The sequence below is a fragment of the Solidesulfovibrio magneticus RS-1 genome, assembly GCF_000010665.1.
GTDB classification, from domain to species: Bacteria; Desulfobacterota; Desulfovibrionia; order Desulfovibrionales; family Desulfovibrionaceae; genus Solidesulfovibrio; species Solidesulfovibrio magneticus.
In genome coordinates this window covers 2,457,438-2,515,108 of sequence record NC_012796.1, presented here as the reverse complement: position 1 = coordinate 2,515,108, position 57,671 = coordinate 2,457,438, and the positions used below count along the sequence as shown (strand labels likewise).

Genomic DNA, 57,671 nt, shown 5'->3' with positions numbered 1-57,671 from the left:
CCGGACGGCTTTGTGGTGGCCGCGCGCACCAAAAACGTGGACATCGCCGCCCTGGCCAACGCTTCCCGTCGCATCTACGCCCTGCAGTTCCACCCCGAGGTGGCCCACACCGAGGACGGCGAGCGCATTCTCCACAACTTCCTGTTCGAGATCGCCGGCCTGACCTCGGGCTGGACCATGTCGAGCTTCCTGGAAACCGAGCTGGCCTCGCTCAAGGAAAAAGTCGGCGACGACGAAGTGGTCTGCGCCCTGTCCGGCGGCGTCGATTCCACGGTAGTGGCCGTCATGCTCCACAAGGCCATCGGCAAGAAGCTTCACTGCATCTTTGTCGACAATGGTCTTTTGCGCATGGGCGAGGGCGAGGAAGTGGCCGCCTATCTGCGCGAACACTTTGACCTCAATCTGCATTACGTTGACGCCGCCAAACTCTTTCTCGACAAGCTGGCCGGCGTGACCGACCCCGAGGAAAAGCGCAAGATCATCGGCAAGACCTTCATCGAGGTCTTCGAGGTCGAAGCGGCCAAGTTGCCCAAGGTCAAGTACCTGGCCCAGGGCACGCTGTATCCCGACGTCATCGAGTCCGTATCCTTCAAGGGACCCTCGGCGGTCATCAAGAGCCACCACAACGTGGGCGGGCTGCCCGAGGTCATGAAGCTGGCGCTTATTGAACCCCTGCGTGAACTGTTCAAGGACGAGGTGCGCAAGGTGGCGGTGGAGCTCGGCATGCCCGACTTCATCATCTGGCGTCATCCCTTCCCCGGACCGGGGCTGGCCATCCGCATCATCGGCGAGGTGACCGAGGAACGGCTTGAGATTTTGCGGCGAACGGATAAGATCGTCCAGAGCGAGCTTGTCGCCTCGGGCTGGTACCGCAAGGTCTGGCAGGGGTTTGCCGTGCTGCTGCCGCTCAAGACCGTCGGGGTCATGGGCGACGGCCGTACCTATGAAAACGTGGCCGCCATCCGCGTGGTGGACAGTCTCGACGCCATGACCGCCGACTGGAGCCGTCTCCCGTCGGAAATCCTGGCCGTTATGTCCAACCGCATCATCAATGAGGTCAAAGGCGTCAACCGCGTGGTGTTCGACGTCTCGTCCAAGCCGCCCGCGACCATCGAGTGGGAATAGACGGTCGCAACGCGACGCAATCCCGGACCATACGCGCCCGGCCAAAAGAGTAGTCCTATGTTCGGCATCGGTTCCACGGAACTTCTGGTCATCCTGGTGGTGGCCCTGATCGTCATCGGCCCCTCCAAGCTGCCTGATCTCATGAAGACGCTTGGCAAGGGCATGGCCGAGTTTCGCCGCATGAGCAGCGACGTCAAATCCACCCTGGAAGCGGAAGTGGATCGGGCGGACCGCGAACAGAAACAGGCCGAGGCACAAAAACAGCTGCATCCCGAAAACGCCACGGCCGCCCCAGCTGCCCAGCCGGCCGCCGCCAAGGACGCCGCCAAGGAGGCCCCGACCGCTTAGCTGGTCGGGGAACCGTCATGGCCAAACGCTTTGGAGCCTATTCCCGGGAGACCGGCGAAACCCGCGTGGCCGTCGAGATCACCATCGACGGCAAGGGCAACGCCGCCATCGACACCGGCTTCGGTTTTGCCGACCACATGCTCAACCTGCTGGCTTTCTGGGCCGGCTTCGACCTCAATCTGACCTGCCGGGGCGACCTGGAGGTCGACGCCCACCACACCCTGGAAGACGTCGCCATCTGCCTGGGCGAGGCCTTCCGTCAGGCCCTGGGCGAGCGCGTGGGCATAGAGCGGGTGGGCGACGCCCGGGTGCCCATGGACGAAGCGCTGTGCGACGTGGTGGTGGACCTCTCGGGCCGGCCGTATCTGGTCTACCGCGAAGATGTGTTGCCGCCGGTAATCGCCGGCGAGGAAAAGGACCTGTGGCGGGAATTCTTCAAGTCTCTGGCCATTTCCGCCCGCATGAACCTTCATATCCATTTCGTGTACGGCCAAAACGGCCACCATCTGGTGGAAGCGGCCTTCAAGGCGTTGGGACTGGCCCTGCGCCGGGCCACGGCCGCGCACGGATCGAGCAGGGTGCCGAGCACCAAAGGGAGCCTGGACTGATGCGAAGCAAATCTCTGGCCTATCTCGGCGTGGCGCTTTTGGGCTTAAGCCTCGCCGCCGGCTGCGTGCGCAAGACCGCCCCTGTGTCCAAGGCTCCGGCCTCGGGCGATGCCCCGGCCTCGGCCGTGGCCTTCCTGGACAAAAAGTTCGCCGTGTTGCCCTTTGCCATCCCGGCCACCGACGCCGACTTGCTCGCCGGCTACCTGCCAGTCGCCCGCCATGTGCCCGAGGTGGCTCCGGTCCACCTCGACGCTGCCTTGGAGCAGGATCTGGCCGGGGCCAAGCAGCAGTTCGTGCCGGCCAAGATGGCCGCTTCCTGCGCCAAGTCCGCCCCGCGCGGCGACGAGCCCGGACGGCTGGGGACCCTGCGTTCCTACGTCAACATCGGCAAGTGCGCTGGCGCGGACTACGTCGTCGTGCCCATGGTCATTGACTGGCGCGAGCGCGATGGTTCCGAGATTGGGGCCACCAAGCCGGCCAGCGTCGATTTCGTGCTGTACCTGATCGATGTGCGCACCGGGGCCATGGTCCGTAACTTCCACTTTGACGAGACCCAGCAGTCCCTGGTTTCCAACATCCTGGACGCCAAGAAGTTCGTCTCCCGCAACGGCCGTTGGCTCTCGGCCATGGAGCTGGCCCAGGAAGGCCTCAAGAAGGGCATCGCGGAGCTTGGGTTGTGATCATTTTCCCGGCTGTCGACATCAAGGACGGGCAGTGCGTCCGGCTGCGCCAGGGCGTGGCCGACGCCGTCACCGTGTTTTCCCCCGATCCCGAGGCTATGGCCCGGCATTGGGAAGGGCTTGGGGCCAAATGGCTCCACCTGATCGACCTGGACGGAGCCTTTAGCGGCAAGCCGCGCAACTTCGACCTTATCGCCCGCATCTGCTCCGGTTTGTCCATCCCGGTGCAGCTCGGCGGCGGGGTGCGCGACGCGGCCACGGCCGCCGCCTACCTTGAGGCCGGCGTCAAACGGCTCATCATCGGCACCCTGGCCTTGGCCGATCCCGACGCGTTTGCCGCCATCTGCGCGGCCCATCCCGGCCGGGTGGGCGTCTCCCTGGACGCCGTGGACGGCAACCTCAAAGTTAAAGGATGGGTGGAGGATTCCGGCCGCACCGTCGAGGACGTGCTGCCGGGCCTGTCAGCCGCTGGCGCGGCCTTTGTGGTCTACACCGACATCAGCCGCGACGGCATGCAGTCGGGCGTGAATCTGCCGGCGCTGCAGCGGCTGCTCGAACTCACCGACCTGCCGGTCATCGCCGCCGGTGGCGTGGCCACCCTGGACGACGTCAAGGCGCTTTATCCCTATGGGAAAAAGGGTCTTGAAGGCCTCATTTCCGGCCGGGCCATCTACGAGGGCACCCTCGATTTTCCGGCGGCCCTGGCCTATATCGCCGAAAAAGCGAAGGAGGACGCCTGATGCCAACCATTGAAGTCGGCGGGATGCACTGCCAGAACTGCGCCAATTCCGTGACCAAGGCGCTCTCGGCCCTGCCGGGGCTGTCCAATGTTTCCGTGGACCTGGGCAAGGGCTTGGTGTCCTTTGAGGGCGAAGCCCCGCAGGACGACATCAAGGCCGCCATCGACAAGATCGGCTTTGTTCCCGGAGCCATGAAGTAGCGGCCAGACCGCTGTGCTTTTTGGCAAACGGCCGTCGCGGCATTCGCGGCGGCCGTTTGTTTTGGAGGCGTTATGGAAGGCAGGACGTTCATGGCAAGGGGAGGGCGACGGCATTGGGCCGTGCTGGCGCTGGCGGCGTTTTGCCTGGCGGGCTTGGCGCAGACGGTCAGAGCGGCTGAGGAGACGGTGCGTGTGGTCGCCGTCTATGACGGCGACACCTGCCGGCTGGCAGATGGCCGCACCCTGCGTCTGGCCGGCGTGGACGCCCCGGAAACCGCCCATGAGGGCCGGCCCGCCCAGTATTTCGCCGACCAGGCCAAGGCGGCCCTGGAAGGGTTGGTTCGGGGCGTGCCGTTGCGGTTTGTTGGAGTTGGGTCGGGCCAAGACCGTTTCGGCCGGCTGCTGGGCGATCTCGTCTTGCCGGACGGACGCAGCGTGACGGAAATTTTGCTCTCCATGGGTTGCGTCTTTGTCTTTTGGCACCAGGATGTGGGACCGACTATTTTCGACCGGCAGCTCGCACTCCAACGCCGGGCCATGGCCAGTGGGCAGGGGGTTTGGCCGCGCCTGCTATCACTGCCGCCCCCGGCCGCGCCCTATGTCGGCAATGCGTCGTCACATCGTTTTCATGGCCCGGGCTGCCCGGACGCGGCCCGGATCGGCCGACGCAACCGGGTGGCCCTGCCGACCCTTGGCGAAGCGTTTGACCAGGGGTATGCGCCGGCTCGTGAATGCACGCCCTGGCCCTGAGGCCGAACAACCGACGGGCGCCAGCCGGCCTTGGCGCGCAAATGGCCTTGACGCGACGGCGATTTTAGACCATCCATTTTGGCGCGATAGACGCGTCCCGGCCACGGCGCGACGCTTCGGACGTTCGAAGCGCGCCCAGTCGCCGGCGGCACCATCATCCTAATTGGAGGCATCATGCTGTTTCCGAGTCTGGCGCACGCCATGGGCGCCGCGCCCGGCGGCGACGCCGCGGGGGGCAACCCCATCACCGCCTTTTTGCCGCTTATCCTCATGTTCGCCATCTTCTACTTCCTGCTCATCCGTCCCCAGCAGAAGAAGGCCAAGCAGCACCGGGAATACCTGGCCGGCCTCAAGCGCGGCGACTACATCCTGACCGGCGGCGGCATCTACGGCCGCATCATGGAAGTCCACGGCGACAAGATCACCATCGAGATCGCCAAGGACCTCAATATCGAGATCAACCGCAACTTCGTCTCCGGCCCCGGCGAAGCCGGCGCTTCGGCCGCCAAGGCCGAGCCCAAGGGCAAAGACAAGTCCAAGGATTAGGAATACTCCACTTCGGGCCGAAAGGCCCGAAGCGACGGCGAAGGGCTGCCCTGGCAGTCCCTTCGTTTTGTCGTTTGACTCCCAAGCGCAAGCCTCCCAAGGAGAGCCTCGCCCATGACTGGAAACCTGCGTTGGCGACTGGCCGTGATCAGTCTCGTGGCCTTTCTGGGCCTCATCTACATGCTGCCCTCCCTGGGGTCGGTCAAGCAGAGCTTTCTGGGCAAATTTCTGCCCGATGACGTCATCAGCCTCGGCCTTGACCTCAAGGGCGGCATCCACCTGACCCTTGGCGTCGACGTGGACAAGGCCCTGGCCAATTCCCTGGCCCAGATGGGCCGCGACGTCCGCGACCAGGTCAAGGATGAGGGCATCGTCATCCAACGCCCGGGCACCAGCCCGGACGGCAAGCGCCTGGAGTTCGTCCTGGCCACCCCCGACAAGCGCGACGCCCTGGACAAGTTCCTGTCCAGCCACTTTTCCGTGCTCCACGTCGATGGCGTCGAATCCGCCGCGGACAACAAGCTCCTCTACAAGCTGTCGTTCACCCAGCGCTACAAGGACGACCAAGCCCGCATGACCGTGGACCAGGCCGTCAAGACCATCCGCAACCGCATCGACGAATTCGGCGTGGCCGAGCCCGACATCCGCAAGCAGGCCGACAACCGCATCCAGATCCAGCTGCCGGGCCTGCAGGACCCTGAACGGGCCATCAAGCTTATCGGCAAGACCGCCCACCTGGAATTCAAGGTCGTGGATGAGACCGTGGACATGGAAAAAGCCCAGAAGGGCATCCTGCCCCCGGGCGACGAATTGTCCGTGCTGCGCCACCGCAATCCCGACGGCTCCTACCTGGAGCGGCCCATTGCGCTCAAGGCCGACGCCGTCATGACCGGCGAGAGCATCGCCGACGCCCGGGCCAACTTCGACCCCAACAACCAAGCCTACGTGGCCCTGACCTTCACTCCCAGCGGCGCGCGGCAGTTCGAACGGGTCACGGCCGAGAACGTCAAGAAGCAGTTGGCCATCGTGCTCGACGGCAAGGTCTATTCCGCGCCCACCATCCAGGAAAAGATCGGCGGCGGCCGGGCCAGCATCACCGGCCGGTTTTCCACCGAGGAAGCCCGCGATCTGGCCATCGTGCTGCGCGCCGGCGCGCTGCCGGCTCCGGTCACCATCCTGGAACAGCGCACGGTCGGTCCTTCCTTGGGCCAGGAATCCATCGAAAAGGGCGTCCATTCGGCCGTCATCGGCGGCCTGATCGTCATCGCCTTCATGATCGTCTACTACGGCGTGGCCGGAGCCGTGGCCGACGCAGCCTTGCTTTTCAACCTCATGCTCATCGTGGCCGGTCTGGCCGGTTTCGGGGCCACCCTGACCTTGCCCGGCATCGCCGGCATCATCCTGACCATCGGCATGGCCGTTGACGCCAACGTCATCATCTTCGAGCGCGTCCGTGAGGAGCTGCGACGGGGCCTGACCGCCCGTTCGGCCGTGGACGTCGGCTACAGCCGGGCCACGCTTACCATCCTGGACGCCAACGTCACCACCGTCATCGCCGCCGTGGTTCTCTACCAGTTCGGCACCGGCCCCATTCGGGGCTTTGCCGTGACCCTGATTCTCGGCATCGTGGCCTCCATGTTCACGGCCATCTTCTTTACGCGCTTTCTCTTTGATCTGTGGCTGTCCAAGCGGCCGGCCGAGGCGAGTCTTCGCATCTAAACCAGTGATTTCAGATACTTGTCTTTCTGACGGCCCCCGCAAGGGGGCCGTCGTCGTTTCGGCGTTTGACCGGCGGGTCAAGGGGCCGTAGAGTGCCGGCCATCGTGAGAAGCGAGGTCCCTGTGTCCCAACGCTTGTGCGTCGTCCTGGCCCTCTTGGGGTTCCTTGCGTTCTGTTCGCCGGCCGTGTCCGTCATGGCCGGCGGCGACAAGCCGTTCACCATCGAGGCCATGCTGCGTCTGGCCTCAATCGACGATGTCCGTGTAGCCGCCGACGGCAAACGCGTCGCCTTTGTCGTGACCCGAATGTCCGATCAGGCCGGCGAACCTGTCTCACGCATTGTCCTGACCGACATGGCCCGGGAGGGTGGGCGTCCGGTCACCCCGGCCACGACCTCCTGCGACCACCCGCGTTTTTCCCCTGACGGCAAATGGCTGGCCTATCTCTGCCAGGGCGATAACGCCTCCGAGCTCCATTTGCTCCAGCTCGCCGCCGGCCAATCGCGCCGCTTAAGCGACGGCCGGGCCGACATCCTTGATCTGGCGTTTTCCCCGGACGGCAAGAAACTGGCCGTCACCGCCACGACCAGTCCCAAGGCCGGGCCAAACCGTCCCGAGGGCTGCGACGGCGACGTCGAGGTGCTGGACAGCCCTGGCGGACTGGCCGGGCTCTACCTCCTGACCCTGTCGCAACCCGGGGTCATGCGCCAGCTTGTCGCCGACCGGGACGTGGGTGCGTTCGCCTTTTCCCCGGACGGCCGCCGCATCGTTTTCGAAACTGCCAACCCCCACGCCCCGCCCCGGGGGCGCGCCCATAATGGCGCCGCCGGCGGGACGGCTCCGGTGGACGCCGGCCATGCCGACATCGCCGTGGTCGATCTTGACAAGGGCGGCGTAAAGCTTGTGGCCGCTTCAGACGCCTCCGAAAACATGCCGACCGTCTCGCCCGATGGCCGGCTCTTGGCCTATGTGGCCACGGCAGCACCCGGATTTTATTATAACGCCGGCCGGGTCATGGTCGTGCCCCTGACTGGCGGCGAGTCGCGCCCCCTGGCCCCCACCCCCGACGCCCGGCCGGAACTTCTTGGTTGGGCCGAGGACGGCCAGAGCCTGCTCGTGCGGGAGGCCGACGGCGTGGGGGCCGCGCTCTATGCCCTGCCTCTGGACGGCCAGCCCACGACTCGCCTTGACGACGGCCGACGCATTCCGCTCCAGGCCAGTCTGTCCCTCGGTTCCCGACATCTGGGGCTGGCGCTCACCGATTGGGACCTGCCGCCCGAGGCTTTCGTCACCTCGGTCGAGCGCTACGAGCCCAAGGCCGTGTCCGCCGTCAACCGGGAATTTGCCGCCTACCAGACGGTCAAGCCCGAGATCGTGCGCTGGAAATCGGCTGACGGGACCATGATTGAAGGCCTGTATACCCCGCCGGCTGGGCCTGTGGTCGGCGCGCCGCCGCTTCTGGTCGAACTCCACGGCGGCCCGGCCCAAGCCGCCCAGCGCCTCTATCCCGGCCTGCTCAACAGCTACCCCCTGGCCGTATTTTCCGCCCACGGCTATGCCCTGTTTCAGCCCAACGTCCGGGGCTCCGACGGTTACGGGCCAGCGTTTCGCCGAGCCATCGTCAATGATTGGGGCGGGGTCGATTTCGCCGACCTCATGTCCGGCCTCGACGCGCTCATCGCCAAGGGGCAAGCCGATCCCCAGCGCCTTGGCGTCATGGGCTGGAGCTACGGCGGCTATCTCGCCGCCTGGGCCATCGGCCACACCGACCGGTTCAAGGCCGCCTCCATCGGCGGCGGCATCACCAATCTGGTCAGCCAGTGCGGCAGCATGGATTTGCCCGATTTCATGCCGCTGTACATGGGCGGCGAAGCCTACGAGCGCTTCGATTTCCTGTTTGACCGCTCGCCGCTGAAATACGCCGCTGCCATCCAAACCCCGACGCTGTTCCAGCACGGCGTGGCCGACGAGCGCGTCCCCTTCACCCAGGCCCTGGAACTCTACACCGCCCTGTCCCGTCGCGGCGTGACCACGAGGCTGGCCGCCTATCCCCGAAGCGGCCACGACATCACCGAAACGGGGCTGTTGCGCGATCTCATGGTCCGCAACCTCGACTGGTTCGCGCGCTTCGTGCCGGCCACGGCGACCCAATCCCGGCCAGCCATGGCCAAGGCCGACCCCTCCTAGGCCTCGGACCACCTTTTCTCCCAGCGCTGATCGTGGCAGAAAGAGCCATGGAATCGCCCGTCGCCTGCCGCCTTGCCACCGGATCGCCCCGTATGGCGTCCAGTCTGTTGCCATCCCGACTTCGCTGTCACGCGCAGGTTGCGACTGGCCGCGCTGCCGGACGCTTGGCCCGCTGGTGCATGGGGCTGGCGCTCATCCTGGCCCTGGGCCAGCCGACACCGGCGCTGGCCGATGCGGACCGGTTCGAGGTGTCGCTGATTGCCCGGACTCTGGGCTACCGGGATATGCGTGAGCCGACGTCGTTTACGCCCTCGGCCGCTTTCGTGCCGCAGCAGGGCGGCTGGGTCCGCAACTGGACCGAGCAACGGGGCTACGTCGAAGCCGTCTATCGCCTCCTGGACACCAATCAAGTCGTCCTGGCCCTGGGCGGTCAGGTCGGGGCGTCAGTGGGCCGGTTCGAAGCCAAAAACGTGGAGCAGGGCGTGTACGAGGCCTGGGAAACCCGGCCGGCCTTCCTCTGGGGGCCGTGCGCCCGGCTCATCCTGCGCCGCCAGCCCGGAGCGGGCGTCTTTGCCCGGTTCGACTACGCCTTTTTTTCGGCCGCCGCCCCGGAAGCCCGGGAAGAGGGAGCCAACCGGTCCGGCGGGGGCACGCCGCCCTCGGCTCGGGACGCCTTTTTTTCCTGGACCAGCCATGAGGCCACGGCCCGCCTCGGCTACGACTTCGGTCCGGTGGAAGCCGCCGCCGGAGCCTCGCTTGTCGCCTTTCGCCTGGACAAGCGCCTGACCCACCACGCCGATCCTGCCGGCGCGACGGGCAACGCCCTGGCCGCCATCCTGGCCCTCAATGCCTTGCCCAGCCGCTACGGCTACGAACCACGTTCCCTCGTTGTCCCTTTCCTTTCCCTGGCCGTGCGCCCGGCCGCCGGGCTGACCCTGGAAGGCAGCATCCGTCCCGCCGACCAGCCCGACGTGGCCCTGCGTCTGGCCGTCTTTTTTTAAAATACATCTGACAAATAAAATTTTTTTAATTTTTTTATTCACCATATCGTGCTACGATATTGAATTTTGTCGCATACAGGCATATCAAGACGGTGTTTCGTATTCCACTACTGGCACATTTTTGCTAAGGAGACCCAGTCATGCGCACACCCCGATTTTTCCTTGCCTCGGCCCTTGCCCCGGCCTTGGCTGTCGCCGCCCTGACCTTGTCTGCCGGCCCGGCCCTGGCCCACTTCGGCATGGTCATCCCGTCCCAGGATACGGTGGCCGACAAGGCCAAGGCCAAGGTGGAGCTGGCGGTGTCGTTTTCCCATCCCATGGAAGGCAACGGCATGGACATGGCCAAGCCCAAGGCCTTCGGCGTCGTGGACAACGGCCAGAAGACCGATCTGCTGCCCGCCCTCAAGCCGGCCAAGATTATGGACCACGCCGCCTGGACCGCCGAGTACACGTTCAAAAAGCCGGGCGTGGGCACATTTTTTCTCGTGCCCGAACCCTATTTCGAACCGGCCGAGGACAAGTTCATTGAGCACCTGACCAAGGTGACGGTGCCGGCTTTCGGCGAGGAAGAGGGCTGGGACGCGCCCGTCGGGCTGGCCGCCGAGATTGTGCCGCTGACCCGCCCCTTCGGCAACTACGCGGGCAACGTTTTCACGGGCAAACTGCTTGTCGATGGCAAGCCGGCCGCCGATGTGCCGGTCGAAGTGGAATTCTACAATAAGGACAAGGCCTACGAGGCCCCCAACGAGTACATGGTCGCTCAGGTGGTCAAGACCGACGTGAACGGCGTCTTCAGCTACGCCGTGCCTTTTGCCGGCTGGTGGGGTTTTGCCGCCCTGGTTGACGCGCCCGAAACCATCCAGAAGGACGGCGTGGCCAAAAAGGTCGAGCGCGGGGCGGTTTTATGGACCAAGTTCGTTGAACCCAAGCGCAAGAAGAAGTAAAACGGCGCGCTTGCCCGGGGACGAAGCTGTTTCGCCCCCGGGCAAGCCTAACCGGACAAGGATGCCATGCATATTTCCGAAGGGGTGCTTTCCGGGCCGGTGCTGGCCGGCGGCTGGGCCTTGTCCGCCGTCGGCGTTGGGCTTGGCCTGAAGCGCCTGGATTACGACCGGCTCATGACCGTGGCCATCCTGTCGGCCGCGTTTTTCGTGGGGTCGCTCATCCATGTGCCCATCGGGCCGGTGAGCGCCCATTTGATCTTAAACGGGCTGCTTGGGGCCATCCTCGGGCCGGCCGCCTTCCCGGCCATCGCCGTGGCCTTGCTGCTGCAAGCCGTGCTCTTTCAGTACGGCGGGCTTATCGTCCTTGGGGCCAATGTCTTCGATATGGCCGGGCCGGCCGTGGCTTGCGCCTTCGCCTTCGGGCCGCTTTTGCGCCGCACCGGCAAGGCTCGGGCCGTAGGCGCGTTTTGTTGCGGATTTTTCGCCGTGCTCTTGGCCGCGCTGCTCACGGCCTGCGCCCTGGCCCTGTCTGGTGAAGGCTTTGCGGCCACGGCCAAGGCCATTGTGGTGGCCCATGTGCCCATCATGCTGGTGGAAGGGGCCGTCACGGCCATGGCCGTGGGCTTTCTGGCCAAGGTCCGGCCGGAATTGCTGGCCCAGGCTCTAACCCGCTAACACTTTGGGATCTAACATAAAATATGATCCTGCACCGAATAAAACCCATTGCCGCCTCGCTGGCCCTGTTGACTGTCCTGGCCGCGCCGGCCTTGGCCCACCGGGTCAACGTCTTTGCCTACGTTGAAGGCAATGACGTTGTCGTGGAATGCAGCTACAGCCGCTCGGAACGAGTGCGTTTCGGCGAAATTGAAGTCTTTGACGCCGCTTCCGGCGCGGCGCTGCTGTCCGGCAAGACCGACGAGAAGGGAGGGTTCCGTTTCCCCGTGCCTCCGGCCGTGCGCGCGGCCAAGGCCGACCTGCGCATTGTCCTCAAGGCCGGGGAAGGGCATCAGAACGCCACCGAGGTCAAGGCGGCCGAATACCTGTCCGCCGCCCTGGCCGACGTTCCGATGACCTCGGCCGCGCCCGTTGCGACGCCTGCCCCGTCCGCTCCCTCGAGTCCGCCGGCCGGACCGGTAGCAGCCGCCGGCCCGGTCGCCGTCGTGTCGGCCCAGACTCAGACAGGAGGGCAGGGGGCCGCTGTTCCGGCCCTGGACGCCGCCGCCCTGGAGCGCATCGTGGAAGCGGCTGTGGAGAAGAAAATCGCGCCACTACGATCCCTGCTCGCTGGCGAAAAGGAAAAAGGCCCGGGGTTGACCGAAATCATCGGCGGCCTGGGCTGGCTGGTGGGACTGGCCGGTATCGCGGCCTATTTCGCGGCCAAGGGCAAAAAGCCCCGCCCATGATCGACGAACCACTGGCCCGGGGCGTATCCCCCATCCACGCCCTGGACGCCCGCTGCCGGCTGGCCGCCTGCCTGCTTTTGTCCCTGCCGGCCGCCCTGGCCCAGGGGCTGGCCGCGCCGCTGGGCATCCTTGGCCTCGGGCTCCTTTTGACGCTGCTTTCCCGGCCGCCTCTTGGCGTCGTGCTGCGCCGTACGGCGGCGGTCAACGTCTTTGTCGCCTTCCTGTGGCTCTTCGTGCCGGCCGCCACGCCGGGCGAGCCGGTCTGGACATTTCACGGTCTGACCGTCACCCGGGAGGGCCTTGATCTGGCCTTGCTGGCCACGGTCAAAGCCAACTCCGTTTTTTTCTGCGTGCTTTCGCTTTTGGCCACCATCCCGGCCCCAGCCCTGGGACGAGCCATGACGGCCCTGGGCGTGCCGGCCAAGTTCTCCTTCCTCTTCGTCTTCACTTACCGCTACCTACACGTCATTGCCGAGGAGTACGGCCGGCTGGTCGTCGCCGCCCGGCTGCGCGGCTTTGCCCCGGCGTCCAATGGCCGCACCTACCGCACGTACGCCGCCCTTTTAGCCATGGTGCTGGTGCGCGCCTACGACCGCTCCCAGCGGGTCTACCAGGCCATGCTGCTGCGCGGTTTCCACGGCAGGTTTCCAAGCCTCGACCGATTCCGCGCCGGCTGGCCGGATAGGGTTTTCCTCTGTCTCATGGCGCTGGCGGCGGCTTTGGCGGCCTACGGCGACTGGATTTCAAGGAGCGGACATGCCTGAGCCGTTGCTCGCACTGGAAAAAATCACCTTCGCCTATCCCGCCGCCGAGCCGGTGCTGGATGCCCTGGATTTCACCTTTTCCCCAGGCCAGCGCATCGGCCTTTTTGGCCCCAACGGCTCGGGCAAGACGACCTTGCTCCACGTCATGATGGGACTTGCCCGCCCCCAAAGCGGCATCGTGCGCTACAAGGGCCGCGAGGCCCAAACCGAGCGCGATTTCCGCGAGGTGCGCCTGGGGATCGGCATGCTGCTGCAAAACGCCGACGACCAGATCATCTATCCCACCGTCCTTGACGACGTGGCCTTCGGGCCGCTCAACCGAGGCCTGGCCCCGGATGCCGCCCGGGAATTGGCCGAGCGGACCCTCACGCTTCTTGGCCTGGACGGCTTTGCCGACCGTCTGGCCCACAGGCTGTCCGGCGGCGAGAAAAAGCTCGTGTCCCTGGCCGGAGTGCTGGCCATGGAGCCCGAGGCGCTGCTCCTGGACGAACCGACCGGCGGTCTTGACCCCGAAACCCGGGAGCGGTTGGTGGCTATCCTTTGCCAACTGGCCAAACCCATGATCATCATCTCCCACGACTGGGATTTCCTGGCCCACGTCACCGATACCTACTATTCCATCGAGCACGGCCGGCTCGTGCGCGATCCCGACTTCGTGCTCCACCGCCACGTCCACGGCCACCCCCTGGGGGACCGGCATCATCATCATCATCATTGACAGAAGAGGAAGATGCCTCCGGCGGCCGGGGGCTAAGCCCCCCGGACCCCCTGAATGGGAAAAGGGTAAAGGGGGGCGTGGTGCTTGGGTCGGTGGGGGTTGGGCGACTGAAGCCGCCGGTCCAAGAAAGGTTTCCAGGGGCAAGGGGAGGAATCGTAGGACGAAAGGGCAGTTGTCGCGACAGGCGGCCGGGTGGTCGTCGTGTAAACGGGAAGCTCTTCAATAAAAAAGGGCGCGTCCGGCTAGAATAGCCCGACGCGCCCTTGGCGTTTCGTTGTCTCGAAGCCTAGTCCAGACCGAGCTGGGCGAGCAGGTCGTCCACGTCGCCCTGTTTGACGTCGGACTGCGGCCCCTTGAGTTCGGAGACCTTCTGCTTGGCCTCGGCTTTGAGGTCCTCGATGTTGCGGTCCGGGGCCTGGGCCTGGGCGCGGATCTGCAAGCCCGTGGAAAGATAGAGATCCAGGACGATCTGTTCGACCTTCTTGATGGCCGTGATGATGCGCTTGATGCGCTGGCCGGTGAGATCCTGGAAGCTTAGGGTCGTCATGATGCGCATGAGGTCTTCGCCAAGGGCCTCGTTGGCGCTTTTGAGCCGCGTGACTTCCTTGGGGCCGGCATAGCCGCCGGGCAGGCCGTCGAGGATGGCGGCGCATTCGGCTTGCAGTTCCATGTGCTTCTCGACGATGTCCATGATTTCGGACGTGGCCGATTCCGTGGTCTGGAGGATATTGTCGAGCTGCTGGGCCGCTTCTTGAAAGAGCTGGTCGGCCTGGTGTCTGTTGCCGTCGGCTTCGGCAGACTGGTCGGCGCCGTGCTTGGCCGCCTGGACAATCTCTTTATAGATGTCCTGGAGGCCGTCGCGCATCTCCTGGTTCAGGCGCTTGTGGAATTCGCTTTCCAAAAGCGCCCGGGACAAGGTCCTGGCCACTTCCTTCTCAATGGTGGCCCCGATGCTCTCGCGCAGGTCGGGCACCACTTCCTGGACGATCTTTTCCAGCAGCCGTTCGAGCAGTTCGTCGTCGTTGACCATGGCCTAGTCCCACTTTTTCCCGCGAAGGTCGTCGCGCTGGCTCTGAAAGACGAATTGCACGATGCTCTCCAGGTCGCGTTCCCGGATGCGCGTGAAATCCAAGGCATACACCACTTGACCGTCGATTTCCTCGCGCCGGATAATCCGGCCCATGGCCCCGGCCAGGCGCATGGGGAAGCGCGCCAGCACAATGACGGCTTCAACCGGCTGCTCCAGGGACAGCTCTTCCGTAGTGGAAAATCGCACCCCGGCCCCGCTGATTTCCGTGATGTCCATGGTCACCGGGAAGTCCGTTTCCAGCACGTCCCGATCCTGCATGGCCAGCAGCATGTCGAGCTTGGAATTGATGGTGCAAAGCAACGAAAAAAGCGGCTCACTGATGCCGGGATCGCGCGGGTCCACGGCGCAGGGCGTGGATCCCATGGGCGGCGTTTCCCGGTAAAGCGGCATTTCGTCCGCGTTTGGCACAAGACGCAGATGCCCGCGCAGTCGCGTGGGGATGCGCATGTAGGTGCGTTTTTCTTCCACGGCGGCCGTCTCCCGCGTCACATGACGCCGTTTTCGAGCAGGATCTCCATGGCTTTCACCGGACACACCTTGGTGCACATGCCGCAGGCCGAGCAGACCTCGCCGTCGAAGACCACCAGCCGGCTCTCAAGGTTCACGGCCAGGGCCTTGGTGGGGCAAAGGGCCGTGCACATGCCGCAGTGGATGCAGCTGTCCTCGTCGCGGGAGATGCGCTGGGCCACCGGGGCCACGCCCACGCCCTGCTCCTGGAGGTAGGCCACGCCGCGCTTGTAGGCCTCGCGCTCGCCCGTGATCTCGATGGTCATCTGGCCTTCCTGGCGCGGGGTGATCTGGGCCTTGAGGATGCTGAAGCTCAGGCCATGCACCCGGGCCAGATCGCAGACCAGCGGTTTGCCCGAAGATTCGGGGGGAAAGGTCAGGTAGACGACCTTGCGATACGTTGTTGGCTGATTTTCCATGAGATTGGCAGCTCCTGGCCGGCCCTATTTGGGCATCATGGTCTTGGCCCGGGCGGCGAAAGCGGAGTCCGGGTATTTGTCGATGACTTCCTTGAACGACAGCTTGGCCGCGCCGGCGTTGCCGAGCTTGGAGAAGGCCACGCCGCGTTTGAACAGGGCGTCGGCGTGCTTGGCGCTCTTGGGGTACTTCTCGATGACTTCCTGGTAGGACAGGGCGGCGTTGGCGAAATCGCCGAGCTGGAAATAGCACTCGCCGGTCCAGAACATCGCGTTGGCCATCAGCGGGCTGGATTTGAAGTTGCGGGCGAACTCCTGGAAAATGCCCAGGGCCTGCTGGTATTGGCGGCTATTAAAGCTGGTCAGGCCCTTGGCGTAGACGGCGTCGGCCGGGCTTTGGGCGTCCGAGGCCGGCGCGGCCGGCGCGGGCGCGGCCGGAGCCTGGGGGGCGGCGTAACCGGTCTGGGGATTGTAGGGCGGAATGCTGGGCTCGTCGTTGGCAGCGCCGTAACCGGCCTGGCCCTGTCCTGCGCCGTAGGCAGGCTGGCCTTGGCCCCCGCCGTAGGCGGCTCCCGGGCCGTAATTGGTCTGGGGCGCGCTGCCGTATCCGGCGGCCGCGGGCGCTGGGGCGTAAGCGCCTGCCTGGGCAGCCGGGGCATGGGCCGCGCCGCCGCCATCGACATCAATGGCCAGCTGGGAGGCCATGCGGCTCACCTGACCCTCCAGACGGGTGATTCTCCCGGCCAGTTCAGGGTCCTGGCGGTTGCCGTCCACCTGCTGGGAAAGTTCCTCGACCTTGGCGTTCAAACGGCGGATTTCGCCCTTGGCGTTTTCCAGTTCGGCCCACATGTCGGCCGGGGTATTGAGGGGCGCGGGGCCTTTGGGCTGGGCCGGAGCGCAGCCGCCGACCAGGGCGGCGAGCATCACGGCGGCCAAGGCCGCAGCAGCATCGTGGCGCATCTTCATGACGGTTTATGACCTCGCTTGCGTCCCCAGATGAGATAGGCGATCCCTCCGAGCACGGGCACGAAAATGGCCAGAAGGAACCAGAACATCTTCTCGGTATGGGTGGGGAACACCCGGTAGAAGCTGTGCCATATCGCAAGGAAATTGGGAAGAATGGGCAGGGCCATCAGGCCCAGGAAAAGGGCCAGTTGGCCCGGGGTCATGGCTGGCAGTTCAGGCAGAATCATGGACGACCTCTGGAGTTTTCGCCTGGCGTCCCGGCGCGGCCGGCAGGCCAGGCGCTCTGGCGACTCGTTGACGCAACGCTGTTTAAGTCAAAACGACGGCTTCCCTTCCCGGGCGGACGTCAGGAATCCTGGGGCGGCCGGCGCAGGCGGTAGAAGGCGAACACCAGCCCCAGCGACCCGAGGAAAATGGCGATATCGGCGACGTTGAAAGCCGGCCAGTGAAAGGTTTTCCAGTAGAAGTCCAGGAAATCCACGACTTCCCCGGTCTTGATGCGGTCGATGAGGTTGCCCACGGCCCCGCCGAGGATAAGGCCCAGCCCGGTGATGAGCAGCTTGTCGTCATCGCGGGCCATGCGCAGCAAGTGGAAGATGATGAGCACGGCCAGGGCGGTGGCGGCAAAAAAGAAATAGGTCTGCCACTGGATGTCGGAGCGGTTGAGAAATCCAAACGCCGCCCCGCGGTTGAGCACGTGGACGATGTTGAAAAAGCCCGGGATCACCGTGCGGGTGGTGTAAAGCACCATGTGGTCCTGGATCCACAGCTTGGTGAGCTGGTCCAGGATGACCACCAGCACGGCGATGGGCAGGGCGATCCGATAGCTTTTACGCATGGGCTAGATTCCCTCGGCGGCCAACACGGCGGCGCAACGCGGACACAGGTCCGGGTGCTGCGGGCCGGCCATTTCCTCGCTGTAGATCCAGCACCGGGCGCATTTCTGGCCCTTGGCCCGGGCCACGCCCACAAACGCGCCGGACACGGCTTCGCAGGCGACGGCGTCGGCCGGGGCTTGCCCGGCCGGGACCAGCGTCACCTGGGAGACGATGAACACCTCGCGCAGGTCCATGCCCAGGCCCGACACCGAGGCCAGCACGTCCTCGGGCAGATAGAGCGAAATGGCCGTCTCCAGGGACTGGCCCACCTCGCCGGCCTTGCGCCGGGGTTCGATGGCCCTGGTCACTTCGGCCCGCAGGGCGGCCACGATGTCCAACTGTTCGCGCAGGGCCTCGTCCAGCCGCCAGCCCGTAACGTCCAGGGGCTCCATGGCGAAGACGGACGCGCCCGGCCCGCGCTGGCCGGGCTGGGTGTGGCGGAAGACTTCCTCGGCAGTAAACGACAGGATCGGGGCCATGTCCAGGAGCAGCACGCGCAGGATGCGCCACAGCGCGGCCTGGGCCGAGCGGCGCTCGTGGGAAGCGCCGGCCGAGACGTAGAGCCGGTCCTTTAAGATGTCGAGGTAGAAGGCCGACAGGTCGGTGACGCACAGGTTGTGCAGGGTGTGGAACACCTTGTGGAACTCGTAGGCCTCGTAGGCTTCGGCCATACGCTGATGGCCGGCGGCCACGGCCTCCAGGGCGTAGCGGTCCAGGGGCAGCATGTCGGCCGGGGCCACGTCATGGGCGGTCGGGTCGAAATCGGAAAGATTGCCGAGGATGAACCGGCAGGTGTTGCGGATGCGGCGGTAGGCCTCGACCAGCCGGGCCAGGATCTCCTCGGAGATGCGGATGTCGTCGCGGTAGTCCACGGCCGACGTCCACAGGCGCAGGATCTCGGCCCCGTGCTTGTCGATGATCTCCTGGGGTTCCATGCCGTTGCCCAGGGACTTGGACATCTTGCGGCCTTCGCCGTCAACGACGTAGCCGTGGGTGAGCACCTGCTTGTAGGGCGCGACGCCGCGCGTGCCCATGGAGGCCAGAAGCGAGCTGTGGAACCAACCGCGATGCTGGTCCGAGCCTTCGAGATACATGTTGGCCGGGAAGCCGAGTTCCGGGCGCTTTTCGAGGACAGCGGCAAAGCTCGTGCCCGAGTCGAACCAGACATCGAGGATGTCGGTCTCCTTGCGCCAGTGGGTCCCGCCGCATTGGGGGCAGGTCAGCCCGGCCGGCACGATGACGTCAAGGGCCGCCTCGAACCAGTAGTCGCAGCCCCGCTCGTGGTCGGCGAATTTCGTGGCCACCGAGCGCATCCAGTCGGCGTCGTTGTAGGCAGCGTCGCAGGATTCGCAGATAAGGGCCAGGATGGGCACGCCCCAGTTGCGCTGGCGCGAGATGCACCAGTCGGGGCGAAAAGCGATCATGTTGTGGATGCGTTCCTTGCCCCAGGCCGGAATCCACTCCACGTCGTTTTCGATGGCGGACAGGGCCTTTTGACGCAGTTCGCCGGCTTCCATGGCAATAAACCACTGGGTGGTAGCCCGGAAGATGACCGGCTCCTTGCAGCGCCAGCAGTGGGGGTAGGAGTGCTTGAGCTTCTTGGAAGCCAGCAGATGGCCGACCTCGGTCAGCTTCTCGATGACCTTGGGATTGGCCTCCCAGACGGTCAGTCCGGCGAAGTAGGGGACCACGTCCAGGAACCGGCCGGCGTCGTCCAGGGGCGAGAGGATGTCCAGGCCGTTGCGCAGGCCCGTGTCGTAGTCCTCGCGGCCGTGGCCCGGGGCGGTGTGGACCAGGCCCGTGCCGGCGTCCAGGGTGACGTAGTCGGCGGTGACGATGGGGGACGGCCGGTCGTAGAAGGGATGGCGGGCGGCCAAACCTTCCAGGGCCGCGCCCGGGGCTTCGGCCAGGACGGTGGCCTCGGTCCAGCCGAACAATTCGCGCACGGCGTCGAGAAGCTCCAGGGCCAGGACGTACTGGCCTTCGCCTGCGGCCACTAGGGCGTAGGTGAATTCGGGATGCAGCGCCACGGCCATGTTGTCCGGCAGGGTCCAGGGCGTGGTGGTCCAGATGACGGCGTAGGCCTTCCCCGGATCGGCCATGGGGAAGACGTCCTTGATCTTGGGATCGGTCAGGGGGAAACGGACATAGACCGAGGGCGAAACCTCGTCGGCGTATTCCACCTCGGCTTCGGCCAGGGCGGTCTGGCAGGACAGGCACCAATGGATGGGCTTCTTGCCACGATAAACCGAGCCGTTCTCCACAAAATCGCACAAGGCCAAGGCCGTTGCCGCCTCATAAGAGGGACGCATGGTCAGATAAGGATCGTCCCAGTCGCCGAAAACGCCCAGGCGCTTGAATTCCTTGCGCTGGATGTCCACGAATTTCGTGGCGTAATCCCGGCACAGGCGGCGCACGGTGACGGCGGGCAGGTTTTCCTTGCCCTTGGCCTTGAGTTCCTGGGACACCTTGTGCTCGATGGGCAGGCCGTGGCAGTCCCAGCCGGGCACGTAGGGGGCTTGAAAGCCGGCCAGATGGCGCGACTTGACGATGATGTCCTTTAAAATCTTGTTGAGGGCGTGGCCCATGTGCAGGTGGCCGTTGGCATAGGGCGGGCCGTCGTGGAGTATGTAGCGGGGGGCGTTTTCCCGGGCCGCGAGCATGGCTTGGTAAATGCTGTTGTCGGCCCAATATTTCAGGGTTTCCGGCTCCTTCTCCCTGAGGTTGGCCTTCATGGGAAAGGAGGTCTGGGGAAGCCGCAGAGTCTTTTTATAATCGGTGGTCATGACGGGTCCTTGCGCTTGATTCCAGCTTCGGCGCGACGCCGGAGAAACAGGCTTTTTTAATCAAGGCAGAGCGGAAGTCAAGGAAGGGCGGCCGGTCCCGGCGGGCGGCCGCCAACATGCAACAATTCCGTCACCCCCGGCTCCTTGCCAAGGCGCGCCAGACCCGGGCGTCAGCCGGCGGCGGGCCATGGGCGCAAAGGCCTTGCGCGATCAAGCGAACTGGCTTATCCCTTGCCGGTTCCGCATTTGTCGTTTCACCCTCTAAAAAACCACCCCACGCCATGCCCAAACGGACGGACATAAAAAAAATCATGATCATCGGCTCCGGGCCCATTGTCATCGGACAGGCCTGCGAGTTCGACTATTCGGGTTCCCAGGCCGCCAAAGCCCTTAAAGAAGAGGGCTATGAAGTGGTGCTCGTCAATTCCAACCCCGCCACCATCATGACGGACCCGGGATTGGCCGACCGCACCTACATCGAGCCCATCGAACCCGGCACCGTCGCCCGCATCATCGCCCGGGAACGCCCCGACGCGCTGCTGCCGACCCTGGGCGGCCAGACCGGCCTCAACACGGCCGTGGCCCTGGCCGAGTCCGGCGTGTTGGACGAATACGGCGTGGACCTGCTCGGCGCGTCCCTGGACGTCATCAAAAAGGCCGAATCGCGGGAACTGTTCCGCATCGCCATGGACAACATCGGGCTGAAGATTCCGCAAAGCGGCATCTGCCACACTATGGAGGACGTCAAGGAGTGGGGCAAGCGCATTCCCTTCCCCATCATCGTGCGTCCGGCCTATACCCTGGGCGGCACCGGCGGCGGCGTGGCCTACAACCAGGAAGACCTGGAGAAGATTGCCTCGGTCGGCCTGGCCGCCAGCATGAAAAGCGAAATCATGCTGGAGCGCTCGATTATCGGCTGGAAGGAATTCGAGCTTGAGGTGATGCGCGACAAGGCGGACAACTGCGTCATCATCTGTTCCATTGAAAATATCGACCCCATGGGCGTGCACACCGGCGATTCCATCACCGTGGCCCCGGCCCAGACCCTCACCGACGACGAATACCAGCAGATGCGCAACGCCGCCATCGCCATCATGCGCGAGATCGGCGTGGAAACCGGCGGGTCCAACGTCCAATTCGCGGTCAATCCGGCCGATGGCGAAATGGTCATCATCGAGATGAACCCCCGTGTGTCGCGCTCCTCGGCCCTGGCTTCCAAGGCGACCGGCTTTCCCATCGCCAAGATCGCGGCCAAGCTGGCCGTGGGGTACACCCTCGACGAGATCCCCAACGACATCACCCGCGAGACCATGGCGTCCTTCGAGCCTACCATCGACTATTGCGTGGTCAAGATCCCGCGCTTCACCTTTGAGAAGTTCCCGGGCTCGGAAGACTACCTGACCACGGCCATGAAGAGCGTGGGCGAAGCCATGAGCATCGGCCGCAACTTCAAGGAAGCCATGCAAAAGGGCCTGCGCTCCCTGGAGATCGGGGCCACCGGCTTTTCGGCCATAAACGACGTCTGCGAGGCCGACCGGGACACCTTGCTGGCCGCCCTTCGCCGGCCCAATTCCCGGCGGATGTTCCAGGTGCGCGAAGCTATGCGCTGCGGCGTCTCCCTGGAAGACATTTTCGAGGCCACCTGGATCGACCCCTGGTACTTGCGCCAGTTCAAGGAAATTGTCGACATGGAAGCGCGCATCGCCGCCTTCCCCAAGGACAAGATTTCCCCGGCCAACGCCGACTGCCGCGAGCTTATCGCCGACGCCAAGAAAAACGGCTTCTCCGATCCCCAACTCGCCACGATCCTGGGCCTGCCGTCGAGCCTCGATGCCCGCAAGCTGCGCAAGGACATGAGCATCACCCCCACGTACTACCTTGTCGACACCTGCGCCGCCGAGTTTGAGGCTTACACGCCGTATTACTATTCGACATACGAAACCGGCAAGGAAGTGGCCCCCAAGGCCGCCCGCAAGGTCGTCATCCTCGGCGGCGGCCCCAACCGCATCGGCCAGGGCATCGAGTTCGACTATTGCTGCTGCCACGCCTCGTATGCGCTGCGCGAGATGGGCGTGGAGTCGATCATGGTCAACTCCAACCCCGAAACCGTCTCCACCGACTACGACACCTCCGACCGGCTGTATTTCGAGCCGCTGACCTTCGAGGACGTGCTCAACATCCTGGAAGTCGAAAAGCCCGAGGGCGTCATCGTCCAGTTCGGCGGCCAGACGCCGCTCAATCTGGCCGTGCCGCTTTTAAACGCCGGCGTGCGCATCCTGGGCACCTCGCCCGACAGCATCGACCGGGCCGAGAACCGCGAACGCTTCCAGACGCTGCTCCAAAAGCTTGGCCTGCGTCAGCCGGCCAACGGCACGGCGTTTACCGTGGAAGACGCCGCGACCATCGCCGACAAGATCGGCTATCCCGTGGTGGTGCGCCCGTCCTACGTGCTGGGCGGCCGGGCCATGGAGATCGTCTACGACCGGGCGGACCTCGAGAACTACTTCAAGGTCGCCGTGGTCGCCTCGGGTAAGCACCCGATCCTCATCGACAAGTTCCTGGTCAACGCCACCGAGGTGGACGTGGACGCCGTGTCCGACGGCACCGACACCTACGTGGCCGGCGTCATGGAGCACATCGAGGAAGCCGGCATCCATTCCGGCGACTCGGCCTGCGTGCTGCCGCCCCACAGCCTTGATCCGGCGCTGATCAAGGAAATCGAACGCCAGACCGTGGCCCTGGCCGAGGAACTCGGTGTCGTGGGCCTCATGAACATCCAGTTCGCGGTGAAAGACGGCGACATCTACATCCTCGAAGTCAATCCCCGGGCCTCGCGCACCTCGCCCTTTGTGTCCAAGGCCACGGGAGTGCCCCTGGCCAAGCTGGCCACCAAGGTCATCATGGGCCAGAAGCTGAAGGATCTCAATCCCTGGGCCGAGCGCAAGTCCGGCTACTACGCGGTCAAGGAATCGGTCTTCCCGTTCAACCGCTTCCCGGGCGTGGACGTCCTGCTCGGACCGGAAATGCGCTCCACCGGCGAAGTCATGGGTGTGGACGAGTGCGTGGGACTGGCCTTCATGAAAAGCCAGCTCGGGGCCGGCCAGGTGCTGCCCCAGCAGGGGACCGTGTTTCTGTCCATCGCCGACAACGCCAAGGACGAGGTGCTGCCTGCGGCCCAGATCCTCGGCGAGCTGGGTTTCAAGATCCTGGCCACCAAGGGCACGGCCGCCTATCTCCAAGGGAAGGGCATTGCCGTGACCCCGGTGCTCAAGGTCTTCGAAGGCCGGCCCAATATTGTTGACCACATGAAAAACCGCGAGGTCGATCTGGTGGTCAACCTCGTGTCCGACAAGCGCACCGTGCGCGATTCCATGTCCATCCGGCAGACGGCGCTTTTGTACGGCATCCCGTACACCACCACCGCCGCCGGAGCCCGGGCCATGGCCCAGGCCATCCGCGAACTGCGCGGAGCCGGACTCACCGTGAAAAGCTTGCAGGAGTACTACGGGGCCAACTAGGCCCCGGGTGGCGCGTCATGAAAAAGGAATATTGCGGACTGTTCGGCATCTACGGCCACCCCGAGGCCGCGCGGATGACCTACTTCGGCCTCTACGCCCTGCAACATCGCGGGCAGGAGTCCGCCGGCATCGTCACCTGGGACGGCACGCGCATCCGCGAACAACGCGGCATGGGCCTGGTCGCCGACGTGTTCAGCGAACGCCACCTGGGCAAGGAACTCAAGGGCTCGGTGGCGGTGGGGCATATCCGCTATTCCACCACGGGCGCGTCGCTTTTGCGCAACTGCCAGCCCTTTCTGGTGCGCTTTGGCAACTACAACCTCGCCATCGCCCACAACGGCAACCTGGTCAACACCATGGAGCTGCGCGAGGAACTGGAAGCCAGCGATTCCATCTTCCAGACCACCATCGACTCCGAGGTCATTGTCCACCTCATTGCCAAGTACTTAAACGGCTGTTCCCTGGAAGAAGCCGTCATCAAGGCCTGCAACAAGGTCAAGGGTTCCTATTCCTTGCTCCTTTTGTGCAACGACAAGATCATCGCCGTGCGCGATCCCCACGGCATCCGGCCGCTCATGCTCGGCCGCATGGGCGACGCCTACGTGTTGGCCTCCGAGACCTGCGCCTTCGACCTCATGGAGGCCGAGGCCATCCGCTCGGTGGCCCCGGGCGAGATGCTCGTCATCCAGGACCGCCGGCTCCAGTCGTATCGCATCTGCGATCCCCAGCCGGTGCGCCAGTGCGTGTTCGAACTCATCTACTTCGCCCGGCCCGACTCCGAGGTCTTCGGCGAGGTGGTCTACGAACGCCGCAAGCAGATGGGCTGCACCCTGGCCCATGAAGCGCCGGTGGACGCCGATTACGTCATGCCGTTCCCCGACTCCGGTTTCTACGCCGCCATCGGCTATTCCCAGGCCTCAGGCCTGCCCTTTGAGATGAGCATGGTGCGCAACCACTACGTGGGCCGCACCTTCATCCAGCCCTCCCAGGACATGCGCGACTTCAGCGTCCGGGTGAAGCTCAATCCGGTCAAGAGCATGATCAAGGGCAAGCGCATCCTCATCGTCGAGGATTCCATCGTGCGCGGCACCACCATCCGCACCCGGGTCAAACGCCTGCGCGAACTCGGCGCCCGCGAGATCCACATGCGCGTGTCCTGTCCGCCCATTCGCTACCCGTGCTTCTACGGCATCGACTTCTCCTCCAAGGGCGAACTCATCGCCGCCCACCAGTCCGTGGACGACATCGCCCGTTTCATTGGCCTGGACTCCCTGCACTACCTCTCCATCGAGGGCCTTTTGGAGTCGGTGCGCGGCAACAGCCAGGAACCGCCGTACTGCATGGCCTGTTTCGACGGCAACTACATCATCCCGCCCTGCGGCGAGGGACTCAAAACCTGCCTGGACGACGTGTCCCTGGCTCTTTCCTGGTAGTCCTCCATGAACCTCAATATCGATCTGGCCTCGGCCAAGGACAAGTCTCTGTCCAAGCTCTTGCTCTCGGCTGCCAAGCCTTTTCTCGCCCCCTACGGCGAGGTGCTGGCCCTGGAGATCAAAAGCGCCGAGCGCTCCGTGCGCGTGGACGTCTTGCCCCTGGGCGAGAGCGAACCCATCCGGGTGGAGCTGGCCGGCTACGGCCTGGCCACCGACGAGACCGGGCGCGGCTGGCTGACCTTCCAAAGCCTGACCACCTCCCGGGAGTGGCTCACGCGTATCGCCGACAAGGCCCTGGCCGACCGGCGCATCAAGCTCCCCTCGGCCACGCCCATGGCCATGTTGCAGGCCATGTTGTAGATTGTTGGAGATAGCGAATATTGCAAGCGCGCCGGGCGACCGGCGCGCTTTTTTTTATGAAGATGCCTCCGGCGGCTGGGGGCCTGAGGCCCCCAGACCCCCCGTATGGAGAAAGTTTTAAAGGGGTTGGGACGAAGGTTGGGTTCTTTGTCGGTCAGGAGGTGCAGAAGGCGGGCGTTGCCGCTGGACGGGAACCACTTTTTATTTCCCCCATTTTGTTCCGTAAATTCAAAGCTCTTGGCAGTCTGGGCGGGCGGGCAGGAAAAAAGCCAATTTTAATTTATTTTCCTGCATGTTACCTCTGGCATACAAGGCTGGTGCAAGCTCCCTGTTCGCTGTTCGGACAACGCTTTCTTCACGAAACCGTTGTTTTTTCCGGCAATGCCGCCTTGCGTCCGCGGCGCATTTCCCTTGGATGCCCGCGCCAGGAGACCGCCATGGAACTGCTCGATCTCGCCGCCGCCCTGCCGGAACCCGAGGACCGGCTGCGCGCCCTGGACGTCCGATCCTGCCTGGGCTGCGGGGCCTGCGCCAGCGGTTGTCCCATCCCCGGCACGCCAGGCATGGAAGGTTTCGATCCGCGCACGGCCATACGGCTGGTGGCTATGGGCCGGGAGGCCGAAGTCATCGCCTCGGCCTTTCCCTGGGTCTGCACCACCTGCGGCCGCTGCTCCCATGTCTGCCCCATGGGCATCGACCTGCCGGCCGTTTTTGCCCTGCTTCGTGATCTGGCCCCGCGTTCTTCCGTGCCCGGAACCTTGGAAAAGGGCGTGGCCTCGGTGCTGGAGACCGGCAACACCCTGGCCATCCCCCTGGAAGACTACCTCGACACCCTGGCCGACATCGGCGGCGAGCTGGCCGAGGAAGAATGCCCGGGCTTTTATGTGCCTGTGGACAAGAAGAACGCCGAACTGCTCGTCTTCCTCAATTCCAAGGAAGTCTTTGGCGACTTCGACGACCTCAAGTGGTGGTGGCGCATCTTCTACAACGCCCGCGAGGACTGGACCGTGCCCTCGCGCAACTGGGAGGCCGAGGACTGGGGGCTTTTCACCGGCAACGCCGACGTCTCCCTGGTCCTGGCCCGGCGCAAGCTTGACCTCATGCGCAACCTCGGCGCGGCGCGTCTGTTTATCCCGGACTGCGGCGGCGGTTCCTACGGCTGCCGCCTGGGTCTGACCACCTGCGCCCTGGAAGACCCTTCCAGGCAAGTGGACGCCGTCTATTTCTACGACTACCTCCTGGATCGCATCACCTCGGGCCGCCTCGTTCTCGACCCCTCCCGTAACGCCGGCCGGAGCTATGTCTGGCATGACGCCTGTAAACACGGCCGCGAATTGGAACGCCATTTCGGCAAGGGCTACTACGACGAACCCCGGGCCATCCTGGCCGCCTGCGTGGGTGCCGAAAACGTTGTCGCCATGTCCCCGGACCGGGCCAACAACTATTGCTGCGGGGCCGGCGGCGGCAATTGGCCCATGCCCTTTGAAAAGGAATCCGCCGCCCACGGCCGGTTCAAGGTGGAGCAGTTGGAAGCCTGCCGGGCCGACGTGGTGGTGGTCGGCTGCGCCAACTGCCGCGATCAGCTGCAAAAGCGCCTGCCCCGGTTCTATCCCGGCCGCTGCCGCTACGAGGTCAAATACCTCTGGCAGCTCGTGGCCGAGACCATGATTGAAACCCCCTGGACGGCAGCGGAAGTCGAGGCGGCCAGCGAACGCTTCCGGGTGCAGCGCCAGCATTTCGAAGCCGAACTCGACGGAGGCTTTTGACATGGAGCCCCAAGCCATCCTGCCTGTGGCCGTGGCCGGCGCCGGCCCGGCCGGCCTGCGCGCCGCCCTGGATCTGGCCACGACCGGACGCGAGGTCCTGCTTATCGAGGCCGGGCCGATGCTTGGCGGCGCGGCCAGGCATCTGGCCACCCTGGTCCAGACCGGGCAACCGGCCGGGCTGGCCCTGGACGCCATGGCCCAGGCCGTGGCCGCCCAGCCGCGCATCAGCCGGCTGGGCGGCTGCCGCCTGCTGGGCGTAACCGGCAGCCCCGGCGACCTTGTGCTCACGGTCCGGCAAGCCGGCGAAACGGAGGCACTGGAACTGCGGGCCGCCTCCCTGATCCTGGCCACGGGTCTGGTTCCCTACCACCCCGGTGAACTCGATTTTTTCGGCTATGGCCCGGTCGCCGACGTCATCACCAGCATCGAACTCGAAACCATGCTGGTGGCTGGGAGCGTGCGCAGGCCGTCCGACGACGCGCCGCCGGCTTCGCTGGCCTTTATCCAGTGCGTGGGTTCGCGGATGCGCCGCCCGGAGGAACGCCCGGCCTGCTCCAGCCTGTGCTGCGTCGTTTCCCTGCGCCAGGCCCTGGCCTTGCCTGAAGCCCGGCGGACCATCTACGCCATGGACCTGCGCGTCCATGGTACGGGAGGCCAAGCCCTGGCCAATGCCGCCGAAGCCTCGGGCGTGGCCGTGCGCTATGCCCGGCCCCATACCCTGGAACCCGGCCCGGAAGGTCGGGGCGTGGTTTTTCGGGTCATTGACGAGCAGGGGGGCGAAGTCCTTGACCAGGTAGATCTGGCCGTGTTGGCCGTGGGCCTTGGCCCCTCGCCCCAGGGCCGGGAACTGGCGGCGGCCTGCGGCCTGGAAACGGACAAGCAGGGGTTTGTGCCGACAAACCCCTTTGCCCCGGCCGTGACCAACCGGCCGGGGCTGTTCGTGGCCGGCGGCGCGTCCGGCCCGGCCGATGTGGCCATGGCCACAGTGCAAGGCTCGGCCGCCGCCCTGGAGGCCTGGGCCTGGGCTCCCGTGCCGACCCCACGGCGCGACACGCCGGCCGTGCTGGTAGTCGGCGGCGGGGCGGCCGGGCTGGCTTGTTCCCTGGGGCTGGCCGAGAGTGGCATTCCGGTCGTGCTCATTGAAAAAGCCGACGCCCTTGGCGGCAATCCCCGAAAGCACCCGACGGTCTGGAAGGGCAGCGACACCCGGCAAGCCGTGGCCGCCATGGCCGAGGCAGCCTTTGGCCATCCCAACATTGAGGTGCTGTGCGGCGCGCGGCTGGTCGGGGTGTCCGGCCAAGCCGGCGAGTGGAACGGCGAAGTGGAAACGTCGGCTGGCCGCCGGAACATCGCCTTTGGCGCGGCCGTGCTGGCCCTGGGCGGGGCCGAAGCCCGGGTGGACGGGCATCTCTACGGCCGCGACCCGCGCGTCATGACCCAGCTCGAATTCGAGAACTGGCGGCGGTTGCACCCCGGCCCGGACGAAGCGCCCAGGCTCGCCGCCTTCATCCAGTGCGTGGGTTCGCGCCAAGGGCAGGGCGGCTACGACGCCTGCGCCCGGACTTGCTGCGCCCAGGCCTTACAAGCGGCCGTGGAACTCAAAAAAGCCCGGCCCGACGCCCAGGTGGCCGTGTTTCACCGCGACATCACCACCTACGGTCGGTTTGAATCCCTGTATACCGAGGCCCGACGCCTGGGCGTGGCCTTTTTCCGCCACGACGCTGCCTCGCCGGCCCAGGTGGAACGGTTGGGGCCGGACCTCGTCGTGGCCGGTATCGACCGGCTGCTCGGCCGCGATGTTCGGTTGCGGCCCGATGTGGTCATCCTGGCCGCGCCCCTGGTCCCATCGGGCCTGGACGAGCTGGCCGGGCTTTTTGACCTGCCGCGCGGCCACCTGGGCTTTTTCGCCCCGGCCCATCCCGTCTTCGCGCCCGTGGACCTGCCCCGGCCAGGCCTTTTCGCCGCCGGCCTGTGCCTTGGCCCCAAACCGCTGGACGAATCCGTGGCCGAAGGACGGGCGGCGGCCATGCGGGCCTTGGCCTATCTGGCCGGTTTGGCCTGACCTTGGGTCTTTGAGGGGTTTTTCGGGGCTGGGCAGGCGACACATTTTTTGCTATGCGGAGAACCGTTTTCGACAGCCAGATTGTCGCCAAACAGGAACTCCATGTCGCCAAAGCCCTTTCGTAAAGCCCTCGTCCTTGGCATCGACGGCCTTGATCCCGGCCTGTGTCGTCGGCTTCTGGCCGCCGGCCGGCTGCCCCATCTCGCCCGGCTGGCGTCTGGGGGGCGTTTCGTTTCCCTGGCCACGTCCAATCCGGCCCAGAGTCCGGTGGCCTGGACGAGCCTGGCCACCGGAACCAATCCCGGCCGCCACGGCATTTTCGACTTCATCGTGCGTGCCCCGGGGACCTATCTGCCGCGCCTGTCGCTGACCCGTCCCGGCCCGGGCGGCGCGCCGCTGCCAGCCTACGACTGCGAGACGTTTTTCGAGGTCGCGGCCAAGGCCGGGCTGCCCACCACCGCTGTGCGCTGGCCGGTGAGCTATCCGCCGGCATTCGGCGGGGCCACGGTCCTGTCCGGACTCGGCGCGCCCGACGTCAAGGGGCGGCTTGGCAACTACGTCCAATACGCCGAAGAAGCAGATGGCCAAGGCGGCCGGGGCCGGTTCGTGCCCGTGCGGTTCGTGGACGGCAAGGCCACCCTGGCCGTGGAAGGCCCCATGGCCGTGGTCGCCGGCCGCAAGACTCCGGCCGTGGTCCCCTTGGCCCTGGCCCGCCAGGACGGACGACTGGACTACACCCTTGGCGGCCAATCCGGCAGCCTCGGGCCGGGGCAGTGGTCGCCGTATCTTTCCGTGCGCTTTGAAACCGGGCAGGGCAGTCCCGTGGCCGGCGTTACCCGGCTGTGGCTGGGCCGCTTGGAGCCTTTGGAACTCTACCTCGGTCCCATCCAGATCGACCCGGCCGCGCCCTGCCTGCCCATTGCCGCGCCAGCCGGATACGCCGCCGAGCTGACCGACGCCCTTGGCGGCCCCTATTCCACCCTGGGGATGCCCGAGGAGACCAAGGGACTGACCGACGGCGTCATGACCGACGAGGCGTTTCTGGCCCTGTGCGACGACGTGACCCGCGAGCGCGAGGCCATGCTCGACTTCGAACTGGGCCGGTTCCGCGAGGGTTTGCTCTCCGTGGTCTTCGACACTTCCGACCGTATCCAGCACTGCTTTTGGCGGTTGGCCGACCAGACGCATCCGCTGTATGACGCGGCCGAGGCGGCCCGCCTGGGGCCGGTCATCGACGACCATCTGGCCCGCATGGACGCCGTGGTGGGCAAGGTCATAGACGCGGCCGGGGATGACACGGCGCTTTTCGTCTGCTCGGATCACGGTTTTTGTTCCTACACCCGCTCCATCAGCCTCAATGCCTGGCTCGTGCGCCAAGGCTACATGAAGCTTAAGCCCCACGATTCGACCGACAGCGGGGAACTGTTCCGCCATGTGGACTGGTCGGCCACCCGGGCCTTTGCTCTGGGTTTCGGATCGGTGTGCCTCAATGTGGCCGGCCGCGAACAGCAAGGCATCGTGCCGCTGGGCGAGGCCGACGCCCTGGCCGGGGAACTGGCCGCCCGCCTGACCGCCCTGGCCGACGGTCCGGCCTCGCCCATCGCCGCCGTCCACCGCCGGGAAGCCCTCTACAGCGGCCCCCTGGCCGGAGAAGCTCCGGACCTCATCGTCGGTTGTCGGCCGCCATACCGTCTGGCCTGGACCTCGGTCATCGGCGGCACGGGCGGCGAGGTCTTCGCCGACAACCGCCAAAAATGGTCCGGCGACCACTGCGTGGATGCTTCCTTTGTGCCGGGTTCGCTTTTTTCCAACCTGCCCCTGGCCGCAGCCGACGGCGTGTCCCAAACCCGTCTGGCCGCCACGGTCTGCCGAAGCCTGGGATTGCCTCCGGCGGCCCACATGGACGACGACTTGTTGTCATCCTCGTAAAGCGGCCTTGACGCGGTCCTGTCCGCGACTTACTATTTCTAAAGCTAACTATTAATCCCAAGGATACCGCCATGACCGATCCACTCGACACCTGCGCCCGCGAGCTGCTCGATGTCATGCCGCTGATCATGCAGGACCTGCGGCGCACCATGCGCAGCCAGAGCGCCCCGGACCTCCGCGTGCCGGAGTTGCGCAGTCTGGCCTTTTTGCGGCACAATCCCGGTTCCAACCTCACCGATTTGGCCGAATACATCGGCGTCTCCCTGCCCTCGATGTCCAAGCTCGTCGATACCCTGACCTACCGGGGCTTTATCGAGCGCACCCCGGACGCCCAGGACCGCCGCCGGGTGCGTCTGGGCCTGACCGAGCCAGGCCATGCCATTCTGGCCAAGGCCCGGGAAGCGGTGAAGGCCTCCTTTGCCGCCAAGCTCGCCCGTCTGGGACCGGATGACGTGGAACTCGTCACCGCCAGCATGCGTCTTTTGCACACGCTGTTTACCCAGCCCCAGGAAAACGGCGCAACAAACGCCTAGCACCCGGCTAGGTCGAGTTCGCTCGGCCTGCCGTTATGCTCTTTTTCATGCCGACTCCAAACGCCAAAGCCCGGGAATTGCTGTTGCGCTCGTTTCGCCACCGCAATTTTCGGCTTTTTTTCGCCGGGCAGTTCATTTCCCTGACCGGCACCTGGATGCAGTCCGTGGCCGTGTCCTGGCTGGTCTACCGCCTGACCGGCTCCAGCCTGGCCTTGGGACTGACCGGCTTTGCCAGCCATATTCCGGTCTTTGTCTTCGGTCTTTGGGGCGGTTGCCTGGCCGACCGGGGCAACAAGCGCCGCATCCTCATCCTGGCCCAGGCCGCCGCCATGGTCCAGGCCCTGACGCTGGCCTGGCTGACCCTTTCCGGCACGGCCGCCCTGTGGCAGGTCGTCGGGCTGGCCGCCTTCCTTGGCCTGGTCAATGCCGTGGAGATGCCCACCCGCCAGGCCTTCGTGGTGGACATGGTGGGCCGCGACGACCTGCACAACGCCATTGCGCTTAATTCCTCCATGTTCAACAGCGCCCGGGTGCTGGGTCCGGCCCTGGCCGGCCTGCTCGTGGCCGCCATCGGCGAAGGCTGGTGCTTCTTTGTAAATGGCGTCAGCTACTTGGCCGTCATCGCCGCCCTGGCCGCCATGCGCTTGCCGCCGGCCCCGCCCGCGCCGGCCTGTCCGCCGGCCGGCGGAGCCATCCGCCAGGGACTGGCCTACGCTTACGGGGACATGAAGATTCGCGCCATCCTGAGCGCCCTGGTTGCGGTGAGCCTTTTCGTCTCGGTGGTCATGGTGCTGCTGCCGGTGATGGTCAACGCCGTCCTTGGCCAGGGGGCGCGGGAGCTGGGCTTCATGACCGCCTCCATGGGCGCGGGCAGCGTGGTCGCGGCCGTGACCTTGGCCCTGCGGCGCGAAAGCCGGGGCCTGTCGCGCTGGCGGGCGGTCTGCGGGCTTGGGGTGGGGCTTTGCATGATGGCCTTTGCCGCTTCCCGGACCTTTGCCCTTTCAGCTGCCATCGCGTCCGCCCTGGGGTTTTGCCTGATTCTCTTTTTCGCCGCCTCCAACACCATCCTCCAGTTGCGCACCCCGGACGCCATGCGTGGCCGGGTCATGGCGCTGTATGCCGTCACCCTGGTCGGCATGGCTCCCTTCGGGTCGCTCATGGCCGGCGGGGCGGCCAGCCTGCTCGGCGCGCCCCGGGCCATCGCCCTGGCCGGCGGGCTGTGTCTGGCGGGGGTGGCGGCCAGTTTGTATTTCGAAGCCGTGACCCATAAAGCCAGCCAGGACGGTCCAGCCAGGCCCACGCATTGACAGCCGCCGGGGCCGGCGTCACAACTCGGACCAAACCGCCAGCTCGCCGCCGTCCGGGCGGCCAAAGGAGCCAAGCCATGCAGACCATTCGCCTCGGACAGACCGGCATCGAAACAGCGGCCATCGGGTTCGGCGGCATCCCCATCATCCGCCTTGGCCGCGACGAGGCGGCCAGCCTCATGCGCCTGGCCTTGGAGCGCGGCATCACCTTTTTCGACACCGCCAACCGCTACATGGACAGCGAAGAGAAGATGGGACTGGCCTTCGAGGGCCTCCGGGACAAGGTGGTCATCGCCACCAAGACGGGAATGCGCCGAGCCAAGGAGGCCATGGAGGAGCTGGAGCTGAGCCTCACGCGCCTCCGCACCGACTATATCGACCTCTACCAACCCCATCAGGTGTCCACGCCCGAGGACTACGAGACGCTTTTCGGCCCGGACGGGGCCATGGGAGCCTTGGTCAAAGCCCGGGAGCAGGGCAAGATCCGCCACATCGGCATCACCTCCCACAGCCTGGACATGGCCCGCAAACTCGTGGCCACCGGCCTTTTCGCCACCATCCAGTTTCCCTACAACATCGTCGAGACCGAGGCCGCCGAGAACCTTTTCCCCGAAGCCCGGGCCAAGGGCATGGGCATCCTGGTCATGAAGCCCTTTGCCGGCGGCATGATCGACGACGGCGAGGTGGCCTTGCGCTTCCTGCGCCGGGAAAAAGATGTGCTCGTCCTGTGCGGCTGCGATCAGGCCGAGCAGGTGGAGCAGGCCGTGTCCGTGTTTTCGGGCGAGCCGGTCTGGACCGAGGCGGACGCGGCCAAGGCGCAGGCCTACCGGGACGAACTCGGGTCGCGCTTTTGCCGGCGCTGCGAATACTGTCAGCCCTGTCCCCAGGGCGTGCGCATCACCTACGCCATGATGTACCGGGTGGTGACCAGGCGTCTGTCGCCGGCCAAGGCGGTCAATTTCTCCGGCGCGGTCATGGAGACGGTGCGCGACTGCGTGGACTGCGGCGAATGCGCCACGCGCTGCCCCTACAACCTGCCCATCCCGGAGATGCTGCGCGAACACCTGGCCATGTACGACGCCCACCGGGAGGCGGCCAAGTGATCACCCTGACCCAGGCCCTTATGGAGCGTTTCTGGGAAGCCGGCGCGGTGGTGGTGCGCGACGCCCCCATCACCCTCAAATCCGGCCGCCAGAGCCATGTCTACGTGTCCCTGCGCCATTTCGTCTGCGAAGCGGCCAATCTGGCCCTTCTTAGCGACGTGTTCGGGGAATGGCTGGAAGGCCGGGCGTTGCCCCTGGGCAGCGTGTCGAGCCTGCTCTCGCCGGTGCTGTGCGGGGCCTTTGCCGGCCGCTTCGACCTGCCGTTGGCCCTTTTTCGGGCCGATGCCTCGGAAAAGGGGTTGGCCGGCCAGGTGTTTGGCGGCGAGAAGGGCGCGCCCGTGGTCCTTGTGGACGACGTGCTGACCTCGGGCGGCACGGCCGTAGAGGCGGCCCGGGCTTTTATCGAGCAGGGCCTTGGCCAGCCGTCGTTGTTCGTTTTCGTGGACAAGCGCCCGCAAAGCCTGCGAGGAAAATTTCCCATGCCCGTGGCCGCGCCCCTGACCCTTGGCGAGCTTTTGGGCCACGGCATCGAGGCCGGGTATCTGCGCGGGGAGGCCGTGGGCTTTGCCGAGAAGGAACTGGCCTTTTTGGCGGACTAGGACCGCGTCCCTGAAAGCCGCAGGCGCATTTCGCCGATCGGGATCAAAACAATTGCTGATTCCAGCAAATCCCGACGTTTGTTTTCTGGGGCGTGAGAGGAGACGCGGTTAGGGCTTGCCGAGGACTTCCTCGATGACCCGGGCAGTGGCTAAAGCGTAGACCTCGCCGCCCTTGTCGCTCATATGCCCGTCATGGGGCAGGCAGAACCATGCGTACATCTCTTCCTTGGATTTGTCCTTGGGCAGATATTCCCGCATCAATTTGACCGAGAGCCAAGGCGCAGCGGCAAGCAGCGCTCTGGTCGTGTCTTCGGCCGGCTGCCACGTCAGATCGTCATAGGTCGGATTGAGCATCCCCAAAAACACCTTGCCGGGAAACATGTCGCGGATGGCCTCCATGCTGCCCGCCGCCTGGAGAATGATTTCCTCCTGGGAAAGCTCGCGTTTTTTCGTTTCCGGTCCCTTGAACCACTCCGGATGGCGCAAATCGGTCAGGGACGGCGATTTCCCCAGGGCCATGGCGATGGAATAGGGATAGAGGGACGTCAGCAGTTGGCCGCGCAGAAACCGGCGGACCACTTCCTGCTTCACTTTGCGGACCTTGGCCGGATCGGCGGCCATCTCCGGCGGCAGGGACAAATTATAGGAATGGCGGCAGGTGTCGTTGGAGAAATCCACTGGCGGCTGTTCGCAGGACACGCGCAGGTAGCCGACTTCCTTGCCCTCGGCATCAATCGGCACGGGGATTTCGCCGCTGACCAACTGCTTGGCTTTATCCTTGAGCGGATTGTCGATTTCCGTCGTGCAATTGTTGCATCGAGGAAAATCAGCGGCAATGAAGTTGACGATCACCATATCAGGATTGAGCTTCTGGGCTATCCTGGCCAAATTCACGAAATCGGGGAAACCGGCCGCATACATGCCAAGGTTGTAGACTTTGAACGTGGTGACGCCGAGCTTGTCCTTGAGGGATTTGTCCGCGTTGAGAACGTCCTCCAGCCGGTCGGGCCAAGGCTCCATCATTTGCACGGATGCCGTAAACGAATCGCCAATGATGGCGATTCGATACTCGCCAGTTTTTTTGACCGGATCATAGTTTCGCCTGGAAACAAGCCCCATGTTGTTGAAATGGTATATGGACTTCCAAACGATGTCGGATTTTTCGTCGTAGACGTAGTAGAAGTGTGTCCTGTTGGGCGTCTCCCAGCCCAGAGGATCGGTATTTCCGGACTGTTCGGCATCGCTTTGGGCAAATGTGGACGTCGTCTTGAAATTGCCGAGAAGATATTTGTGCGCGAGCCAAAATCGTGCACCAGCTTCCACGCACACAAACGTCAGAAGCATCGAAGCACAAACCAACAAGACATTCTGGAGGGATTTTTTCATGGCAGGCCTGAATTCGACGTAGGGTGGGCCAGAACATCAGGAAAAATAAAAAAAAGCGCGAGTTGCCTCGCGCTTTTAAGGGAAGCCGGACACCCGGCTGCAACCGTTACCGCTGCTTCCTTTCGGACCTGACGGGGTTGGCGGCGCAACCGCCATCCGACTTCCCTGAAAACTGTGGCGGAGAGGGAGGGATTTGAACCCTCGGTACCCGTTAAGGTACATACGATTTCCAATCGTACTCCTTCGGCCGCTCGGACACCTCTCCGCGAGACGGTGGTAATTACAAAGAACCCGTGGCCTTGGCAAGCAAAAAATGCCGGCTAGGCCAATTTTTTTCCGGTCAGCAGCTCGTAGGCCGCCAGGTACTTTTCCTGGGTCTTGGCGATGACGTCCTGGGGCAGATTCGGGGCCGGCGGCTGCTTGTTGAAGCCTATGGAGACGAGCCAGTCGCGCAGGTACTGCTTGTCGTAGCTCGGCTGGGATTTTCCGGCCGCGTAGCCCTCGGCCGGCCAGAAACGCGAGGAATCGGGCGTCAGCACTTCATCGATGAGGATCAGCTCGCCATCGATAAGCCCGAATTCGAATTTGGTGTCGGCGATGATGATGCCGCGCTCCCGGGCGTAGTCCCGGGCCTTGGCGTACATGGCCAGGCTCGTGGCCTCGACCTTGGCGAAAAGCGCGCTGCCCAGCATCTCCTTGGCCGTGTCCAGGGTGATGTTTTCGTCATGGGCGCCGAGATCGGCCTTGGTGGACGGGGTGAAGATGGGCACAGGCAAAATCTGGGATTCCACCAGCCCGGCCGGCAGGGCATGGCCGCAGACCGAACCCGTGGCCTGATAGTCCTTGAGGCCCGAGCCGGTGATGAAGCCGCGCACGATGCACTCGATGGGCAGAGGCTTGGCCTTTTTGGCCACCACCGACCGGCCGGCCAGATCGGCGGCGTGAGGGGCCAGCGGCGCGGGGAAATCAGCTACGTCCGAGGCGATCAGGTGGTTGGGGACCATGTCCTTGAACATGTCCATCCAGAACAGCGTGATCTGGTTGAGGATCACGCCCTTGAGCGGAATGGGGTCGGGCATGATGACGTCGTAGGCCGAGATGCGGTCGGTGGTGACCAAAAGCAGGCTGTCCGGCGAGAGATCGTAAATGTCGCGCACCTTGCCCCGCGAGCGCAGGGGATAGGCCTTGATGTCGGTTTCGGTCACGGCGTGCATATATGGCGCTCCTTCCTTATTTCAAACGGCATTCCACGCTGCGGGCGTGGGCTTCGAGATTTTCGAGTCTGGCCAGCCGGGCGATCTTGGGGCCGTTGGCGGCCACGTAGCCCGGGGCGGCGGCAATGAGGCTGGTTTTCTTGGTGAAGGTGGACACGGACAGGGCCGAGGAGAACCGGGCCGTGCCCATGGTCGGCAGCACGTGGTTGGGGCCGGCGAAATAGTCGCCGACCGGCTCGGGGCAGTGGTGGCCCATAAATACCGCGCCGGCATGGCGCACCTTGCCGACCAGGACCCAGGGATCGGCCACGCACAGCTCGAAATGCTCGGGCGCGATGGTGTTTATGAGTTCCATGCCGACGTCGATATCGGGCACGGCGACTAGCGCTCCGTAGTGGGACAGGGAGGCGGCGGCGATGTCGTTTCTGGGCAGGGCAGCCACTTGTTTGGCCAACTCGGCGCAAGTGGCGTCAAGCAGGGCCTTGTCGTCGCTTATGCACACGGCGGCGGCCATGGGATCGTGCTCGGCCTGGGACAGCATGTCGGCGGCCAGCCATTCGGGGTTGGCCGTGGAATCGGCCAGAATGGCGATTTCACTTGGCCCGGCGATCATGTCGATGCCGATGCGGCCGATGAGCAGGCGCTTGGCCGTGGTGACGTAGATGTTGCCCGGCCCGACCACCACGTCCACCGGGGTAATGGCATCGGTGCCGTAAGCCAGGGCGGCTACGGCCCAGGCGCTGCCCAGACGGTAGATCTCGGTGACGCCGCACACGGCGGCGGCGGCCAGGATGTAGGGATTGAGCGTACCGTCGGCCCGGGGCGGGGACACGGCCACGATACGGGGTACGCCGGCCACGGCGGCCGGGATGGCGTTCATGAGCAGGCTCGAAATAAGGGGCGTTTCGCCGCCGCGCCCGCCGGGCACATAGCAACCGGCGGCGTCCACCGGGGTGACGATCTGGCCGAGCATGGTGCCGCCCGGGGACGGAACCCACCAGGACTGTTCCTTCTGGCGCTCATGGAAGTCCCGGATGTTGGCCGCGGCTTCCTCAATGATGGCCAAGTCGGCGGCGGGGACGGCGTTCTTGCCGGCCTCGATGTCGGCGGCCGGCACGCGCAGGCAGGAGGCGTCGAAGGTCTTGCAGTCGAAATCGCGGGTCAGTTCCACCAGGGCGGCGTCGCCGCGCTCGGCCACGTCGGCCAGGATGCGGCGGACTTTTTCCTCGGCGTCGCCGGCCGCCTCCTCGCGAGTGGCGAGCAGGGCGCGAAGCGCCCCGAAATCGGCCGGACCGGTGACGGTAAAGCGGGGACAGGGCATGGGAATATCCTTGGGCAAGCTTGAAGGTGACGCGTGAAGGCCCTAATTCTAGGCCCAAGCGCGCCAAATGTCGAGACGCCGGGGAGACGGAGAAGAGGCCTCCGGCGGCCGGGGGCCTGAGGCCCCCGGACCCCCCACATAGAGAAATGGGTTAGGGGGCCTAAACGCATCCCCCCGTTGAGGGGGTCCGGGGGGGATCATCCCCCCCGGCCGCCGGAGGCCTCTTCTCTTCCATCTCCCCACTCTCCATGGGCAACTGGCAACGGTCGCCGCCGGGTTGGCGGGCGAGGAAGTCGGCCACTGGTTCGCCCTTGGCCAGGCGGCGGGCCAGTTCCAGTTGTTCGGCCCGGCACACGGCCAAGCCGTCGATGGCCGCGCCGACCACCCGACGCAGGATGTCGGCGTAGCGCGGCCCGGCCTCGACGCCCAGGGCCTTGAGGTCGTTGCCCGTGACCTCCACCCGTTTGTGGCGCAGTGTGGTCAGGTGCAGGGACACGTACTTCTGGAGCGGCTCGCGGGGGTTGCGGGCCATGAGGTAGAGCGCGCCTTCAAGGGGCATGGGTTCGAGGAGGAAATAGAGCTCCGAGGGTGGCCCCTTGTGGTATTCCCAGTTGAAGATGCCCTGGGCGGTGTCGCGGATCTGCTGGCGCAGGGCGACCATCTCGGCCGCCTGGCGTTTGGAGAAATTGAGCCGGCGGGCGATGATGGCGAATTGTTCCGGGTCAAGGCCGGTGCAAAGGCCCAGGAAGTAGAGCATCCAGACCTGAGGCTGGGGCTCGATGTAGAGCAGGCGGTACCAGTTGATGACGTTTTCCACTTCCAGAAGCACGGCTTCCTTGGAGGGGGTCAGCGCCAGGAGCGGATGGATGGCGGCCAGGAGCTTGTAGTCCTGCATCCGGCGCAGGCAGGAGAGCGGCGTTTTCTCCTCGAAGATGAGCCGCAGCTCGTGCATGACCCGGGAACCAGAGAGCTTGTGGAAAAAGCTGTGGCGCACGGCGTTTTTGATCAGCCGGTCGGTCTGGCCGCCGATGCGGAAGCCGAAGCGCTCGCTGAAACGGATGGCGCGCACGATGCGGGTGGGGTCTTCGACGAAGCTTAGGGAATGGAGCACCCGCAGCACCCGGTCCTTGATGTCGCGCTGGGCCCCGAAGAAGTCGACCAGATCGCCGAAGCGTTCGGGCGAGAGGTGCAGGGCCAGGGCGTTGACCGTGAAATCCCGGCGGTAGAGGTCCATTTTGATGGACGACAGTTCCACCGTGGGCAGGGCGGCCGGGTATTCGTAGTATTCCAGGCGGGCGGTGGCCACGTCCACCCGCTGGCCGTCGGGCAGGATGACCACGGCGGTCTTGAACTTGGGGTGGGATTTGTAACGGCCGCCGTAGATGCGGGCCAGTTCGGCGGCATAGGCCACACCGTCGCCCTCGACCACCAGATCCACGTCAAAGTTGGGGTGCTTGAGGAGCAGATCGCGGACAAAGCCGCCGACCACGTAGACGGCGTGGCCGGTCTGCTGGCCGAGTTCGCCGGCCTGCTTGAGCAGGGCCTGGAGCTTTTTGGGCAGGCGCTCGCGCAGCAGCCCAGCCACGTTGCGGTCTTTTTTGCGCTCGGGCAAAAGCGATTCCGGGATGCGGGACGGCTCCTTGACCAGGGTGTTGACCAGGTCGGTGCGGGTGACGACGCCGACGAGCTTGCCGTCCTCGGCCACCGGGGCCAGGCGCTGACGGCGGCCGAGAATCACTTCCATGACGGCGTATAGGTCGGTGTCCGGGGTGATGACGGCCGGATCGCGCATCATGTACTCGCTGACGGAAACGTCGCCCAGGCCGTGGTTGATGGCCTTGTCCATGATGTCGTGCTCGATGACCCCTACGCAGCGCCGGCCGCCCTTGGCCACCACGGGCAAGGCTTTGAGGCCGTAGCGGGTCATGATCTCTTCGGCCCGGCGCATGGTGGCGTTATCCTCGATGGACACGGCCGGCTTGCTCATGAGCTGGCGGGCGTGGATCTGCGGATTGATCTGGGCGTAGAGCAGGCCGAACAGCTCCTCGCGCACCTGGGTCAGCGTCATGTTCTTGATGGAGGCCGAGGCGGCGTAGGGGTGGCCGCCGCCGCCCAGGGCCGAGCAGATCTTGCCCACGTCCACGTCCGGGGTGCGCGAACGGGCGACCAGGTGCACCCGGTCGTTCATAAGGCCGATGGCAAAAAGCACCCGCAGGTTTTCCATGTCCAGGAATTTGTGGACGAGCAGGGCGAAGTCGCCGATGTACTGGTCGGAGGTGGCCTCGGCGATGACCACCTCGATGCCGTTGATGTCGTGGGTTTGCGCCGTCTCGATGAGCTGGCTCATGATGGTGATCTGTTCCGAGGACAGCTCCCGGGTCATGAGGTCGGCGATGACGCCCACGTCCATGCCGCGCGCGCGCAGCCAAGCGGCGGCGGCCAGGTCGTGTTCGGTGGTGGAGGCAAAGGTGAAGGAGCCAGTGTCCTCGTAGATGCCCAGGCCCAGGATGGTGGCCTCGTCCGGGGTCAGGGGCAGGTCCTTTTCCATGATGGCGTCCATGAGGATGCCGGTGGTGGAACCCCAGTTTTTCACCACGGACAAGGCGGCGGCCACATCCTCGTCGGTGTCGGGATGGTGGTCGTAGCAGTGGATGACCAGGCCCGGATTGTCGAAAACCGCCTCAATATGAGGCACGCGGGAGCGCTGGCGGGTATCGACCAGGACGAGTTGTTGGACGCTGGCCGGGTCGATCTCCTTGAAGTTTCTGAAATTGAACATGTAGGTGGCGCTTTGGATGAAAAAGTGCCGCAGGTTTTTTTCCTGGCTGCCCGGGAAGATCAGCGTTGCGCCGGGATAGAGCTTGCCGGCGGCGATGATGGCGGCCAGGCAGTCGAAATCGGCGTTGGCGTGTCCGGTGACGATGACGGGAGCAGGGAGCAGATCGGGCTTCTGGGGAGAACTCATGTATAAAGCGTCACTTTAACTTTTGTCCCGGTCACGGGACCGGGGATGGTGGGCGCGGTGGACGGCCAACAAGCGGCCGGCCTGGACATGGGTGTAAATTTCGGTGGCGCTGATGTCGGCATGGCCAAGCAGCATCTGCACGGTGCGCAGGTCGGCCCCTCCGTCGAGCAGATGAGTGGCGAAGGAATGGCGCAGGCTGTGGGGCGAGATGCGGGTGGAGACCTGGGCGGCCAGGGCATAGCGCTTGATGCCCTTCCACACGGCCTGCCGGGTCAGTCCCTTGCCTGAGCGGTTGAGAAACACGTGCTGGTCCTTGGGACCAAAGGCGCCGCGAATGCTGGAGAGATACGTGGAGAGAAACTCCATGGCCAGGGAATGGATGGGCGTCACACGCTCCTTGGAGCCCTTGCCGAAGACTCGCAGCAAGCCGGCCTGGGCGTCAAAATCGGCCAGGGTCAGGCCCACGAGTTCGGAGACGCGAAGGCCGGCGGCGTAGAGCAGTTCCAGCATGGTGCGGTCGCGGTAGCCCAGGGGCGTGGCCGTGTCCGGAGCGTCGAGCAAGCGCGTGACCTCCTCGCGGGACAGCACGTCTGGGAGCAAACGTGGCAGCTTGGGGTTTTCGATGAGCGCCGCTGGCGAGGCCGACAGCCAGGATTCGTCGGCGGCAAAGGCGAAAAAGCCACGCAGGGCCGAGAGATGGCGGGCCAGGGACCGGCTGGCCAGCCCGCGCGAGCGCAGGTGCATAAGGTAGAGGAGCACGGTCTCGTCGGTGGTGGCTTCCAGGGCCGCGCCGTGGTCGTTTAAAAAAATCAAAAAACCTACGATGTCAGTGGAATAAGCGGCAATGGAATGCTCCGACAGGCCCCTGGCCACAATCAGGTGCTCAATGTAACGGTCGACCCAGGGATGGGCCGGACGGGGAGAGGCCGGGGAGGTGTCGTTGGTGCTCATGGCGCGAGGGCCTTTTCTGGCATGATTTGGGCCGGGCGTAAACGGGCCGAGGCCTGTGCGGCGGCTTGACACGAATGGGGGCCGTTTTTACTGTGGCCGGCCTGCCGCCCTAGGCGGGGACACACGCCCATAAGGAGCCCCCATGATCCAGTTTCCCATGGCCGACCGCGTGGCCGCCCTTCCTCCCTATCTTTTCGCTGAAATCGACCGCGTCAAGGCCGAAGTCCGGGCTCGCGGCGTGGACATCATTTCTCTTGGCATCGGCGACCCGGACCTGCCCACCCCGGACTGCATCATCGATGCCCTGTGCGCCGCTGCCCGCAAGCCGGAAAACCATCAGTATCCCGATTACGTGGGCCTGCTGACCTTCCGCGCCGCCGTGGCCGACTGGTACAAGGCCCGGTTCGGCGTCACCCTGGACCCGGCCACGGAAGTGGTGAGCCTTATCGGCTCCAAGGAAGGCATCGCCCATTTTCCCCTGGCCTTCGTCAATCCCGGCGATCTGGTCATTGTCTGCTCGCCCAACTACCCGGTCTATCCGGTGGCTACGGGCTTTTGCGGCGGCGAAGTCAAAATCCTGCCGCTCACCGACGAAAACGACTACCTGCCCGACCTCGACAGCGTCACCGACGCCGAATGGGCCCGGGCCAAGATCATCTTCGTCAACTACCCCAACAACCCGACCTCGGCCGTGGCCCCGCGCGCCTTCTACGAGAAGCTCGTGGCCAAGGCCAAGGAAACGAACACCATCGTCGTCTCCGACGCGGCCTACACCGAGATGTACTATGACCCGGCCGAAAAGCCCATGTCGATCCTGGAGGTCGAAGGGGCCAAGGACGTGGCCATCGAGTTCCACTCCCTGTCCAAGACCTACAACATGACCGGCTGGCGCATCGGCATGGCCGTGGGCAACGCCCAGCTCGTCAAGGGCCTGGGCAAGATCAAGGAAAACGTGGACTCCGGCATCTTCCAGGCCGTGCAGGAAGCCGGCATCGTGGCGCTCAATCAGGGCGAGCCCTTTGCCGAGCAGTTCCGGGGCATCTACAAGGACCGCCGGGACAAGGCCGTGGCCGCTCTGGCCAAGATGGGCATCGCCTGCCGCACGCCCAAGGCTTCCTTCTACCTCTGGTGCAAGACCCCGGCCGGCCACACCTCGGCCGCCTTCGTCACCAAGGTGCTCCAGGAGACCGGCGTGGTGCTCACCCCGGGCAACGGCTTCGGCGCGCCGGGCGAGGGCTATTTCCGCATCGCCATGACCGTTCCCGTCGCCCGCATGGAGGAGGCGTTGTCACGCATCGCCAAGCTGTAACCGCCTATGTCGGCCTGGGCTCCAACCAGGGCGACAGGCTGGCCAATCTTCGTCTGGCCCGGGAGCGCCTCGGCGCGCTCCCGGACGCTTTTTTGGCGGGCGCCAGCCCCGTCTACGAGACCGAGCCCTGGGGCGAGGCCGACCAGGCGACGTTTTTCAATCAGGTCGTGGCCCTGACCTTGGGCGATTCCTGGTCGCCCAGGCGGCTGTTGCAGGCGCTTTTGGCCAACGAGACCCTGCTTGGCCGGGTGCGCGATCCGGCCCGGCCAAACGGTCCCCGGACCATGGACTGCGATTTGTTGCTTTATGGCGACGTCCGCCTTGAGGAACCCGACCTGAGCGTTCCCCATCCACGCCTGCGGCAGCGCCCTTTCGTCCTGGTCCCGCTGGCCGACCTTGCCCCGGAGCTGGCCATCCCGGACGGGCAGGGGGGAAGCGTGGCCCAGGCGCTGGCGGAAATGCCTTCCAACCAGGGCGGGAATATTGTAGGGGCAATCGAGGCATCGGCCCGATAATAGGGGCCGACAAGGAGCGTTATGTACCGTTGGCTCATTTTACTCGTGGCCGCGTTTATTTTGTACAAGCTGTTCATGGGCGACCGGGGTCGGAAAAAGGAACAGGAAGCCGAGACCAAAAAACGCATGGCCGCCACCGGCGACATGGTCAAGGACCCGGTCTGCGGCACCTATGTGCCGGCCGATGCCGATATCCGCGCCCGGGATGGCGACAAGGTCTACGCCTTTTGCAGCTACGAATGCCGCGACAAGTTCGTCAAACGCATCGAAGCCAGCCGCACCCAGGCCATGGAGCAGGGCAAGACCGCCGAGCAGACCGGGGAAGACGCCCGCCGCTAGCCGGTATCCCTTAATGCCTTCGTTTTTTGAAGGCAATGGCGTCCTCCCGTTTGTCCGAGAGGATCGAACGCAGGCATTATAGTTAAGAACACGACGCCTGGCCCCGCCGGCCCTCTGAGGGATACGCCGGTTTTCCGCCCCAGGCGGGTTCGTTTTTTTTGTCGCCGTCCGCTGACCGGGAACAGTCCGGGCCGGGCGGCGACCTGTTTGGAACCCCAAGAGCAGTCGCCCCATGCAGCCAAACGTTATTCACCCCTTCGACACGGCTTCGTCCTGGCCCTGGCGCATGGCCGTGGCAGGCCTCGTGGCAGTGGCCGCCTTCCTGCGCCTGTACCACCTGGAAACCCCGTCCATGTGGTGGGACGAAATCATCGTGCCCTTAACGGCCCGGTTTCCCCTGGCTTACATCCTCGATTTCTCGCGCCACTGCGAGATGCATCCGCCGCTGTACCACTATTGCGTCAAGCTTGTGGAGGGAGTTGGGCTTTCCGACGCCAGCCTGCGCCTGCCCTCGGCCGTTTGCGGCATCATTCTGGTCTATGCCGCCTGGCGCGGCCTGGGCCGCCTCTACGGACGCGGGGTCGGGCTTGTGGCCACCGCGTTCCTGGCCGGCAGCGCCATGCAGGTCTGGCACGTGCGGCAGGTGCGGCCCTACGCTATCTTCGTCTTGCTGTTCTTGCTGTCCTTTTGCCACTTGCTGCGTTTCGTGCGCGAAGGCAAAAGCCGCGACCTGTATGCCGTCCTGGCCTACAACGTACCACTATTCTTGCTCCACTATTTCACCTTCCACCTCGCCCTGGCCGAGGGGATCATCCTGGTCCTTCTGTGGCGGCCCGGGGGCAGGGGCGGCGTCAGCTTCCCCCAGATCGCGGTCTTTGCCGCCGGAACCCTGGCCGTGGCTCTGCCGGTGCTTGTTTTCCTTTTTCTGCCGAGCCAGACCACGCTTTCCATCTTTGGCCTCAAGGCCGGTTTTGGCGAGATAGGCCGGCTTATTGCTGCGTACTTGGCCCATGTGCTGTGGAGCCATGACGACCTGAACCTACGGCTGGGCTTTGGGGCGTTGCTCGTTGCCGGCGGCTGGGCCATGGCCCGCAAGACGCCCCGGGAACTGGCCGTCTGCCTGCTTGTTTGCCTCATCCCGGCATGTGTCCTTTTCCTCATGCGCAAAACGGCCTATTTCTCGCCGCGCCATTTTCTCTACATGACCATCCCGGCGGCAGTTCTCGTCGGCCACGTCGTTCGCCTGCTGCCGCGTCAGGGTTTGGCCGTCCCCCTGGCCGCCGCCTTGGCCGCCCTTCCAGCCGGTGTCCTTTATTATCAGCATTACGGCGACTATTACGAAGACACGAGCTACCACCACAACGTCTTTGTCACGGATTTCAAGCCCATGGCCCGGCAACTGGCCGGCATCCTGCGCCCGGGCCAGATCATCGCTGCCTCGGACCCGGGCACGGTCAACGCCGTATCCTGGTACCTTGACCAGTTCACGGCCGTGAACCCCTTCCGTGCGCAAAACCTTTCCGAAGAACGTGGCGACTTCGAGCTGGCCTTTTTCACGCCGTTTCGCACCTGGGGCCATCTTGGCCGCACCGAAGAGGAATTCGCCGCCGCCGTGGGCCCCATCGCATCGATTGAGCCTGTCCTGAACGCCACCATCTACCGGTTGCCCATCCAGCGCGAGCCAGCCCCGCGCATGGAGGCCGTTCCTTACCATTTGCGCCGACGCATGGAGCTGCCGGCCTTCTACCGCCAGGTCGCCGCCTTTTCCGGCATGACCATCAGCCCCTATTGGGGCGGCGAGGCCATCGCTACCCGCAACAACACGCCCTCGCGCCTGGAATACCGCTTGGACAACGCCGCCTCGGCCGGGCCGCTGCAGCTCCAGTTCATCCTGGAGTACAAAAATCAGGGGCAGGGGAGCCGCATGGCCTACGTCGTGCGTTTCGACGACGAGCCGCCCGTGCCGCTTTTCACCTCCTTTGGCCCGGACCCGGCCGAAGCGGCCACGGTCTCCATCGTGCGAGAAGCCCCGTACAAAACCATGCGATTGAGTCTGGAAACCGTCTGCGCCGACCAGACGGCCCGATATCCCGGCGGCAATCTGGAAACCGCCGCGTTCCGGGGCTTTGACCTGGAAATCGTGCCGGCCGGCCGTTTCGATTCCACGCCCCGGGCCATGCGGCTTCGCGAGCAAAACCTTGGCAAGATCGAGCACGGCGTGGACAACGTCTTTCGCTGGGGCCTTGGCCCCACGAGCGCCATGACGTTCGAGCTGGACAAACCCCAGGCGCTCATCCTGGAATTCGACTTCGACAACACCCTGGACGGGCAGGCGGTGGTGGTGGCCGCCAACGGCCAGATTCTGGAAAGTCTCTCGAGCCTGGGCGTCGGCGAGACGCGCCGCCTGCGTATACCCATCGCCGGGCGGGCCGGGGCCAACGCCGTGCTGATCGCCTACAGCCACTGGAACCATGGCACGGTCACCTTCGCGGAGACGGATGTTCGTCCCATGGCACTTTTCATCCGCCGCCTGCGGCTGGTCGCGCCTTGTGGCGACTGTAACGGAGAACCACCATGTCCACCTCAGTAGCACCGGACACCCCGTCGTTTGTCGCCTTATTGCGAAGCGGCGGCTGGCCGCTGGCTCTGCTTGTCTTGATTGCCACCTTGGTGCGTTTCTACAGTCTTGAGATTCCCTCCATGTGGTGGGATGAAATTCTCGTCCCATTAAATGCCGTAACCTCGGTCGGCGACATCCTGCTACGGGCCAAAACCGAGGATTTTCATCCTCCGGTCTTTTATCTGCTTATCAAATTGGTGCTCCTTGTTGGTTCAAGCGACGCTCTCCTGCGCCTACCGTCGGTACTGGCCGGCCTGGCCACGTTGCCGTTGCTCTATGTGCTGGCCGCGCCGCGTGTGGGCCGAGCCGCAGCACTTTGCGCCGTGGCTCTCATGACCGTCAATGGCGCGATGCTCCTGTTTTCCCGCCAGGTCCGCCCCTATAGCCTGATCATTTTTCTCTCCCTGCTTGGGGCCGAGCTGCTGCTGCGTTGGGTCGAGAAGCCTAGAATGAAACTCACTACCGGCCTTGTTGCCGCCACCTGCGGTTATATATGTCTACACTACCTGAGCATTCTCATATTAGCCGTGCAGGGGAGTTTTGCCGCAGCCAACGTTGTATTCCGGCCCGCTCCCCGTCCCTGGAAGCAACTGGCGCTCTATGCCGGCGGCTGTAGTCTTGGAGTGGCGGCGACTTGGCATTTCTTTCACTCCAGCCCGTCCACGCTAACCCAGGGTTCCGTGGCCACAACCGCGCTCCTGGCCCTTGACCGGCTAACCCAGATTTTCTGCGGGGACGGCAGCACCCCCTGGGCCAGAGGCGGCTTGTTGGCCCTGACGGCAGTGGGGACGGCCCTTGTTTGGCGCAAAGATCGACGCTTGGCGGTTCTGGCCCTGGCAACCATCCTCGGACCTGCGGCGGCGTTGTCCCTGGCCCGCTACAATTCCTATTTCAATGCCTGGCATGTCAGTTATGCCGCTCCCTTTCTGTGCCTTCTGGCCGGAACCTGCCTCAGCGCGGTCCTTGGCCAACGGCGTCTGGGCGAGGCAGCCGCCCTGGCCGCAACGGTCGTAGCCATGATGCTTCTTAGCGATAATCGTTACTATGCCCCAAGCAGCCACGCTGGAAACTACAAAGAACAGGCCAAGCAACTGCCTACCATCCTGCGGCCTGGAGCCTTGGTTGCCTATTCCGAACTATCCGAACTTGACGGGGTGAACTGGTACGCTGCGCATTTCGTCAGACCCAATCCGCTGCAACAGCGCCAAATCACCATCGCCGAGACTGTGTCCGTGGACTTCGTAGCCTTTGGCGGTTTGGGCCATCTGGCCGTAAGCGACACGGAATACCTTGCGCATTTCGACTCGATCACCGGCAAGACCCCCCTTGCCGGCGGCACGGTTTACCATGCAGCCGTGCGCCACGCGCCGCCACGCATCGGACCCGCATTTCCCTGGCATGACACCCTGGGCATGACGCCCTGGGACCTCGCCCGGCAATGTCAGGCCGTGGCCGGGGTCAATCTGGTCAATTTTTTTGGCGGCTGGCTCGTACCAGAAACCGGAGACGCGCCGGGATATGTCACCTATGTTGTAGACGGACCAAAACCGTTTGCGGGGCCGCTAGTTATCCGCCTGCACGTACCCTTTGAAAATCCCATTGCGGGAAATGTCGTCCGCCTGACCTACACCTTTGACGACGAACCGGCTCTGGTCGCCTTTGAAAGCCGGGGAGGGGAGCCGCAAGAACGTCGCACGGTCATTTTGCGGCGGCAGACCCCTTTTTCCAAGTTACGTTGTCGATTCGACCTTGAACCCGGGAAGTGGTCGCCGAGCATAACCGGCAACACCGGTGGAGCCGTCCGGCTCAAGCCTGTGTCGCTGTATGCCAACACCATGGACCGCGAAATCTTGGATTCGTCGAGCCTTGCCCTCGCCATGGATGGAGTCGGGCCGGTTGAGACAGGGCCGGAAGGGCAATGGCGCTGGGCTTTGGGCGACACCACGACCCTGCGGTTTCACCTGGAGAAAGCTGCCCCGCTGACCGCTGCCGTCAATCTGGTCAACCCCATTGCCGGGCAAGGCATATCGATCAGTTTTAATGGCCGTCCGCTGGCGGCCCGGCAGGGGTTGGCCCCGGACAAGTGGCTTGTTCCGTCGCTACGGGAAACCTGGCAATTGCATGGGCAGGCCGGCGAGAATGTCCTTACCGTCCGATTCGATGCCTGGAACGGCAAGGCGGACGCGCCTCAAGCCACCTTTGCTCCGGGAGACGGCCGTCCGTTGGCGGCTGCATTTACGCTCCTGCGCCTAGATTTGGACAATCCAGCAGCTACATTGGTGTATTAATCTGTAGAGGCGAACTTGGTACATCCTCCGGCTACATTCCCAACAAAAATGACGGGCTGCTGGCCATGATCGGGACGCAGCCTCAGCATTGTAACGGGCGGGCGAAGGCCTGACGCAAGCTGCTCAATGCCATTGCGGACGGAAACGGCGTCTGTGTTTGCACAACGCAGCCGCGAGGATATCTTGAAATTTGCCAGGGCTGATGGAAAACTTCCGACCGTGGGGGGAGGCTATCGACTTGGCAAACCGCGCTCGGAACGCGTGGCCTGATCCCCGGTCGGGGCTGTCCGGATTCAAGCGATTGCCGGTTGCACTGGCTTGAAAATTGAGCCCAGCTAAGATCGTCGCTAAAAGGGGGGCAGTTCTTTTTCTCCTTAGAAAAGTTAACATAATTTACATTATGAGACAATGGCGAACCCCAAGCCGCTGCCTCGCAACCGTCAAAACCCGGCCCATGCGCCAGACCGGCTTATACGGTCCTGTCCTGATGCGACCGAATGCGCCACGCCCGCCCATTGAACACTCCTGTGTGTCCAGGGACATTTTGTATTACGATATGACTAGAAAACGTAAACGTCATTAAGCACAGAACCAAACAAGCCGCACCCCTAGTCAAACACGAGAATCACGCGAGCCCGAAGCTTCCCCCGGGATATTCCCGGAACAAGATGCTTCAGGCGCGCAGCGGCTTCATACTGGGTTTCCCAAGTCTGGCCGCAACCAAATCTACACAATAAACAACGGCACAGGCGCAAACGCCGTGACATCCACCAGCCCCTTGTCCGTGAGCTTGAGGCTCGGGATCACCTCCAGCGACAAAAAGGACATGGTCATGAACGGATGCGCCTCGACCTCGGCCGGGAGATCCGCCACCTGCCGGAAGGCGGCGTCGAGCTTGGACAGCCCGTCCAGGATGACCTCCAGGGGCGCGTCGCTCATGAGTCCGGCCACGGGCAGTCGCAGCTGGGCCAGCACCTGGCCGCCGCTGGCCACGGCAAAGCCGCCGCCGGAAATCATGAGCGTTCGCGCGGCCAGCACCATGTCCGCGTCGTTGGTTCCGGCCACGATGAGATTGTGGGCGTCATGGGCTACCGTGCCGGCGATGGCCCCGTTCTTGAGTCCCAGCCCCTTGACGAAGCCCAGGGCCAGGTTGCCGGTGGCTTTGTGGCGCTCGATGACGGCCAGTTTGGCCAAATCGCGCCCGGCATCGGCCACGGCTAGGCCATCGCGCACCGTTGGGGCCATTTCCAGGGGATCGGTGACGATCTGGCCCGGGATGACGCCGATCACTCGCATCCGCGGTGATGCCGCCGGCACGGACAGCCGGGCCTCGGACACCTCACCGCCCACGCGCATGGCCCGGGGCGGGGTCAGACACGACCGGTCGGCGAACTCCCAGTCGGCCAGACGCTTGCCGTCGAGCACCACCTCGCGGATGGCAAAAGACGTCAAATCCTCCACCAGCACGGCGTCGGCCCGGTAGCCCGGAGCCACCGCGCCCCGGCGGCGCAGGCCGAAGTACCGGGCGGTGTTGAGGCTGGCCATGGCCACGGCCCGCACCGGCGGCACGCCTCGGGCCACGGCCTGGCGCACGAGCGCGTTCATGTGCCCTTCTCGGCTGAGGTCGGTGGGGTCGCGGTCGTCGCTGACCAGGGAAAACTGGCTCCAGTTGTCGGCGGTGACGAGATCAATCAGCGTATCGAGGTTTTTTTCAGTGCTGCCCTGGCGGATCATGATGGTCAGCCCTCGGCGCAGCTTTTCCCGGGCTTCATCAAATTCCGTGCATTCGTGGTCGGACTGCGGGCCGGCCGTGGCGTAGGCGTCGAGCGCCCGGCCGGTCAGGCCCGGGGCGTGGCCGTCGATGACGCGCCCCTTGGCGGCCAGGAGTTTTCGCAGCATGGTTTCGTCGCCGGCCACCACGCCGGGAAAGTTCATGACCTCGGCTAGCCCCAGGATGCGCTCCGGATGGCGGGCCAGTAAGGCGGCCACGTCCATGGCTCCCAGACGCGCTCCGGAAGTGGCCATGTTCGTGGCCGGCACGCAGGATGGGGCCATGAAATAGCAGGTCACGGGCAGATCCTGGCTGCAGGCCAGCATGTATTCGATGCCGGGCAGCCCCAGCACATTGGCGATCTCGTGGGGGTCGGAAATGACGGCGCAGGTGCCGTGGGGAGCCACGGCCCGGGCAAAGACCGGCGGCGACAGCAAGGTCGATTCGATGTGGATGTGGCCATCGATGAATCCCGGACACAGGTACGCGCCGTCGGCGTCGATGACCTGCCTGGCTTCGCCGCCGGCAAAGCCGACGAACACGCCTTCGGCCACGGTCACATCGGCTTCGTGGATTTCGCCGGACAACACGTTGACCAGCCGGGCGTTCTTGATGACCAGATCGGCCGGGGCCTCTCCCCGGGCCACGGCCAGCCGCCGGCCCAGCATTTCAAGGCTTTCGTTCGCGGACATGGCCTCTCCTTTCTAAAAGTTAAAGCAAGACTTAAAGTATTGGCCTTGAATCAGGCCCGGTTTTTCCCTATAGCATGGCCCATGAACGCACCAGGAACATTCACCCTCGGCCCCGGCGACGGCAGCGCCCGCACCGCCCGGCTGACCACGGCCCACGGCGAGATCGAAACCCCCGTTTTCATGCCCGTGGGCACCCAGGGCACGGTCAAAAGCCTGTGCCCCACCGATCTGCAGGATATAAAAGCCCGGATCATCCTGGGCAACACCTATCATCTCTACCTACGCCCCGGCGACGAACTGGTGGCCAAGCTCGGCGGTCTACACCGCTTCATGGGTTGGGACGGCCCCATTCTCACCGATTCCGGCGGATTTCAAGTCTTCAGCCTGTCGGGACTGCGCCGCATCACCGAGGAAGGCGTCACCTTCGCCTCCCATATCGATGGCTCCAAGCATCTGTTTTCGCCGGAAAAAGTCGTCTCCATCCAGCGAAACCTCGGCTCGGACATCATGATGGTCCTCGACGAGTGCGTGCCCTACGGCGCGGACCGGGCCTACACCGAAAAGTCCCTGGGCCTCACCACCCGCTGGGCTAGGCGCTGCCGGAAGGCCCATCCCGCCGGCGACCGGGGCCAGCTCATGTTCGGCATCGTCCAGGGCGGCTTTTTCAAGGACCTGCGCGCCCAAAGCGCCGAGCAGATCATTGAGGTCGGTTTTGACGGCTACGCCCTGGGCGGACTGTCCGTGGGCGAGAGCCGGGCCGAGATGTACGACATCCTGGGCGACGCCGCCCCCCTGCTCCCGGCCGACCGGCCGCGATACCTGATGGGCGTTGGCGCGCCACGCGATCTGCTGGCCGGCATGGCCGCCGGCATCGACATGTTCGACTGCGTGTTGCCGACCCGAAACGCCCGAAACGGCACCCTTTTCACCTTTCAGGGCAAGGTCAACATCAAGCGGGCCGAATACCGCGAGGACGACTCGCCCCTGGACCCCACCTGCCCCTGCTACGCCTGCCGCACCTTTTCCCGGGCCTATCTGCGCCATCTCTACATCGCCAAGGAGTTGCTGTCCTACCGGCTCAACACCCTCCACAACCTGACCTTTTTCTCCATCATGATGGAGCGGGCCAGGCAAGCCATCCGGGAAGGCCGTTTCGCCGCCTACCGGGCCGAGATGGAGGCCCTCTACCCCGAGGGCGAATAGCGCCAGCGACGGGCAGACCGCAAAAAACCGTGTATTTGCTCCGGCGCAGCCTCTTGACGCCGACGCCGAGTCCGCGTAGAAATGTCAGTTCATGCCGGGATGGCGGAATTGGTAGACGCAGTGGACTCAAAATCCACCGGCCGCAAGGTCTTGCGAGTTCGAGTCTCGCTCCCGGTACCAAATTTGACAGGCCTCAGGGGCAACCCTGGGGCCTGTTTACGTTGGTTGACGGCCGCCCTTCCCCTTGTGCCCCGCCGCCCGACCTGATAGCCCCTTTTCCCCCGGCCACGGGTAAAAGGAGCCGCCATGATCCCCATCGGTCCCCTCGTCAACGGCGCGGCCATCATCGTCGGTGCGCTGCTTGGCCTCACGCTGCACGGCCGGTTCCCCGACCGCATCCGCACCATCATGTTCCATGCTCTCGGGCTTTCCGTCTTCGCCATCGGCGTCAAGATGGCCATGGCCATGACCTCGCCCATCCTGCTGGTCGTTTCCATGCTGGTCGGCGCGGTCGTAGGCGAAGCCATCGACATCGAACGCCAGTTCGCCCGGGCCGGCGACAAGATCAAAACCCTGCTGCGCTCGGACAACGCCCTTTTCACCGACGGCCTGGTCACCGCCTCGGTCATCTTCTGCTCCGGCACCATGGCCGTGCTTGGCTCCTTTGACGAAGCCCTGCGCGGCGACCATACCTTGCTGTTCACCAAATCCATCCTCGACGGCTGCATCGCCATGATCCTGGCCACCACCTACGGCGCCGGCGTGGCCCTGTCGTTTTTGCCCGTGGCCGCCTACGAATCCGCCATGACCGTCACCGCCGGCGCGGCCCAGGATTTTTTCACCCCGGCCCGCCTCACCCAGCTCTCGGCCGTGGGGGGCCTGCTTATCGTCGGCATCGGCATCAACATGCTCGGGATTTTGAAGATCAAGGTCTTCAACCTGCTGCCGGCCATGTTCCTGGCCGCCGCCCTGGCCCCCTTTTTCGTTGATTAGCCGCGCAACCGCCCGGGATTCCTTTACGCGGTTGCCCTTTTGGCGTAATGGGGACCGGCCATGCACGAACTCTCCATCGCCCAAAGTCTGCTGGCCCTCATCGAAGATGAGATGGCCAAGCACGGCAAGGAAAAGCTCATTACCGTCAAGGTCCGCCACGGCCGCCTGTCCTCGGTGGTGCCCGAAGCCCTGTCCATGGCCTTTGAAGTCATGACCGCCGACTCGCGGCTGGCCGGCGCGGCCCTGGTCATGGAAGAGACCCCCGTGCTGCTGCGCTGCCGCGACTGCAGCCGGGAGTTCACCCCCGATCCACCCACCGCCGCCTTCGCCCCCTGCCCGGGCTGCGGCCAGGAACTGGGGCATACGGTGGTGTCCGGACGCGAACTGTATATCGAATACCTCGAACTCGAATAGCGGAGACCGGCCATGCAGATTCCTGTGGTGCGCAATATCCTTGAAGCCAACGCCAATGAGGCGTCCGAACTCAAAGACTTCTTCGCCCAAAAGGGCATCCTGGTGCTTAATCTCATGAGTTCGCCCGGCGCGGGCAAGACCACCATTCTGGAACGCACGCTGACTGATCTGCGCAATGAACTGCGCATGGCTGTCATTGAAGGCGATCTGCAAACCGACAACGACGCCCGCCGCGTGGCCGCCACCGGCGCCCAGGCCGTGCAGATCAACACCGAAGGCGGCTGCCACCTGACCGCCTCCCAGATCCGCGCCGCCCTTGCCAGCCTCGACCTCGGCGGCCTGGACATCCTGTTCATTGAAAACGTCGGCAACCTGGTCTGCCCGGCCGAGTTCGACGTGGGCGAGGATTTCAAGGTGACCTTGCTCAGCGTCACCGAAGGCGACGACAAACCCGAGAAATATCCGCTGATGTTCCATATTTCGGCAGCCACGTTGCTTAATAAGATCGACCTGCTGCCCTACGTGGACTTCAACTTGGCAAACGCCTCCCGCCATGCCCGGACGCTCAACGCCGACATCAGCCTGTTCCCGGTCTCGGCCCGCACCGGCGAAGGCCTGGACGCCTGGTACGACTGGCTGCGCGCCCGCCGCGCGGCCAAGAAAAAGCTTGCCTAGTCGGGGAAACAGACGGCTCGTTGCCCAAGATTTCCGCGCCAACAGCGTCTCGGCGTGTGCGGGATCGAAAAACGACAGTGAGCTGACCTCGGAGCGCCAGACTACCGCATGACAGAACATGTCGCCGGAAGAACACCATGATGCAGCCCCGCCCATCTCTGGAATCGTTGCGGCAGGCCTCGGGCATTGCGCCGGCCACGGACATGGCCGTGGTGCGCATCCTGTTCGAAGAATACGCCAAGGGGCTGGGCTTTTCTCTGTGCTTCCAGAATTTTGACGAGGAACTGGCCGGTCTGCCCGGACGCTACGGCGTGCCTGGCGGCGGCCTGTGGCTGGCCTGGGTGAATGGACTGCCAGCCGGCTGCGTGGGGCTTCGGCCCCTGGAAGACGGGGTGTGTGAAATGAAGCGGCTCTACGTTCGACCCGACCACGCCGGCCACGGTCTGGGTCGAGGCTTGGCCGAAGCGGCCTTGGCCGGCGCGAGGAAACGCGGTTACCGGGTCATGCGCCTCGACACCCTCAAATCCATGACCGCCGCCAACGCCCTCTATCGCAAGCTCGGGTTTGAGCAGATCGGGCCGTACTGCGACAATCCCTTCGAAGAGGCGCGGTACTACGAACTGACGCTCTAGCCCCTGCCGCTTCAACCACTCGCGGCGGCCCTTCCCTCCAAGAGCGCGCGTCCGTTTGTCGGCGACATAGACAAGCTGTCGACGGCGCGGACGTCCGCAACGCTCCAGCCCGCCGGCAAGGTCTTCCCGGAATCTTCCGGCGAGCGGCCGGCCGTGTTCCCACAGCTACCAGCGCCGGCAAAGCGCTTCGCGCCACGGTTCGGCCACGAGCCAGGCCAGCCCTTCCCCGACACGCTCCACCGGTACACGCTGACCAGCCAGCTCCACATCGCGCATAAACGCCAGACGCAAAGGTTTGGCATGGCCGCCCGCGTCGCCGGCAAAGGCGTTTTCCGGGGCCAGCCGCAGCCACTCCCGGCCGGGTCGGTCCGAGGCCCAGACCGCTTCCGGCAAAAAAACCGTGCGCGATAAGCGCGGCCCAAGCGCCGCGAAAAGCGCTGCGCTTATGGCCGGAAAGGGTTCCTTGTACAGCCGGCGGCCGGCCGAGGGCAGGGTCTCGTTGGCCAGGCAGGCCACGGGACCTTCCGGCAGGGCGGCATAGGTCTCGGGCCGGGTGGCGTCGGCCTGACGCACCCGCCCGACGCCAAGGCTCGAAAGCAACGCGTCGGCCCGGGCCGCCACCTGGGGCTGTACCTCGACACCCATCAGCGTCGGCGCGGCTACGCCATGCCGACGGGCCAGCAGATACGTGCCAAGCAGCAAAATGCCCGTGCCTGCGCCGCAGTCGAGACCGAGAAAACGACCGGATACGTCGGGGTTGGCGGCCAAAAGCGCGGTCAGCAAGTGCACGGTCTTGGGCAGGTCAAGAAGCATCTGCAAGGCAAAGCCGTGATGCAAAAGGAACCGGCGTAGCGCATGTTGTCCGGCAAGAAGGGCCGATCCGCCCCGCCGACGCACGAAACGGCCGGCCAGCTCGGTCAGGTCGGCCAGGGAGACGTCCTCACCCAATCGTTCGGGATGGACGTAGGCATGGGCGTATTTGAGGACGAGACTTGCCAAAAGCGCCGGATGGGCCGGCGTTTCCGGCCGGCCCAGGGCATCGACAAGGTCAGGCAACGTACCCGGAACCAACAGTTCCGGGGCGATCATCGGCCCGGGAGGCGGCTGGCGCTCCAGCAGGCGCAGCGCCAGTGCGGGCAGATCGTCGCCAGCCATCCGCTGTTCCGCTAGAAGTAATAGAGGTTGTCGTAACAGGTGAAGGTGTCGGTCAAGCCATTTTGATAACAGATTTGGGCGCTGGAGTCGATGCGGTAGACTTGGTCCATGGGAATGACCTGGCGTTTGCCGTTGATCCACATGTAGTAAACGCCGCGTTCAGCGTCCATGACCAATGGCGGCGAAGCGTAGAACGTCTTATGGTCCATGGTTTCGACTTGATAGGTGTGGGCGCAGCCAAAC

51 protein-coding genes, 2 tRNA genes and 1 other RNA gene (2 of these 54 cut by a window edge) are annotated in these 57,671 nt (G+C 64.6%); 37 read left to right on the top strand and 17 right to left on the bottom strand.

The genetic code is table 11. The features are described 5' to 3' along the window. The 16 genes from guaA to DMR_RS10585 all read left to right on the top strand — a co-directional run. Positions 1-1,125, top strand: partial view of a glutamine-hydrolyzing GMP synthase gene (guaA, locus tag DMR_RS10660; protein ID WP_015860913.1) — the 3' portion only. Its footprint begins 426 nt before the window's first position; the window shows 1,125 of its 1,551 coding nt (coding positions 427-1,551); its start codon lies beyond the left edge, outside the window; its stop codon occupies positions 1,123-1,125. A 57-nt stretch (positions 1,126-1,182) separates the two neighbouring features. Continuing rightward, positions 1,183-1,473, top strand: a complete 291-nt coding sequence (gene tatB, locus DMR_RS10655) for a Sec-independent protein translocase protein TatB (RefSeq protein ID WP_015860912.1) — start codon at positions 1,183-1,185, stop codon at positions 1,471-1,473. Between the two features lie 17 nt (positions 1,474-1,490). Beyond that, entirely contained in the window at positions 1,491-2,081 is a 591-nt protein-coding gene (gene hisB, locus DMR_RS10650) for an imidazoleglycerol-phosphate dehydratase HisB (protein ID WP_015860911.1), read from the top strand. Then, positions 2,081-2,761, top strand: coding sequence for a hypothetical protein (locus DMR_RS10645; protein ID WP_015860910.1), 681 nt, complete (start codon positions 2,081-2,083; stop codon positions 2,759-2,761). The genes hisB and DMR_RS10645 overlap by 1 nt, the downstream gene beginning before the upstream one ends. Further along, positions 2,758-3,501, top strand: coding sequence for a 1-(5-phosphoribosyl)-5-[(5-phosphoribosylamino)methylideneamino]imidazole-4-carboxamide isomerase (gene hisA, locus DMR_RS10640; RefSeq protein WP_015860909.1), 744 nt, complete (start codon positions 2,758-2,760; stop codon positions 3,499-3,501). The genes DMR_RS10645 and hisA overlap by 4 nt, the downstream gene beginning before the upstream one ends. Continuing rightward, positions 3,501-3,701, top strand: a complete 201-nt coding sequence (locus DMR_RS10635; protein ID WP_015860908.1) for a heavy-metal-associated domain-containing protein — start codon at positions 3,501-3,503, stop codon at positions 3,699-3,701. Before hisA ends, DMR_RS10635 begins: the two co-directional genes overlap by 1 nt. Before the next feature lie 192 nt (positions 3,702-3,893). Beyond that, the gene (locus tag DMR_RS10630) at positions 3,894-4,451 is read left to right on the top strand and encodes a thermonuclease family protein (protein WP_232502907.1); all 558 of its coding nucleotides are present in this window, start codon (positions 3,894-3,896) and stop codon (positions 4,449-4,451) included. A 174-nt stretch (positions 4,452-4,625) separates the two neighbouring features. Next, on the top strand, positions 4,626-4,997 hold the full coding sequence (gene yajC, locus DMR_RS10625) for a preprotein translocase subunit YajC (protein ID WP_015860906.1): 372 nt from the start codon (positions 4,626-4,628) through the stop codon (positions 4,995-4,997). 114 nt (positions 4,998-5,111) lie between these two features. Next, positions 5,112-6,716: a protein translocase subunit SecD gene (gene secD / locus DMR_RS10620; RefSeq protein ID WP_015860905.1), complete on the top strand. Its 1,605-nt coding sequence runs from the start codon at positions 5,112-5,114 to the stop codon at positions 6,714-6,716. A gap of 122 nt (positions 6,717-6,838) precedes the next feature. Beyond that, positions 6,839-8,902 (top strand): S9 family peptidase, encoded by a 2,064-nt coding sequence (locus tag DMR_RS10615; protein ID WP_148208406.1) that lies wholly within the window; start codon positions 6,839-6,841, stop codon positions 8,900-8,902. 164 nt (positions 8,903-9,066) lie between these two features. Then, on the top strand, positions 9,067-9,903 hold the full coding sequence (locus tag DMR_RS10610) for a hypothetical protein (protein ID WP_232502906.1): 837 nt from the start codon (positions 9,067-9,069) through the stop codon (positions 9,901-9,903). Positions 9,904-10,043: 140 nt separating this feature from the next. After that, on the top strand, positions 10,044-10,847 hold the full coding sequence (locus tag DMR_RS10605; protein WP_015860902.1) for a DUF4198 domain-containing protein: 804 nt from the start codon (positions 10,044-10,046) through the stop codon (positions 10,845-10,847). 66 nt (positions 10,848-10,913) lie between these two features. After that, entirely contained in the window at positions 10,914-11,522 is a 609-nt protein-coding gene (gene cbiM, locus DMR_RS10600) for a cobalt transporter CbiM (protein ID WP_015860901.1), read from the top strand. A gap of 23 nt (positions 11,523-11,545) precedes the next feature. Continuing rightward, the gene (locus tag DMR_RS10595) at positions 11,546-12,250 is read left to right on the top strand and encodes a hypothetical protein (protein ID WP_015860900.1); all 705 of its coding nucleotides are present in this window, start codon (positions 11,546-11,548) and stop codon (positions 12,248-12,250) included. After that, positions 12,247-13,014, top strand: coding sequence for a cobalt ECF transporter T component CbiQ (gene cbiQ, locus DMR_RS10590; RefSeq protein WP_015860899.1), 768 nt, complete (start codon positions 12,247-12,249; stop codon positions 13,012-13,014). Before DMR_RS10595 ends, cbiQ begins: the two co-directional genes overlap by 4 nt. Then, the gene (locus DMR_RS10585; RefSeq protein WP_015860898.1) at positions 13,007-13,732 is read left to right on the top strand and encodes an energy-coupling factor ABC transporter ATP-binding protein; all 726 of its coding nucleotides are present in this window, start codon (positions 13,007-13,009) and stop codon (positions 13,730-13,732) included. Before cbiQ ends, DMR_RS10585 begins: the two co-directional genes overlap by 8 nt. 286 nt (positions 13,733-14,018) lie before the next feature. On the opposite strand, the gene DMR_RS10580 is transcribed toward DMR_RS10585, so the two are convergent. The 7 genes from DMR_RS10580 to ileS form a co-directional block, all read right to left on the bottom strand. Then, entirely contained in the window at positions 14,019-14,762 is a 744-nt protein-coding gene (locus DMR_RS10580) for a protein phosphatase CheZ (protein WP_015860897.1), read from the bottom strand. Positions 14,763-14,765: 3 nt separating this feature from the next. Further along, positions 14,766-15,290 carry a PilZ domain-containing protein gene (locus DMR_RS10575; protein WP_043601665.1) on the bottom strand — a complete coding sequence of 175 codons (525 nt, stop codon included), beginning with the start codon at positions 15,288-15,290 and terminating at the stop codon, positions 14,766-14,768. A gap of 17 nt (positions 15,291-15,307) precedes the next feature. Then, the gene (locus tag DMR_RS10570; protein ID WP_015860895.1) at positions 15,308-15,748 is read right to left on the bottom strand and encodes an NIL domain-containing protein; all 441 of its coding nucleotides are present in this window, start codon (positions 15,746-15,748) and stop codon (positions 15,308-15,310) included. Positions 15,749-15,772: 24 nt separating this feature from the next. Further along, a complete protein-coding gene (gene ybgF, locus DMR_RS10565; RefSeq protein WP_015860894.1) occupies positions 15,773-16,711 on the bottom strand; it encodes a tol-pal system protein YbgF in 939 nt (312 codons plus the stop codon). Beyond that, the gene (locus DMR_RS10560) at positions 16,708-16,938 is read right to left on the bottom strand and encodes a PLD nuclease N-terminal domain-containing protein (RefSeq protein ID WP_015860893.1); all 231 of its coding nucleotides are present in this window, start codon (positions 16,936-16,938) and stop codon (positions 16,708-16,710) included. The genes ybgF and DMR_RS10560 overlap by 4 nt, the downstream gene beginning before the upstream one ends. 119 nt (positions 16,939-17,057) lie before the next feature. After that, positions 17,058-17,549 carry a signal peptidase II gene (lspA, locus tag DMR_RS10555; protein WP_015860892.1) on the bottom strand — a complete coding sequence of 164 codons (492 nt, stop codon included), beginning with the start codon at positions 17,547-17,549 and terminating at the stop codon, positions 17,058-17,060. A 3-nt stretch (positions 17,550-17,552) separates the two neighbouring features. Next, a complete protein-coding gene (gene ileS / locus DMR_RS10550) occupies positions 17,553-20,375 on the bottom strand; it encodes an isoleucine--tRNA ligase (RefSeq protein ID WP_015860891.1) in 2,823 nt (940 codons plus the stop codon). Between the two features lie 281 nt (positions 20,376-20,656). Here ileS and carB point away from each other — a divergent pair, with 281 nt between their 5' ends. From carB to DMR_RS10500, 10 genes are all read left to right on the top strand, one after another. Beyond that, positions 20,657-23,893, top strand: a complete 3,237-nt coding sequence (carB, locus tag DMR_RS10545) for a carbamoyl-phosphate synthase large subunit (protein ID WP_015860890.1) — start codon at positions 20,657-20,659, stop codon at positions 23,891-23,893. Positions 23,894-23,910: 17 nt separating this feature from the next. Next, complete coding sequence (gene purF / locus DMR_RS10540) at positions 23,911-25,326, top strand: amidophosphoribosyltransferase (protein WP_015860889.1); 1,416 nt, start codon at positions 23,911-23,913, stop codon at positions 25,324-25,326. A 6-nt stretch (positions 25,327-25,332) separates the two neighbouring features. Further along, a complete protein-coding gene (locus DMR_RS10535; RefSeq protein WP_015860888.1) occupies positions 25,333-25,686 on the top strand; it encodes a hypothetical protein in 354 nt (117 codons plus the stop codon). Positions 25,687-26,123: 437 nt separating this feature from the next. Next, on the top strand, positions 26,124-27,452 hold the full coding sequence (locus DMR_RS10530; protein WP_043600486.1) for a (Fe-S)-binding protein: 1,329 nt from the start codon (positions 26,124-26,126) through the stop codon (positions 27,450-27,452). A gap of 1 nt (position 27,453) precedes the next feature. Next, positions 27,454-29,514 (top strand): FAD-dependent oxidoreductase, encoded by a 2,061-nt coding sequence (locus DMR_RS10525; protein WP_015860886.1) that lies wholly within the window; start codon positions 27,454-27,456, stop codon positions 29,512-29,514. Positions 29,515-29,616: 102 nt separating this feature from the next. After that, positions 29,617-31,443: an alkaline phosphatase family protein gene (locus tag DMR_RS10520; RefSeq protein ID WP_043600482.1), complete on the top strand. Its 1,827-nt coding sequence runs from the start codon at positions 29,617-29,619 to the stop codon at positions 31,441-31,443. 71 nt (positions 31,444-31,514) lie between these two features. Then, the gene (locus DMR_RS10515; protein ID WP_015860884.1) at positions 31,515-31,976 is read left to right on the top strand and encodes a MarR family winged helix-turn-helix transcriptional regulator; all 462 of its coding nucleotides are present in this window, start codon (positions 31,515-31,517) and stop codon (positions 31,974-31,976) included. Positions 31,977-32,023: 47 nt separating this feature from the next. Next, positions 32,024-33,283 (top strand): MFS transporter, encoded by a 1,260-nt coding sequence (locus DMR_RS10510; RefSeq protein WP_043601663.1) that lies wholly within the window; start codon positions 32,024-32,026, stop codon positions 33,281-33,283. 77 nt (positions 33,284-33,360) lie between these two features. Next, positions 33,361-34,386 (top strand): aldo/keto reductase, encoded by a 1,026-nt coding sequence (locus DMR_RS10505; RefSeq protein WP_015860882.1) that lies wholly within the window; start codon positions 33,361-33,363, stop codon positions 34,384-34,386. Further along, positions 34,383-34,985: a phosphoribosyltransferase gene (locus DMR_RS10500; protein WP_015860881.1), complete on the top strand. Its 603-nt coding sequence runs from the start codon at positions 34,383-34,385 to the stop codon at positions 34,983-34,985. Before DMR_RS10505 ends, DMR_RS10500 begins: the two co-directional genes overlap by 4 nt. A 108-nt stretch (positions 34,986-35,093) precedes the next feature. Here the strand turns inward: DMR_RS10500 and DMR_RS10495 are convergent, their stop codons facing one another. From DMR_RS10495 to xerD, 7 genes are all read right to left on the bottom strand, one after another. Then, positions 35,094-36,329, bottom strand: a complete 1,236-nt coding sequence (locus DMR_RS10495; RefSeq protein WP_232502905.1) for an SGNH/GDSL hydrolase family protein — start codon at positions 36,327-36,329, stop codon at positions 35,094-35,096. 115 nt (positions 36,330-36,444) lie between these two features. Next, positions 36,445-36,540: signal recognition particle sRNA small type (ffs, locus tag DMR_RS22775), an RNA gene on the bottom strand. A gap of 6 nt (positions 36,541-36,546) precedes the next feature. Further along, a tRNA-Ser gene (locus tag DMR_RS10490) sits at positions 36,547-36,636 on the bottom strand. Between the two features lie 55 nt (positions 36,637-36,691). Next, a complete protein-coding gene (locus DMR_RS10485; RefSeq protein ID WP_015860879.1) occupies positions 36,692-37,585 on the bottom strand; it encodes a phosphoribosylaminoimidazolesuccinocarboxamide synthase in 894 nt (297 codons plus the stop codon). Between the two features lie 16 nt (positions 37,586-37,601). Next, positions 37,602-38,906: a histidinol dehydrogenase gene (gene hisD, locus DMR_RS10480; RefSeq protein ID WP_015860878.1), complete on the bottom strand. Its 1,305-nt coding sequence runs from the start codon at positions 38,904-38,906 to the stop codon at positions 37,602-37,604. Positions 38,907-39,066: 160 nt separating this feature from the next. Beyond that, a complete protein-coding gene (locus tag DMR_RS10475; RefSeq protein WP_015860877.1) occupies positions 39,067-41,871 on the bottom strand; it encodes a CBS domain-containing protein in 2,805 nt (934 codons plus the stop codon). Between the two features lie 15 nt (positions 41,872-41,886). Further along, positions 41,887-42,822 (bottom strand): site-specific tyrosine recombinase XerD, encoded by a 936-nt coding sequence (xerD, locus tag DMR_RS10470; RefSeq protein WP_043600479.1) that lies wholly within the window; start codon positions 42,820-42,822, stop codon positions 41,887-41,889. Between the two features lie 142 nt (positions 42,823-42,964). Here xerD and DMR_RS10465 point away from each other — a divergent pair, with 142 nt between their 5' ends. The 5 genes from DMR_RS10465 to DMR_RS10445 all read left to right on the top strand — a co-directional run bounded on the left by DMR_RS10465 (position 42,965) and on the right by DMR_RS10445 (position 49,893). Continuing rightward, the gene (locus DMR_RS10465; RefSeq protein WP_015860875.1) at positions 42,965-44,131 is read left to right on the top strand and encodes an LL-diaminopimelate aminotransferase; all 1,167 of its coding nucleotides are present in this window, start codon (positions 42,965-42,967) and stop codon (positions 44,129-44,131) included. Positions 44,132-44,145: 14 nt separating this feature from the next. Further along, a complete protein-coding gene (gene folK, locus DMR_RS10460; RefSeq protein ID WP_081429670.1) occupies positions 44,146-44,646 on the top strand; it encodes a 2-amino-4-hydroxy-6-hydroxymethyldihydropteridine diphosphokinase in 501 nt (166 codons plus the stop codon). 21 nt (positions 44,647-44,667) lie between these two features. Then, complete coding sequence (locus DMR_RS10455; protein WP_015860873.1) at positions 44,668-44,985, top strand: YHS domain-containing protein; 318 nt, start codon at positions 44,668-44,670, stop codon at positions 44,983-44,985. Positions 44,986-45,217: 232 nt separating this feature from the next. Continuing rightward, on the top strand, positions 45,218-47,575 hold the full coding sequence (locus DMR_RS10450) for a glycosyltransferase family 39 protein (RefSeq protein WP_015860872.1): 2,358 nt from the start codon (positions 45,218-45,220) through the stop codon (positions 47,573-47,575). Continuing rightward, positions 47,560-49,893, top strand: a complete 2,334-nt coding sequence (locus DMR_RS10445) for a glycosyltransferase family 39 protein (RefSeq protein WP_015860871.1) — start codon at positions 47,560-47,562, stop codon at positions 49,891-49,893. Before DMR_RS10450 ends, DMR_RS10445 begins: the two co-directional genes overlap by 16 nt. A gap of 726 nt (positions 49,894-50,619) precedes the next feature. Here the strand turns inward: DMR_RS10445 and ade are convergent. Next, positions 50,620-52,356 (bottom strand): adenine deaminase, encoded by a 1,737-nt coding sequence (gene ade, locus DMR_RS10440; protein WP_043600475.1) that lies wholly within the window; start codon positions 52,354-52,356, stop codon positions 50,620-50,622. A gap of 81 nt (positions 52,357-52,437) precedes the next feature. On the opposite strand from ade, the gene tgt reads away from it, so the two are divergent. The 6 genes from tgt to DMR_RS10410 all read left to right on the top strand — a co-directional run bounded on the left by tgt (position 52,438) and on the right by DMR_RS10410 (position 56,273). Continuing rightward, entirely contained in the window at positions 52,438-53,559 is a 1,122-nt protein-coding gene (gene tgt, locus DMR_RS10435; RefSeq protein ID WP_015860869.1) for a tRNA guanosine(34) transglycosylase Tgt, read from the top strand. A gap of 93 nt (positions 53,560-53,652) precedes the next feature. Next, positions 53,653-53,739, top strand: a tRNA-Leu gene (locus DMR_RS10430). A 126-nt stretch (positions 53,740-53,865) separates the two neighbouring features. After that, on the top strand, positions 53,866-54,552 hold the full coding sequence (locus tag DMR_RS10425) for a DUF554 domain-containing protein (protein WP_015860868.1): 687 nt from the start codon (positions 53,866-53,868) through the stop codon (positions 54,550-54,552). 60 nt (positions 54,553-54,612) lie between these two features. Continuing rightward, positions 54,613-54,966 carry a hydrogenase maturation nickel metallochaperone HypA gene (locus DMR_RS10420; protein WP_015860867.1) on the top strand — a complete coding sequence of 118 codons (354 nt, stop codon included), beginning with the start codon at positions 54,613-54,615 and terminating at the stop codon, positions 54,964-54,966. Between the two features lie 12 nt (positions 54,967-54,978). Then, positions 54,979-55,641, top strand: a complete 663-nt coding sequence (gene hypB / locus DMR_RS10415) for a hydrogenase nickel incorporation protein HypB (RefSeq protein ID WP_015860866.1) — start codon at positions 54,979-54,981, stop codon at positions 55,639-55,641. A 137-nt stretch (positions 55,642-55,778) separates the two neighbouring features. Continuing rightward, positions 55,779-56,273 carry a GNAT family N-acetyltransferase gene (locus DMR_RS10410; RefSeq protein WP_015860865.1) on the top strand — a complete coding sequence of 165 codons (495 nt, stop codon included), beginning with the start codon at positions 55,779-55,781 and terminating at the stop codon, positions 56,271-56,273. A 165-nt stretch (positions 56,274-56,438) separates the two neighbouring features. On the opposite strand, the gene DMR_RS10405 is transcribed toward DMR_RS10410, so the two are convergent. Then, on the bottom strand, positions 56,439-57,428 hold the full coding sequence (locus DMR_RS10405) for a hypothetical protein (RefSeq protein WP_015860864.1): 990 nt from the start codon (positions 57,426-57,428) through the stop codon (positions 56,439-56,441). An 11-nt stretch (positions 57,429-57,439) separates the two neighbouring features. Beyond that, positions 57,440-57,671, bottom strand: partial view of a hypothetical protein gene (locus DMR_RS10400; protein WP_015860863.1) — the 3' portion only. It continues 47 nt past the right edge of the window; the window shows 232 of its 279 coding nt (coding positions 48-279); its start codon lies beyond the right edge, outside the window; it ends in the stop codon at positions 57,440-57,442.

Coding starts and splice junctions, on each gene's coding strand:
- lspA (WP_015860892.1), bottom strand. CDS start 17,549: ATGCGTAAAAGCTATCGGATCGCCCTGCCCATCGCCGTGCTGGTGGTC.
- cbiQ (WP_015860899.1), top strand. CDS start 12,247: ATGATCGACGAACCACTGGCCCGGGGCGTATCCCCCATCCACGCCCTG.
- DMR_RS10605 (WP_015860902.1), top strand. CDS start 10,044: ATGCGCACACCCCGATTTTTCCTTGCCTCGGCCCTTGCCCCGGCCTTG.
- DMR_RS10560 (WP_015860893.1), bottom strand. CDS start 16,938: ATGATTCTGCCTGAACTGCCAGCCATGACCCCGGGCCAACTGGCCCTT.
- DMR_RS10425 (WP_015860868.1), top strand. CDS start 53,866: ATGATCCCCATCGGTCCCCTCGTCAACGGCGCGGCCATCATCGTCGGT.
- DMR_RS10410 (WP_015860865.1), top strand. CDS start 55,779: ATGATGCAGCCCCGCCCATCTCTGGAATCGTTGCGGCAGGCCTCGGGC.
- DMR_RS10520 (WP_043600482.1), top strand. CDS start 29,617: ATGTCGCCAAAGCCCTTTCGTAAAGCCCTCGTCCTTGGCATCGACGGC.
- DMR_RS10595 (WP_015860900.1), top strand. CDS start 11,546: ATGATCCTGCACCGAATAAAACCCATTGCCGCCTCGCTGGCCCTGTTG.
- DMR_RS10515 (WP_015860884.1), top strand. CDS start 31,515: ATGACCGATCCACTCGACACCTGCGCCCGCGAGCTGCTCGATGTCATG.
- hisD (WP_015860878.1), bottom strand. CDS start 38,906: ATGCCCTGTCCCCGCTTTACCGTCACCGGTCCGGCCGATTTCGGGGCG.
- DMR_RS10405 (WP_015860864.1), bottom strand. CDS start 57,428: ATGGCTGGCGACGATCTGCCCGCACTGGCGCTGCGCCTGCTGGAGCGC.
- yajC (WP_015860906.1), top strand. CDS start 4,626: ATGCTGTTTCCGAGTCTGGCGCACGCCATGGGCGCCGCGCCCGGCGGC.
- DMR_RS10465 (WP_015860875.1), top strand. CDS start 42,965: ATGATCCAGTTTCCCATGGCCGACCGCGTGGCCGCCCTTCCTCCCTAT.
- DMR_RS10445 (WP_015860871.1), top strand. CDS start 47,560: ATGTCCACCTCAGTAGCACCGGACACCCCGTCGTTTGTCGCCTTATTG.
- DMR_RS10455 (WP_015860873.1), top strand. CDS start 44,668: ATGTACCGTTGGCTCATTTTACTCGTGGCCGCGTTTATTTTGTACAAG.
- DMR_RS10635 (WP_015860908.1), top strand. CDS start 3,501: ATGCCAACCATTGAAGTCGGCGGGATGCACTGCCAGAACTGCGCCAAT.
- ade (WP_043600475.1), bottom strand. CDS start 52,356: ATGTCCGCGAACGAAAGCCTTGAAATGCTGGGCCGGCGGCTGGCCGTG.
- DMR_RS10585 (WP_015860898.1), top strand. CDS start 13,007: ATGCCTGAGCCGTTGCTCGCACTGGAAAAAATCACCTTCGCCTATCCC.
- xerD (WP_043600479.1), bottom strand. CDS start 42,822: ATGAGCACCAACGACACCTCCCCGGCCTCTCCCCGTCCGGCCCATCCC.
- DMR_RS10475 (WP_015860877.1), bottom strand. CDS start 41,871: ATGAGTTCTCCCCAGAAGCCCGATCTGCTCCCTGCTCCCGTCATCGTC.
- ybgF (WP_015860894.1), bottom strand. CDS start 16,711: ATGAAGATGCGCCACGATGCTGCTGCGGCCTTGGCCGCCGTGATGCTC.
- DMR_RS10485 (WP_015860879.1), bottom strand. CDS start 37,585: ATGCACGCCGTGACCGAAACCGACATCAAGGCCTATCCCCTGCGCTCG.
- tgt (WP_015860869.1), top strand. CDS start 52,438: ATGAACGCACCAGGAACATTCACCCTCGGCCCCGGCGACGGCAGCGCC.
- DMR_RS10510 (WP_043601663.1), top strand. CDS start 32,024: ATGCCGACTCCAAACGCCAAAGCCCGGGAATTGCTGTTGCGCTCGTTT.
- DMR_RS10450 (WP_015860872.1), top strand. CDS start 45,218: ATGCAGCCAAACGTTATTCACCCCTTCGACACGGCTTCGTCCTGGCCC.
- hypB (WP_015860866.1), top strand. CDS start 54,979: ATGCAGATTCCTGTGGTGCGCAATATCCTTGAAGCCAACGCCAATGAG.
- carB (WP_015860890.1), top strand. CDS start 20,657: ATGCCCAAACGGACGGACATAAAAAAAATCATGATCATCGGCTCCGGG.
- secD (WP_015860905.1), top strand. CDS start 5,112: ATGACTGGAAACCTGCGTTGGCGACTGGCCGTGATCAGTCTCGTGGCC.
- DMR_RS10535 (WP_015860888.1), top strand. CDS start 25,333: ATGAACCTCAATATCGATCTGGCCTCGGCCAAGGACAAGTCTCTGTCC.
- tatB (WP_015860912.1), top strand. CDS start 1,183: ATGTTCGGCATCGGTTCCACGGAACTTCTGGTCATCCTGGTGGTGGCC.
- ileS (WP_015860891.1), bottom strand. CDS start 20,375: ATGACCACCGATTATAAAAAGACTCTGCGGCTTCCCCAGACCTCCTTT.
- DMR_RS10495 (WP_232502905.1), bottom strand. CDS start 36,329: ATGCTTCTGACGTTTGTGTGCGTGGAAGCTGGTGCACGATTTTGGCTC.
- purF (WP_015860889.1), top strand. CDS start 23,911: ATGAAAAAGGAATATTGCGGACTGTTCGGCATCTACGGCCACCCCGAG.
- DMR_RS10570 (WP_015860895.1), bottom strand. CDS start 15,748: ATGGAAAATCAGCCAACAACGTATCGCAAGGTCGTCTACCTGACCTTT.
- DMR_RS10530 (WP_043600486.1), top strand. CDS start 26,124: ATGGAACTGCTCGATCTCGCCGCCGCCCTGCCGGAACCCGAGGACCGG.
- cbiM (WP_015860901.1), top strand. CDS start 10,914: ATGCATATTTCCGAAGGGGTGCTTTCCGGGCCGGTGCTGGCCGGCGGC.
- DMR_RS10505 (WP_015860882.1), top strand. CDS start 33,361: ATGCAGACCATTCGCCTCGGACAGACCGGCATCGAAACAGCGGCCATC.
- DMR_RS10580 (WP_015860897.1), bottom strand. CDS start 14,762: ATGGTCAACGACGACGAACTGCTCGAACGGCTGCTGGAAAAGATCGTC.
- DMR_RS10645 (WP_015860910.1), top strand. CDS start 2,081: ATGCGAAGCAAATCTCTGGCCTATCTCGGCGTGGCGCTTTTGGGCTTA.
- hisB (WP_015860911.1), top strand. CDS start 1,491: ATGGCCAAACGCTTTGGAGCCTATTCCCGGGAGACCGGCGAAACCCGC.
- DMR_RS10525 (WP_015860886.1), top strand. CDS start 27,454: ATGGAGCCCCAAGCCATCCTGCCTGTGGCCGTGGCCGGCGCCGGCCCG.
- DMR_RS10420 (WP_015860867.1), top strand. CDS start 54,613: ATGCACGAACTCTCCATCGCCCAAAGTCTGCTGGCCCTCATCGAAGAT.